Below are 55784 nucleotides of genomic sequence, written 5' to 3'. Positions count from 1 at the left end.
CGGTCCACTCGATTGCCTCGCACTCTGGGCGGATCACGGTTTCTGGGAACCGCACCCATGCCCGTACAGGTCGCGGCTCTGGTGGCTGGTAGATCGGATGGTTCGCGACGTCGAGCTCGTCGTCGGTGAGACTCACGGGTTGTGCCCGAACCAGGAGCTCGTCGATGGCGCGGCCGATGCCCATTTCGGGGTACCGCCGGTTCGATCCCATGACCCCTATTACACCAGACAGTCGAAAGTATGTTCGAATAGACGGTGTGTGGACGATACGGGTAGGGGAGCAGGATTGGTTGGCGCTCGATGACGCGGTCCGGCCGCGTTTTCTCATCCATCACGGGCCGGCGGTGAATGCGGTCACGCACGAGACGTTGATGATGTACCGGGTCGACCATTGGGTGCTCAAGCGCAGCGATCGGTGGCCGCTGGGCTATTACGAGACCCTCGCACAGGCGCAGCTCGCTGCGGAGAGCGCGCTCGGCACCCCGATGTTCCTCGCCCCCGTCACTGACCCGCTAGGGCGGATCGTCACCCCAGAGGAGCAACGGGAACGGTGGACTGCCGGCCTCGATCCACGCACCGGTGCGCCGCGGGCTCGGTGAACTAGATGACGGGCTGAATCAGCTCGGGGCGGTTGCCGCGGACTGGGCCAACCTGGTCAAAACGTAGCGCCTCAGCTTCTGCGACGCCGGCCTTTACCGCTTCGTCGACGAGGGCCTGGTCGCCGGTGACGGTGGGGTCGATCCAGTGCTCCCACATCCGCTGCGGCAGGATCACCGGGTTTCGATCGTGGATATCCGCAAGCGTCTGCACCGCATCGGAGGTGACGATTGTCGCCGTCAGCGTCCACCGAGAGTCATCGTCACGATCCTTGGCCGGGTCCGCCCACCATGAGTAGAGGCCGGCGAACCCCATCACCTGATCGTCGGGATACCGGATGAAGTACGGCGTCTTGTGCCCTTTCGGGCCTTGCCATTCGTAGTACCCGTTGGCGAGGACGATCGCCCGGTGCGACTTCACCGGCCCGCGCCACAACGGTTTCTCGGCCATGTCCTCGGCACGCGCGTTGAAGGTGGACGCTTTCAGCTTCAACGTCTTCGACCAGCTGGGCACAAGCGACCAATACGCGGACTCGAACCGGATCTGAGGCTCCGCCTCACCCTTGCCGGATTCGAACAGAACCGGGATGTTCTCAGTCGGTGCGATGTTCCAGCTGGGTTCCCAGCCCGGCCGCCATTCCTGCGGCTTCCGACCCGTCGAGATGACGAATTCAGTCACCAGCTCGTTGACCGTGTCGTCCATTGCGAAGCGCCCGCACATGCCGCGAGCGTACGCCTCGGCGCCCATGACGCTAGATCAGGTTTCCGTGCGCTACCGGCCCGAGGGATGCTGTCCGGATTGGGGGAGTGGACGTCGGAGGATGAATTTGCTTCCGCTTGACGGGAGGGCCTCGTGTTCGGTGTGAGGGTCGCCAAGGGTGGGTGGGTGGATAGATCATCTGTCAGTGTTGATTCGCTCTTGCGTGAGTTCGAGGAAGGGCGTAGGCGGAACGCGGAGTTGAGTTGGATCGCTCAACTGGCTCGTATGCGTGCGGCCAGTGATTGTCCTGTTGCGCCGTCGCCCTGGCGGGAGTGTGCTCCGGATGGGGGCAATAGTCCAATGCGTGTCGTGGCCGAATCGGGTTGAAGATGAAGTGCAAGGAAAGGATCGATCATGACTCTGAACCTTGCTGCCGGCGGATATGTTGTCTCGTCTACTCCGTGCCCAGTCTGCGGAAACGCCGACGTGTTTCCCGCGATTCGTGACAATCTGAATGGCACTGCCTCGTTCGTGATGGTCTGCGCGTTCTGCGGTTCGTTGCTACCGTTCCCGGTCTAAGGGCGTGGCCGGCTGGCCCATAGCTGTCCGCGGCGTTCGGTCTCGACGGTGTTGGTTTGCCAGTCGATCGGTTCAGGGTGCAACACGATCGTGAACTCAGTTCCGGTGCAGATCCCAAGTCCAGTGTTGTCGAGGTGGCCACGCATCTCGAGCACCTGGGTCAGGCTCTTCACCATCAGGTTGCAGCTGCGGCAACGAAGCCACACTGCAGGGACCGGTCTTGCACGCGCCATCATTCGACCGTACAGCCAGTGCAGCGGACACGACTCAATCCGGCGTGCAGGGACCTTTCTATTGGTCGTCGGCGGCGAGGCCGGAAATGATGTGGTCGACCGCACGGTTGATCCGGAAGCTGATGCGTCGGTTGAGTAGTAGTGCGGTGGCTGCTGCGAGTACCAGGGTTGCGCCGGCGATGGTGTGTGCCGTGTCATCGGCGGCGATCGTGATGATGACGCCGATGCTGGCGGTAAACCCGCCGATGCTCCAGCCGACGGGCGGTAGCGGTACCTGGATTGGGGGAGCGGTGTGCTCGTTGCCCGGCGCCGCAGCGAGGGGCAACACGGACCGGTCTACTATGCTGCGTCTCACTGGTGAGGGGGCGTTAGATGCGGGAGATGCTGGCGGTATAGGTGTCGGGTGTTGTCTCTTGCCAGGGGAGTGCGATGAGGAGTTGTTGGCTGCCGTAGAGGATGGTCGCGATTGCAATGACCTCGTGGGCGGGGGTGCCCGTGTCGACGAGGACCGGGTCGGTGCGGAGTGGGTGCGTTTGGCCTGGTTGCCATAGTCGTGCTTCCCACACGTCGATGCCGGTGTTCTTTCTCGTTCGGGTGATCGTGACTTGCGTCGCTGCGGACAAGGCCGTGCGGCCTGGCTCTTCGACGCGCGAGCGAACTGTCTCGGTGAGGGTCACGTGATGGGTTGCCCTTCGTCTCGGAGGCCTGATGCGATGGCATGGAGCATGGGGTCGGTGTGTCGGGAGATGCGTTCAGCGGTCCTTCTGCTGAGGAGGGGAGCGGTAAGTGCTACTGCCGTGAGGGCGGTGCCGACGAATGCGTAGAGGGGTGAGGGGGAGCCGATTGCTGCGATGGTGCCGGCGGTGCCGATGAAACCGAGGATGCTCCGTGTTGGAGTGGGGAGGGGCACCTGATTTGGGGGAGATGTCGGGCTCGGGTTGAGCGTAGTGTGGGCGCGTTGGTGCAGACCCTTCATGGGGCCCGACGCCTCAAGGCCTGCACCAGCGCCCACCCTTTTTGGGTGGCCTGCAGGACCCGAACCGTGCAGGGCGGTTTGGATGGTCCAGCTGCCCGGCTGGGCCATCCGGGAGGCATCCACAGAACGGATGCCGAGGCCTTCAGGTCGCTGACCCACCTCTTCGAGCAGGCACGGCAGGGCCGTGTCCGCGAGGGTGGTTCTGGCCCCGTAACCGGGGCCGGTCAGTGTCATTTCGCTCCAACCAGTGAAGAAACCTCTTGGTGGAACAATCGTTCTATCCGGTGAGTGAGCGGTAGTCCCCTTTCAGGGGACACCCAGGTTTCATGTTGTCGGGTGAAGGCAGGCGTCGCCGTAGGGCCGGTGTTGCGCGAAACGTGGGAGGCGACCTTAGCGGGTAGGGCTTGGCGTTGGTGCCCTTCTGCTCGTTGGATGGCTCGGTAGGCCGTTGAGCGGGCGACGCCGCTCAGTGCAGCGGTCTCTGCGATTGAGTCTGTGGGGTGGTGCGATCAGGAGGCGTTCAGTCTTCACGGGCAGGGTGACGGACCATGTGGAATCGTCGGCGTTGGGTTGGTGTGGTTGGGCTGGGATTGTCCATGGGTCTTGCCTCGGTTGGGGGTGCGGCGGTCGCGGGTGACTTCGGTCCGGTGAGTCGTCTGGGCGAGTCTGTGCAGGTGCGGGTCAGCTCTGGAGTGTTCCGGATCGACGTTGACACTCTTGCTGTGAGCTTTAGAGCGCGTAGCGGGGCAACGATGACAGTGTCCGAACCAACGCCAACAACACTTGGGATCCCGAGCTCGGTGGTGATCGGTGGGGGTCAGGCGACGTGGGAGTACCCTGCCGCTGGCCTGAAGTTCACGGTCGACGCCTCTGTCCAGCGCGGGGGTGTGCGTTTCGCTGTGTCCGAATCTGCCGGGTCCACCAGGCATCCTGGATTGGCATGGCCGATGACCGGAACTGATAGTTCGGTTGCGTCGATCGAGTATGCGAACGGCAGCGGCCAGACCGTTCCAATTCACGACCCGTTTTGGCTCTCCACAGACTCCGGTTTGGTCGGAAGCGAGAGGGACTTCGCCGGTGGCCTCACTCTTCCGGTCTGGGGAGTGACCGGGTCGGTTCCAGGCACAGGGATTGGCATGTACACAACAACGGACATCGGGTCGTCTCTTGCCTTTCACAAGTCGGGGGGTGCAATCCAAGCGGCCGTGTCACATGACTTCACCGCTGAAACACCCACGTTCGATGTCGTTGTCACGCCGAACTCCGGTTCGCCGGTTGCGTCGGCGTTGGCGTACCGTGAGCACCTACTTGCCGATGGCGGGCTGGTGAGCCTCGACCAGAAGATCACGAACAATCCGCGCGTGCGCGACCTTGTCGGGGCACCGCACGCTTACGTGTGGGGGTCCGGGCGCACTCCGGAAGCGTTGGACGCACTCGCGTCCGCTGGCGTTGACCGGTTCTGGGTAGGGTACGACGGCGATCCGGTGACAGATTCTTTCGTGACCGCGCAGAAGAAGTATCTGATTGGTCCGTACGATTCGTGGGCCAACGCCCAAGATCCGGCGACCAGCGACAGTCCCAGCGCGTCGTGGCCCGACAACCTCTACCCGCAAGGATGTGTACGTGGACTGGACGGCGGAATCGTCACAGGATTTGGTGGCCGCGGTTGCTATCTCAGTAGTACTGCCCTCGCACAAGCTCAACGCGCCGATGGTGTGATCGCGGACCGGGTGAAGGCATTCACTCCCAACGGTGCGGACAGCTACTTCCTCGACGTCGACGCAGTCGGTCAACTCTTCGACGACTCCACACCCTCTCATCCGCAGACCAAAGCCGAAGATCGTGCACTTCGATTGGAGCGAATGGAAGCACTCGCTCGAGGTGACTACAGCAACGGCAAGCCGCTCGTCCTCGGTTCTGAGGCTGCGGAGGGGTGGGCGAACCCGGCCATTGCATTCAGTCACGGGTCTTCCACGCCCGTGTTTGATGACCTGTGGAAGCTGGAACGAGATAAAGCCACGTGGGGCGGCTACTGGCCGACCGATCATCCCGGGTTCTTCTTCAAGCCTGTCGACCTGCCACAGCAACTGGCAACCGCGATGTTCGCACCCCAGTACAGGGTCCCGTTGTACGAAACCGTCCTCCATGATTCGGTTGTCAGCACTGACCGTTGGGAACTCGGCCTCGACAAGCTGCCATCGCTAAAGACACACCGCATCCTGATGGCCATGCTTTACAACGAACCGGTCATGTATTCGCTCGACATGGACACCATTGCGGCAGACAAAGCTGAGATCGCGACCCAGCAGCGCTTCTTCGCTTTCATTCAAGCTTCGGCGGGCACCAAACCACTCACCTCTTTTCGTGCGCTGTCGTCCGACAGGCTGGTGCAACAGACCGTGTACGGCAACGGCGCACTGACCGTCACGGTCAACTTTGGTCAAACCGCGTTCCAGAACGTCCCACCGGGTTGCGCCACAGCCGCGGACGCGCATGGCAAAAGCAACACTCTGTGTCCGTGACAGCGCAGCGCCGCCTGAAGGATGGCAACAATATGAACTGTTCGAGGGTGGACAGCGACTTCAGCGAGTAGGGGGATCTCGCCTCTCCAGACACGTTCGTTCCGGTTGCCCGCGCCGGTAGCGGAATCCTCTGAATAGCGGGTGGCAGCGGTCTAGCTGGATAGGCGGTTGTCGGATCTGTGCTTTGAGCGCCTATTTCTGCATTGGTGGTGCTGTTTTGGTGCAGGTGACGCGTGTGCCCGGTTCGCCCTTCTGGGAGATGATCTGTTTGCCGCCCAGAATGATGCGGCATGTGGCAGTGTGCCCGGGTTGGGGGGTCGCTGAAACGTAGGCGGTGCGTTCGGCGGTGACGGGGACTTTTGTTTGCCAGGTTTTGGCTCCATCGCTTGATTGCTTCAACGGTTGGGTTCCCTTGTGAACGCGGGTGAGGGTGTCGCCTTGGCCGGTGTTGTATTCGACGTTGTTGAGGAGGTCGCCTCCGTTGGATGTGACGATATATGTGGGCATCCACACCGTGGAGTGCTGGAACCCGCTCGTGCATGCGGTGGCTCCGACGGTAACGATGGACGCGACTGCGAGGAGTGCCGCTGCTTGTCGTAGACGTAGTTTCATGAGAACTCCAGACTGTTGATCTTCAGCCGCTGGATAGCGGCTGAACGGGTAAGGCCGCGGTTGGCAAACCGTGCGCTGTCCCTACCTTGGAAACGTACGCACGTGCGTGAGGCGGCGCGTCCGCCAACAGATCGACCGGACTGGGCCTCCAGTACCAGACGTTGAGACGTCGGGCGCCAGATGGGGTGAATGCTCGCGAACTAGTCGGTCGATCTCAGGCGAGGGGGCGACCGCTGGGAACCTTCTCGCAACCACACAGCAACGACCTTGCCGGCAACACTTCGAGAACTTGACCCGTTCACGGCGGCAGCATTTCTCTTCGAGCACTCTTTGGAGCACCTCATGACATTGAGAAAATTGATCATCCCCATTGTCGCGTCTGCGTTTGCGCTCGGACTTGGTGGTTGCGCAATCCATCTCTCTGATGAGCCGACCACAACGTCAGCCGCCGACGACACTGCCACTGGTAGCACCCTCGCGAGTGTCGGTGTCTCAGTCGGCGGTCCTGTGACTATTACGGACAAGACCGTCACGTTGGCACCGGGAAAAGGGACTGGGAGGCACTGTCACTACGGCTACGTTGTCGGTGTGGTCGTGCAGGGCGAACTCACCCACCATGCACCGATCTATCCGACGGGTGTCCACACGTACCACAAAGGGGACGCGATCATTGAGGGACCCGGCTACCTTCACGATGGGAAGAACGATGGCCGGGGCAACACCGTATTGAAAGTGACGTACTTCACACCCCAAGGCAAGCCCTTGGCAGAGACCGACCCGGCCAAATGTGCTGCAATCGAGAAGCAGCAGTCAGGCGGCAATCACGGCGGTCTCTGAAGGAGCCACGGGGATTGTTCCTCGTCGTCGCCGCCGGACACAAAATACGTCGGCGTTCTGACTTCGGTAGTGCAGAGCCCTTACCGTCGGCATCCTGCCCTCGCCGACCCGGGTGAGCGCCCACCCGAAGTCTCCGCATATCAACGGATGTGCGTCCGTGCTGGGAGACTGAGCCATGGTTGAGATCCGCGTCGTGGTGACGAGCGGCGGTCCGGTTGAGATCGCGTGGGTAGCTGGTGAAGGGCCACCAGTGTTGTTCTTTCCTGGCGGCCACTGCTCAGCTCGGTGCAATTGTGGCTGGGGTCTGTACGCCGAGCTGGGTCATGCGGTCGTCGCATTCTCGCGTCCTGGATACGGCGGCACCCGTGTCGGCAAGCGCGGCCCGGCGGAATTCGTGCCGTTGGTTGGTGAGGTGTGCGAGCAACTGGGCATCTCCACGATCGCGGCAGTAGTCGGAGTCTCGTTCGGTGGGTTGCAGGCGGTGCACGTGGCCGGCGACCGGAGGCTGGGCGTACCCCGGCTGGTGCTGCATAGTGCTGCGCCGTCGGGTTTGCCGTATCCCGACAGTCGAGCGGAACGGATTTTCGGTCCTATCGTGTTCTCCCCAGCCTTGCAGGGCCTCGTCTGGCGACTGGTGCGTGGCGTGATCCGCTCGGACGCGGGGCTGGGACTCATGTTGGGGCGGCTCTCGAACGTGCCTCGTGGGGAGTGGTGGGGGGAGTTGAGTGCCGGTGACAAGCGTGAGGTGCGCATGCTGTTCAACTCCATGCGTTCGGATTCTGGATTCGTGAATGATCTGCGCCAGGGGCGGCCCTATGCGGCGGCGGCGCGACGAGACGCCATGTCGGCGGTGCGGTGCCCAACCCTGGTCACAGGATCTCGGCATGATCGTGGAGTCTCATTTGAGCATGCGGAAGATTTCGCCGCCAACATCGCCGATGCCGTCCTCGTTGAGCTCGACTCGCAGAGTCACATCTTCTGGATCGGTCCAGGAAGAGAACGCCTCGTGTCACTCGCTCATTCGTTTGTGGACCAGTGAGTAAGGAGGATTGCGCTTCGCAGTAGAGTGTCGCCGGTTCGGAGTGAGCGCAGCGCCGTCATGGGCATCAGGGCGACGGACCGACGATGAACACGGCTGCGACGACGTGCGGGATGCCGAAGAGGTTTCCACGATGGGTATTCCTTACTTGCCTGGATGGTTGGTGTGGTTAGGCGGTGGCGAGTGTGTCAACGAGCCGGCCATCGATGAGGTGGACGATTCCGTGCATGCGTGGGAGGTGGACGAGGTCGTGGGTTACTAGCAGGGTCGAGGTGTTCAGTTCATCGGTCAGGCGCAGGATGAGGTCGATGATGCTTGCGCCTCGTTCCTGGTCGAGTGCGCTGGTGGGCTCATCGATCAGGAGAACGCTGGGGTCGTTCATCAAGGCGCGGGCGATGTTAATTCGCTGGCGTTGCCCTCCGGAGAGTTGGTGCGGCCGCTTGCCTCGCTGGTCCCCAAGGCCGACCGCGTCCAGGAGTGCGTCGGCGCGGGTCGCGGTTGTGGCTCGGTTGCGCCGGCTGTGTGGTGCGCCGAGTTCGTTCATCACGGTGAGCTGCTCGCGGGCGGTCAGCGAGGGGATCAGGTTGGACTGCTGAAAGACGATTCCGATGCTGTCCCGGCGCAGCTCGGTAGCTTCACCAGGGTTCAGCCTGGTGGCGTCGGTGTCGTCGATGAGAACCTGGCCGGAGTCGGGGTGGATGAGGGTGGCGGCGACGGCGAGAAGGCTGGATTTGCCTGAACCGCTAGGCCCGGTAATACCGGTGACGGTTCCGGGGTGGGCGGTGAGCGAAATGTTGTCGACGGCGGTGACGCTGGTGTCGCCATCGGGGAAGGTGAGGGTGATGTTGTTGAGGCGGATCATCGGTTGCTCCCTAGTGCGGTGAGGGGGTCGGCTGAGGTGACGGATCGAAGCGCGAACGCGGCCCCGGCAAGGCCGAGGACGATCATGATCACGCCCGGCAGAACGGTGGTGATTGGGCTGAGGAGGAACGGGAGTGCAGTGCCCGCGAGAGCGCCGAACACGGCGACTAGTCCCAAGCCGACCCCGATACCCACGAGCAGCACGATCAGTGCTTGTCCGAGTGCGTCGCGGACGAGCGATCGGGTGCTGGCGCCGAGGGCTTTTAGAACGGCGATGTCGCCTTTTCGTTGCATGGTCCAGACGGTGAAGAACGCACCGATAACGAGCCCGGAGATGCCGAACAGCATGACAACCATCAGCAGCAACGAGCCAATCTCGGAGCGGAAGGCGCTCAGCGCGAAGAGTGTTCCGATAGTGGTCTCGGACACGGTGGTGTTCGCGTTGTCGGCGGCGTCCCAGTTCGGGTTTCCGGTCACGGCGAGAACGGTGGCGTAAGCGCCGGGACTGCCGGTGGCGGCGGAGTAGGCCTGCCAGTCGTGGAGCGTCATCTGCACGACGGGGGTGTGGCTGTACCAGCCGTCTCCACCGATGGTCTCAACGGTGTAGGTGGTGCCGGCGATTGTGACGTCATCATCGGTTTTCACGCTGAGGGCTTTTGCTGCGGGAATCGACAGGCCGAGGCGGCCGTCGGCGGTGGGCGCGGTGGCATCGAAGCCTGGTTCCACACCGAAGACTGCGATGGCCGCACGGGTATCGCCGGCCTCGCCGCGGGTTTGACTGATTCCCACAGGCTTAGCGGCTGTGACGCCGTTCGTTGCGGTCCAGGCCGCTGCCTGCTTCTTGGTGATGCTGGAGTCGGAGAAGCTCGCCCCGCTGTTTCCTGCGGCGGGAGCAGAGAACACAACCCGGTCGCCGGGTAGTGCGAGAACGGCGGAGATGTTCTGGGTGGCGAGGCCTCCGGTCAGGCCGCTCAGAAAACCGACGAGAACGGTGATGAGGGCTACGACCGAGCCGATGAGGATGAACCGGCCCCGGGCAAAGCGGAGATCACGTATCGCGACGAACATGGTGTGTGCCTTTCCTGTCACCGACTGCGGCGACTACTCCACTCTCGCTTTCCGCCGCGGCCCGGTCATCGGCCACTCGAACACCCTCTCCCGCCCGGAGTGTGGACCCTCCAGTCGTCCTTTTGAAGGATGACGCTCTCCGGGTCGGCGCGTAGAGTTCAGCCCATGCCGCATACCGCATTGACCCCCGTTTTCGTGGGTCTGCGCACCGGCCTGCATGCCCTCTTCCTCGCCCTCACCGCTCTTGTCATCGCCCGTACGCTCCTCGCTCCGACGGATGCGAGCACCGCCGTGATCGTCGTAGCGGTGATCCTCGGACTGAGCTACGCACTTGGCGCTGTACTGACCCGTTCCGCTCGAGCACGTCGACCAGTACGGCTGGGCTGGTTGGCGGTCCTAACCGTTGAATGGGTGGTTCTGCTTTGGCTGATCCCGGATGCCGCCTACCTGGTGTTCCCGCTGTTCTTCCTTTTCCTCCACCTCCTCGGCCGAACGTGGGGCTCAGTCGCGATCCTGGTTTCCACGACCATCGCGATCTGTGCCCTCGGAATCCATAGCGGTTGGACTGTCGGCGGTGTCGTCGGTCCACTCGTGGGCGCCGGCGTCGCGCTGCTGATCGGGCTCGGCTATCAAGCCCTCGCCCGGGAGGCGGAACAACGTGAAGCGCTTGTCAAAGAGTTGATCATCACGCAGGGCCAACTCGCCGCGACCGAACACGAATCGGGCGTTCTCGCCGAACGTGCCCGGCTCGCCCGAGAGATTCATGACACCCTCGCTCAGGGGCTCTCCAGCATCCAAATGTTGCTGCACGCCGCCGAACGCGCCGACCCTGGTCGCCCCGGCATTGAACACATCCGGCTTGCCCGGGAAACCGCTGCAGCGAACGTCGCCGAAGCACGCCGCTTTATCCGCGAACTCACTCCACCCCAGCTGGACGACCAGACCCTCGGCGGGGCGCTCCGCCGGCTCGCTCGCACTCAGTGGGCAACCGAAGGCCTTGATGTTCAGGTGCGGGTGTCCGACACGATTTCCCTGCCGATGCACCTGCAAACAGCACTGCTGCGCATCGCGCAAGGCGCGATCGCGAACGTCATCCAGCACGCCCACGCCACCACGGCAACCATCACCATGGGCATCGAACACGACCAGCTCCGCTTCGCCGTCGCCGACGACGGAACCGGATTTGACCCAGAGCGGCCCCGGCAAGAGACGGCGGAGAAGTCGGACTCGTTCGGACTTCGCGCCACCTCCGAACGTGTGCAGCAACTCGGCGGAACCCTCAGCATCGATACCGCGCCTGGCCATGGCACGACCCTGTCGGTCGACCTCCGTCTGACGGAGGATGCATGATCCGCCTTTTGATCGCCGACGACCATCCCATCGTCCGTGCGGGCCTCGTCGCCCTGTTCAAGCTCGAAGAGGACTTCAAGGTCGTCGCCGAAGCGGGCACACCCCACGAAGCCGTCGACCTGGCAAAAAGCGAGAACCCCGACGTCGTCCTGATGGACCTCCAATTCGGATCCCAGCAAGCAGCCACCGGAGCAGACGCAACCCGCCGCATCCGCGACCTCGATGCACCCCCCTACGTGCTTGTGCTGACGAACTACGACTCGGACGCTGACATCCTCAACGCGGTCGAAGCCGGCGCCAGCGGCTACCTCCTCAAAGACGCCCCACCCCACGAGCTCACCGCCGCCGTCCGCGCCGCTGCCGCAGGCGAAAGCGCCCTCGCCCCGGTCATCGCATCCCGGCTCCTCAAGCGAATGCGCGCGCCCCAGATCAGCCTCAGCAGTCGCGAGATCCAAGTCCTCGAACTCGTCGCCGCGGGCCAATCCAACACCGACGTCGCCAATTCACTCTTTGTCAGCGAAACGACCGTGAAGTCTCATCTCGCGCACATCTTCTCCAAACTCAACGTCAACTCCCGCACCGCCGCAGTCTCCGCAGCCCGCCGACAAGGAATCCTGCGGTAGCCAACTCGTCGACGGCACGTTCTGTGAATCTTTGAGCGTCACCTAGTGCTAACAGAACGCCGCCATCTAACGATGAAGGTCACAGGCGGGACGTGGTCAGAAGCTGCGGGATGCACGGTGAGGGACCGGCTTACGGGCGTCGGGTAGACGGTTCCCCTATCGGACAGCACGGATCGGACGTGAGCGAGTCACTGGCGGGCTTTCCGAAAGGCAGTCAGAGCCACATCAAAACGACGGTTCGATTCGTCCGTAATTTCTAGCGCTAGCTCCATCGTGATCGTGAAGGGTGTGTCTGATGCGATGGCGGCTGACAGTTGATCCGTTTCCGCGCGCAGCCGCATGGGAAAGTCGTGGAGTAGTTGGACAGGTTGATCCGAGAAGCTCGCTAGCGCACGAGTCAGGTTGTCGCCTTCATCGGACTCCGTGGCAGTGCCTCGCAGTCCGATACCCCATCCGAGGAAGCCCGAAAAGACCGAGCCCACTCTCTTGGCCAGGTGGAAGATGGTGTCGACGTCGCCCGGCTCTCCTGGAGCGCCGAAAGCCCGGAGTTGGGTAGCGGGCGATAACACGGTCATGAAGTTGCGTATGTTGCCCTTCATCACAGCATTCTGTTCGCTCACGAAATTAATCAGCTCGGAATCAACGACGAAATGAGAGTTCGAGGCGTAGCCGATTTGGTAATCCAGGAACCGCGGCTCAAGCGCCTTGAACTCCTCCACCAGTGCAAAGCTAAAAAGGAGGTGTTCCCATCCTGGAGGCCGTTCTCCAACGAGTGTGGCGGCTTCTTGTTCCGTGCGTGGAACGAGACCGTTGAACCTGCCAGTACCTTCGGTCTTCTGGCTGCCAAGCTTGCGCGCTATTGCCTCGGCGATCCCCGATGCGCCCACGACGTTAGCGTCAAGGTAGCTGATCGAAGCTCGGACGCCCGGAAGCTCAGTTTGGTCGATCCGAACTGGCAGAAGATACGGCGTCGGCTGTTCCATCGCTCGGATCAAAACGCTCCTACGTTCGAGCCGCGTCCAGGGCTTGGCAGCGTAGTCAGCCGAGATGAACATCACCGCGAACCGTGAGCGACGTTCATAAATGTCGGGGAAGTATTCCGTCAGATCCTCCCCCCAGAGATCAGCTTGGGAATCCTCATCGTAGAAAACTGAGTAGCCAGCAGACTTCACGATCTCGACCGTCGCGGCAACAATCTCGCGATCCTCGCCAGCGAACGTAACCGCGACGTCGAAGTCATAGTCCCCAGGTGCACGATTCACCAAGCCAGTATGGCTGCCATGCGGCGCATATGCGACGCGACCTGGCCAGCCGCCCGTTGGATCCGCTAACGCACCTGGCTCGCAAGCGGATCGTGGCGCGCACGGCGGACTGCTACTGGTCGAAGAAGTAGACGACCTCCACATGGCTGAACTGGTCGAGTTGCAACAGAGCGTCCGGAGAGAAGATAGTGCTGTCGAGTTCGATTGAGGCTAGCTCCGTGTCCCAGTCGTCGTCGCGAACCTCCGTCCGGCTGCTCCGTACATAACCGATAGCGTCCATCGTGATCTGCATCCTGCCATTCTCGGGCATCTCTGGAGGCTCACCCGGCTCGATGACTGGTTGACGACATACGCGAACGAAACGTCTCGTGTCAACCGAAAGGGCTAACATTTGGGCGAGTCGGTTCTGTGACGGGGAGTGGCCAAGGGAGCTGACTGGACGTTGAACCTGACATAAGAAACACTTTCGGTTCTGTGTCAAGTTGCGGGGTGTGGGGGAGTGCTGGCGCGTATCTGGCCGCCAAGTCTCTTGCTCGCAACCTCGGGGCCGCGCCGTCCGGTCACGCCTTCGGCGTGTCTGTGATGAGTCGACTAGTCGATCTTGCGCAACCTGACGGTGAGGCGAGTCGGCCGAGCGCTGGTTGTGGGACGATTCCATGGTGTCGGTTGAGGTCGTGCGCTATTCCATGGATTGGCCCCCCCAGTTCGCGGCCGTTGCGGGCGAGCTGCGCCGAGCCCTTGAAGCGGTTCCCGTTGTGTCGGTCGAGCATGTCGGCTCCACTGCTGTCCCCGGGCTCGCGGCAAAGCCCGTGCTCGACATCGACATCGTCGTGGAACGTCAACACGTTGGTCTAGCGATCGCAGCGCTTACTCAAGCCGGCTATGTCCACCGTGGCGACCTCGGCATCACAGACCGAGAGGTATTGGATGCGCCCGACAGCCAACCGCGTCGAAACGTGTACATCTGCGTGCAGGGAACCCTGCATCTTCGGAACCACTTGGCCGTCCGGGAAGTGCTCCGCCGGCGATCCGATCTGCGCGACAGATACGGCGCGGTGAAAGCGGCGCTTTCCCGTGTTCCCGATATGGACATCCCGACCTATATCGCCGGCAAATCGGGGGTGCTGCAAGACGTGCTCGCACTGTCTGATCTGTCCGAGGACGAAAGGGCGCTGATCTTTCAGTTGAACACTCGACGCTGAGTGATCGTGCTCCGGCGCCCAAGACATCGGAGTGCAGAAAGTGCAATCGCAGCCACTTCAAACTGTCATAATAGATGTTATCGGCTAATAGTTCGGCTAGATTTAAGCCCGAAAATCTGGCATGATCGTATCATGCAGACGATGTCGTTAAGTGAAGCGAAAGACAAGCTGTCAACGTTGGTTGAGGGTGTCGAGTCGACGCATGATGCGGTAGTAATCACGCGGCACGGCAAGCCCGCCGCGGTGCTTATCTCGCCGGAGGATCTCGATTCACTACAGGAGACGCTGGCTTGGCTATCGGATCCGGCCCATGCTGCGGAAATGGCTGAGGCGGAAGAGGATGCTGCGAGCGGGAGGATGCTGTCGTTGGATGAGGTGCGTGCGCAGCTGGCTCAGCGGTGACAGCCGAGATCTACCGCGTTGAACTGTCACGGCCTGCGGCTCGCGCGCTTGGACGACTATCGCCGAAACTTGTTGATGCTGTCCTTCGATTTTTGGATGGGCCGCTAGCGGAGAATCCGATGCGGGTTACCAAGCCCCTGGGCGCGGAGCTCGAAGGCATGCGGTCAGGGTATGTCGGAATTTCTTACCGGGTGTTGGTCAGGATCGATGAGGATGCTCGGCTTGTGCAGGTTATGCGCATCGCGCATCGCGCTGACGCGTATCGGCACGATTGACTGGGGAACACACGATTGCTTATGGGACGCGACTCCTCTGACGAGCTCAAGGAAACTCTGGCGCCTGAGTGCCCGGCGTGTTCGGCTCCGATGGGATTGGTGCTTGGCGCGTGGGTATGCAAGCGCTGTGGGGTGCGTTTCCTGCCGGACGCGGCGGGCCGCGTCCGTGTGCCAGGCAAGGGCGTGGCGAGCGAACCGCCTGTTCCCGCTGATCCGGCCCCGCACCGCTTCTTATCGACTCGCCGGCACACGATCGGACCTGATAGCTGTTTCATCTGTGGTCGGCCCATCCCGGAAGGCAGTCCGCAACGAACCCGTGAACACGTCTTCCCGAAATGGCTTCTGCGTCAGCTCGGCTTAGCCGAATCGACACTGACCTCTATCAATCGTCAAACGATCGGGTACTACCAACTCACCGTGCCGTGCTGCCGGACGTGCAACGGCGTGGACTTTTCCGCGATCGAGAAGCGGGTCCAGGTCGCCTTCTCTGCCGGGTTGGATGCGGTACGTCGCCTCGATCGCCGGGATTTGTTCTTGTGGTTGGGAAAGATCTACTACGGGGTGGTCTACGCCGAAAGCCTTCGACGAGCCGATGTGAGGGATCCCGCCTCGCCTCCCCTCGTGCCTGAGGAGCACCTCGAATCAATCCGGTTCCACCACTTCCTCCTGCAGGCGGCTTCGGGAGCGGTGCAGTAGGCCCCGGAGATGCCTGGTCCGGCGTCATTCCTGTTTTATGAGTGTCAGGCAGACCCGGAGAATCCGGGCATGAACTTCGACTACTACGACAACTTGTTCTCTCCCATCGTTGCGATGCGTGCAGGAGAGATTGGGGTGATCGTTGTCTTGCAGGATTGGGGATTCGTAGAGCAGGTTCAGGAGAAGCATTTGCTGGAAGCGAGAACGATCGCGCTTCATCCCACGCAATTCCGCGAGCTGTTTGCAATGGTTAGCTACCTCGCTGAAACCAACTGGGTTAGTGGCCGACAACACGTCATCCTGCGGCCACCAGATGGCGGGGAGCCCGTTGTCGTGATCACTCCCGAGATCGTGGCTGCCTCCTCGGGAAGTGTCGTCCTCGAGTCATACGCCGCCTATGTCGCCTCGGCGCTCAGCGCACCGATCGAGGAGATCTACGACGGCACGCGTGCGGCGTGCTTCATCATCGGAGACGACGGGACGGCGATGCACGCCGCATGGCCAGGAACGATCTTTACCGGCCTCACTGGGCTTCCAATATGGCCAGCGGCGGAAGCTCGCTGAGCTCAGGACGGGACAGGGGCCTTCCGGCGGTTCCGTTGTGGCGGATCGAATACCGTCCATCGTCAGGTCGGCCGCGCCGAGTGTGTGCTACCTGCTGTCACCTTTAGCTATGAGGCCTTTTGTAAGGAGGTATGAGCAGCTGAATGTGGCTAGGGCGCTCCCGAGTCCAGCGGTGGCGGTGACCCAGAGCGGTGCTTCTGCCCCGGTGGTGAAGTATATGACCACGATGGCAACGGTGGCGGCAAGCAGGCTGCTCGTTCCTACTGGCCCATTGCCGTATTTTGGCTTATTCACGGTGCTCCTAATTTAACGCGCAGACGATGGATGTGGCCACATATGTTCCGACCATGGCGGTAGCTAGGCTTCCGGCGGCTACGACATCTACCCCGGGAATCCACGCTGTTATCAAGGCAGCTACGCCGCCGCCGGCGACGACTAGTGCGGCCACTGTTCCTTGGTGGAGGCAGTCGTTCGCTTTGTACACTGCTGCGGTTTTGTGTCAAGAAGGGGGAAATCAGACCCTATTTGGACACTGTCTGGGAATCGATCTGACGTCGGGTTGGGGTATACCCCAAATAGACGCACGTCCGAGTTCAGTGTTCTGGGTTGGTGATGGTTGATGCGTAGCGTGCGGCGATGGCTTCGGCGTTGGTTGTGAGTTGCTGGATGGTGTGGCGGTGAGCGTCTTCAAGTTCCTTGATGCGGTGGCGGAGGAGGGCGATGGTATCGGGGTTGTCGAGGTTGGGCCCGGTGTAGCCGAGGGCGAGGGTGGTCCAGGGGAAGTCGGCGCCGGCGCCGACTTTGCGGGACACGATGGTGCCGTCGTCCGCGAGTGTTGGGATCTCGATTACGCGGGAGTGGATGGCTTGGTCGAGGAGGAGTTCGCGGGAGTAGAGGACGACGAGGCTGGCGATGGTGTTGCCGGTGATGAGGGTCATGCGCGGGCCGATGAGAAGTTTCACGTTCGAGCCTCCGATACTCGATCTATCACGAATGCAACGTGCGGCTACCCTGCACTCCAGCGGGCAGTTGGCCACATCGTATTGGGACGCGGGTGACGCATCCTCCGAACCCGGGCGGCTCGACGAGTCGTCAAGAAAGAACCGTCGGGCTCCATCGCGTCGACTACGCACCCAACCTCTTCCATCCAGCCAGTGGCTGGGGCCTCATCCATGGAAAAGCCATCGCTTTCACCCTGCGGACTGTGATCGGGTAGCGGACCTCACCGACGGGTCGTGTAGCTGCTCGAGGCGACGGGTTAGCCAGATGGTGATGCCAGTCCCGCCAATCACCTGACAGAAAGGAGCAGGAATGCTCACAGGAGTCCGTGTTGACCTGGACGGGACGATCGTCGCGGTGAAGATCGATGACACAACCGCGGCACAGCGCATAGCGGTGATGCGCCAACCGAGATCCTCACCGCCGGGTCCAACGACACCCGCGAAACGTTCGCCCACCTCTACGTCGTACTCAACCAACTCCGCGCCGCCGCCGCATACAACTACCACCTCGCCTTCATCGACGAAGAAGCCGCCGGCGATGGCCGGCTGCCGTTTCATCCGGCACCCGCCGGGTTCGGCGGCAACGAACTCGCAATCCCCCGCTAGGCGGGTCCGTCTCGACCGGCTCACCGACGCCGGGCTGGGTTTGTACACGCACGGAATCCGCACCGCCCGGGCCGAGCAGGAACACCTGCTCGAGCAGATCGATCAAGCCGGCTACGACCTCGAGCGAATGCAGGTCGCCATGACCGGGACAAACGCCGCCACCGTCGACGTCGCCATCCGCGGCATCGACATCCACAGCGCACGCGCGAACCACGCCCCGGACAGTGTTGAGCTCACCGCATGGGACGTGCCCGTACGGATCCCCGGCGCCAGCATCTACCTTTCCGTAGCCGAGTAGGGACGACGAGCACCTGCTGGGCTGGCACGGATCGCGCGAGCCCAGCAGGTGGAATCTCCCGCCTACGGCACCGACTTTGCTGCACCTGCGTTTTCGTTAGGTTGGGCGGCCTTGAGTCGGTGGTGCCAGACGCCGAAGAGGGAGGCGATCACGGCTTCGACGAGGAACACCCACCACGGTTGACCCGTTGCTATGGCGACGAGTGGCCCCCCAACAACGGCGACCACGATGAAGGCGGCGAGAACGGTATTGAACACCCGCTTCTGACGGCGAGCCTGGACGGCGAGGTCTCGGTCGGTCATCGGCATTGCGGGCCGGTGTAGGTGAAGGGGTTCCAACCGACGAGTGGGGGCACGCCCCAGAAGGAGAGTCCGACGCACTGTTTGTGGTTCTGTGCGTACTGGGCTGTCGCGCCGATCGATGCCGCGGCGAGTGCACATGCTGCCACGGCGACGGCCCCGCCGATAGCGCATGCGGCGGCGGCTCCTCCGAGGGCGGTGAAGCCGGAGGTTGCGATGTCCCGTGTCTCGGACTTGTTGAAATAGAGGGAGCACCAACCGACCCCGCATCCGTAGGACGGGTCTGCGACAACTGGGAATCGTGCACCGGCCGTGTCGATGTGCTGGGTCAGTGTTGTCCCGTTGATCGTGTAGATGGTGGGCAGAGGTCGGCCATCGGCGTCGATCGCCCATGCGGGAAGGATGATGTTGACGAGTTTCCCCGCGGAATCATGGACGAGGATCGAGCCGTCATGTTCAGCGCTCAACGTCAGATCGTCGCCCGCGGCGCCGATCGCGAATCGGTAGCTCGAGGGAGCGCTGGAATTAGCGAGAACCGCATAGGAAGCGTTCGTGCCGAACTTGGTGATCCCGGTGACGTAGCCGTAGCTTCCGTTAGGTGCGACGGCGGCGCTTGTTGAGGCCTGGGCGGGCAGCGCGGATGTGCCGACGTCGATCGGGTCTACTGCTAGTGGGCGGATTGACGACGGACCGTGACCCGCAGGTGGAGCGTCCGCAGCGGTACCGAGCAGCGCCCGCTGCTGGACTATCTGCACCGGGTCAAAGGACGCCGGCGCGGCGGCCGCGGGTGTGGCGGCGGCCACTGCGGTTATCGCGGCGAGAACGATCGAGAGAGACGTACGAGATCCGATCAAGATACAACCTCCACTACAGAGTGCTGAGCCTCACTGCCTAACAGGGCCAGGCTCGTCCGGGGCAGCTGCTCTCGCGTGAACAGGCCAGACGAAAGGCGCTCCTTCACCCGAACACGTGACCAGAGCGACGACCAGGCGACCGTGCTGTGTGGGAACGCCGTCACGGTCGACGTCGCCATCCGTGCCATCGACATCCACACCGCACGTGCGAACCATGCCCCCGACAGTGTTGAGCTCACTGCATGGGACATGCCCGTGCGGATCCCCGGCACCACCACAGCACTCATCGCTGGCTGAATCAGGCGCGTCAGCTCGTTGGATTGGTGAGGCTGCGGCGGGTCTGGATCGTGACCCAGTCCAAGATCAGAAGAAGGACCCCCGCGCACACATAGGTGGCGAGGTTCTCTGCCTGAAACTCGACGCCCAGGACCAGCCCGATCGCCGGGGTGGTTTCGGCCAGGGCGCGGGGAATGCCGGTCAGTTGGAACAGCTCGACCGCGCAACTGGCCAGCACCGCTGCGGCTGCGACGATCAACGGGTGTGACCGTGGCGCGATGATCGCGACCACGCAGTAGATGAGGGCGGTGTAGGCGGCGTCGGAGATGATGTGGCTGAGGTCACCGAAACTGCGGTAGTGCGCAGCTAACCCCAGCCCGACTACTACGGGAACCGCAACGGCGAAGATGATGCGCCGTGTCCTTGCTGCGCTGACAGTGATGAGACAGCCCTTTCCTTAGCGCTTGAACTAGAGGTGTTTATGCTGTTTCGAGCATCGACTCTCGCTTGAGCATGCTGCTGACGCTGGGTCGCGCAGCGTGTCGGAGACAAGTGGCGGCTTCGGCGTTAGGGGTTGATTCCTCTGTCTATGAGCTGCGTTGCGATTACGAAGGCCAGGATGGCCGGGACACATCCGATCGCTGGTATCCACCACGTACTAAGTCGACGGCGCTGACGGAAGATGACTCCCAGAACGCTCGCGATGAAGGAGGCCACCGCGGTAGCGGGGATGAGGTAGAGCGCGACCTCCAGCATCGGATAGTTGCATCTGGCCGCACCGCAAGAGTCGATGCCAAACAGCAGGAACAATCCTGCTACGGAGAGTCCCACTGAGAGCATGGACTGGAGGATGAGGAAACCGATGGCGCTGCCGAGGTCGGTGGGCCCGGCCCCTGCTTTTCGTGGAGTTCGAGGGCCGCCGCCAGGCAGCTCTTCGGGTAGCTCGTAGACCATGTTCTGCGCCCCCTTGCCGATGCGAAATCGGGCGACCTGAGTTCATCCGTTGCTGGGTTCGATCATCGCTTCTTGAAGTTGTTGTTTGTTAGCCATCCGCGCATGAATCCCCATGCATGCAGCATGTCGGGCGAAAGCATGTAGCTGGTGTGGATGTCCACTGCTTGGTTGGTCAAATTTGTCTGGCAGAAGAGGTCCCGTTGAGACAATACGACTGGATGATCGTCTTTTGGATCTGCCCGGAGGTTGCGTCGACGCACTTGTTGCCCGGGTCGTCCGACTGGGCGCAGGCGCTTGCAACGGATCGCGCTCAGCCGATGAACTTCGTTTTGATGCTCTCGACCCGAGGGGTTGCGGGGTCAGTGACGGTGCATACAAACGCCGCTGGCTGGTTGGGGTGCGCTTGAGGGTGCCATCCGATGACGACGCTTACGTTGGCTCCGTCCGCGACGACACTGTCTTTATCAGCCGGGAGCGCGACAATTGGTTCGGTTTCAGTTGCTCGACCAGCAGCGAGGCACACGTCCCACGATTCCCGAGCGTCGAAACCGTTGACGATGGTCGCCGTGGGGGCAGGTGCGCTGGCCGGCCGGCCGGTTGGACTCGTTGTCACATCAGCTGGGGTGGTATGTCCGCCGTTCCGAGGTGTCGCAGCACTGCATCCCGCAATTCCGATCACCAGGCTCATTGCCAAAAGCAGCCCTGTCGTGCGCTTGAGCATCTTGTTACCTCTCCTGAATGGTTACCGTGCAATCGCTACGTTTGCTACCTGGCGACGCGATCAAACGCTCTCCAGCGAGCGATGAGTCTCCGCAGTCGCACCTGGAGCGCTTAGGCCGCGGGCGAGGGACAGCGGGGAATCCCTCGGAGGGTTGGAGGATTCGAGGCTCCAGTCAGCGCGTTGGGATGTTGTCTTGGTTCACAATCGCTACCGAGTTGGTGCTGCGGCCAGCGATGTATGCGGTTGAGCCGGTCGGTGAGAACGCCACGCCGACCGGATCTGTGCCCGTGTAGCCAGCAATGGTGGAGGTCTGAGTGTCTGTGGCCGAATCGATCACCGACACTGACTCGGAGCCGTTATTAGTTACGTAGGCTTTCGAGCCGTCTGGGGAGAAGGCGACGCCAGCGGGATACAAGCCGGCGTATCCTGCGACGGTGCCTGTCTGGGCGTTCCTGGCGGGATCAATCACGGAGACCGCGTTGGAGGAGTAGTCGGTGACGTACGCCTTGGATCCGTTCGGCGAGAAGGCGACGTCGAAGGGGGTGTTGCCGGTGAATCCGGCGACCATGCCGGTTTGAGTGTTCGAGCTGACGTCGATCACCGATACGTTGTTGGACCATTCGTTAGCGATGTATGCGGTGGTTCCGGTGGGTGAGAATGCCACTCCTTCGGGGTCCGCGCCGGTGTATCCGTTGATGGTGCCTGTCTGGCTGTCTGATGCGACGTCGATGACGGATACGGTGCCGCCGTCGCCGTTGGTGACGTACGCCTTCGTTCCGTTTGGGGAGAATGCGACGTTTTCTGGTCCCCTGCCGTTGTAGTTCGCGACCGTCCCGGTTTGGGTGAGGGTCGCCGCGTTGATCACCGAGATGGTGCTGCCGTTGTAGCTGGTGACGTACGCCTTGGATCCGTCCGGTGAGAACGCCACTCCTTCGGGATTCCCGCCTTTGTATCCGGCGACGGTACCTATCTGGGTGTGTGTTGCCACGTCGACGATCGAGACGGTGTCGGAATACTGTGCGGTTACGAGCGCGATGGTGCCGTCCGGTGAGAACGCCACACCGTAGGGACCGGTGCCTGTAAGCCCGGTGACTGTGCCGGTCTGGGTGTCTCCGGTCGCGGCATGCGCAGCGTCGGCGTGCGCGACCGGCGCCAGCGCCATTGCCGTGACGGTCAAGGTGACGAGCGCGCCTGTCCAGAACCGCGTTCGGTTGACCGAACTTAGCGTGGGTCGCTCTTTCCAGCTTGCCTTGATCGTCTTCATGCGCGAGCTCCTAATGGATGTTGTGGTCCGTGTCATCGACGCGATCGTCCGGCTCAGTGTGGTGGGGTCGGGCGGGTCGGACCTTACAGGCCCGGCTCGGTGGGGCGAGTTCACCCCTCTTTGCCCGAACTATCCAGAGCTGGTTGATGGGATCGAATCCGGCACTGGACTACGAGGCGCCGGCGCGGTTCATCCGTGAGAACACGGCCGCGGACGCGGGACGCGAGATCATGGCGGCCGTGAGTTCCTTCACCTTCGTCGGATGAGCCCGGCCACTCTCCAGGTTTCCGGAGATCCAGGCGAAGTATGGCGGGTGGGTTTCGCACCCGATCCGTGGCAGTGGACACCCTGGGAGTACGCGAAAGACGAGGGCCGCTCGTATCAGCCATACGGTCACCACGCCCCGGGTAGCCCAAGACGAGGGACGCCCCGCTGTTTCTCATGAGTTGGAGTCTGCGGCTCAGCGGGTGAGCCGGTGCAGGGTGATCCTGGAGTGCATCTTGGTGTGCGGGCGATGCCGGCTCTCTCGTGGTGTCTAGCGTGGGTTCATGGTTGGATTCATTGTCGTTGAACGTCACGCGCACATCCACGCAACGCCTGAACGGGTGATCTCGTTCATTGCCGATTTTGGGAAGTGGGCCGAGTGGTCGCCCTGGGAAGACCTGGACCCTGAAATGAATCGCCAGTACGACGGCAAGCCAGGAACCATCGGCTCCACCTACGCGTGGGGCGGCAACAAAAAAGCAGGGGCCGGCCGGATGACGATCAAGGCCGTCACCTCACGCAGCGTCAGCATCGACCTGGATTTCACCAGACCCTTCAAATCCTCGAACCGAATCGAGTTCCTCCTCGAACCCACCGCCGACGCCACGCGACTCACCTGGCGGATGGAGGCACCGAAGACGTTCCTGTCTAGCCTGTTCAACCTCGACAGACGGGTGGGCCCGGACTTCGAGAAGGGATTGACCAGGCTGGCACATGTAACAGCAGCATCGGGGGCTCGGTCATGACAGTGACCGGCATTGGCGGGTTCTTCTTCCGCAGCCGCAATTCTGAGGCGTGCGCTGCATGGTACCGAGACCACCTCGGCATCGAAGCGGGTGGCGACCGGGTCTGGGCTCAAGACGCAGGGATGACTGTGTTCGCACCGTTCCCATCAGACACCGACTACTTCCCTGCCGACCAACCCTTCATGCTCAATTTGCGAATCGAGGACCTTGACGCACTCCTCGCACGGCTGGAAAACGCAGACATCCAGGTCGAGCGACGACCAGAATGGGAAAACAGCGCCTATGGTCGCTTCGCTCGCATTTATGACCCTGAAGGACTCCCCATCGAACTTTGGGAGGCCCCCGCCTAACAACCGCGATCTGCCACGCAACTCCCCAGGCGCTGGACGCGCTCATCAAGCGCAGCGGGAAGAACCAGTCCGCGATCGTCCGCGAGGCGATCCACGAGTACCTCGTCGAGCGGAAACTGGTCAGCTGATCGCCGTCTTCTCGGCGATCGTGTGGACTGATCCCCACACCCCTCGGGCCGACGCCGAGCGTCAGGTCCGGCGCGGCAGACTACTTGGCCGACGTGGTCGGCGTTTGAGTCGAGGGTCCTTTGGTGGTGCGGGTGTCCGCGCGGAGCCACTCGCGGAGTACAACGCTCCGGGAGGCGTTGGTGCCCTTGGGCGTCGCCTTCTGGGCGGTAGTTCGGATGAATCCGACTCCGCCTGGCGAAACTTCCACGTGGCTGCTCATGGTCACATTGTAAGCCCAGGAGGTGACATTTAGGCAGGAGCGGCGATTGCGAAAGCCGTAGCCAACTGCGAAGCGACCAGCTCGGCGAGTAGTTTGTCGTCATCGAGGAGGCTCTTCTTCCGAGGAGCGTCTACGGTAACCATCCCAAAGACGGTGCCGTTGCCCCAGATGGGAACTCGGATGAAGGTGCGGTAGCGGTCGCGCTGGCCTTCATATCCGGTGGGCGCATCCTTCTGAATGTCGGGATAGAGTTCGGCACCGATCTGTGGATCTGCCGTCAGGTACTCGAGGATCTCCTGGCCTGCCGGAGTATCCAAGAGGAAGGTGCGGGGCTCGTCACGTCGCCCGAATCGGCCGATCGGCTGCAGCTGGTCCGGGTCTGGGGCTATGGCGAACACCACGGCTCGCACGTCAGCGCTCTTGGGGGTCATCAAGACAAGTGCGGCGCAGCACTGGTCAGCGATCGCACGGAGTGTCGCCTTGCGGCCGCCTGTGTCGCTCGGGTCGATCATTGCGAGTTCCGTCATGAGGTCAAGCGCCGGACCCAGTCTGTTGTGCAGCTCCTTTACGGTGTCATACCGCGCCTTCTCAAGCGAGAGGCCCCACCGGTAGTCACGGATTCCCTTGATGAGCAGAAGCAGTGCGAGGACACACGCGGCGATCACGGCGGATATACGGAGCGCAGTTGCTGCTTCAGGGATCGCAGCGGCAAGGAGGCCGAGAACGGACACCGCGGCCGCACCGAGGACGGGAAGCAACGTCCAGACGAGGAACCGTCCGGTATCCGCTGCGAGATTAGTGCGTCCTGTCACGTTTACGACCATAGCGGTGCCGTTGTTACGTCAGGTCGACGCGACGCGGCGGCGGAGGCGGCGAATGTTGTCCCGTCGACGAGTACCTGGTGCGTGCGTACACCTGCGCGGCCGGTGACGGTGACGTCAAATTGTCGACCGGCAAGGATGCCGTGTCCATCGCCGAGCCCGTTCACGCGGGCGCGACCGGCGCGGAGGGTGGCCCGGGAGCTTGGCCAGTCCCGGTCGACGAGGAGCACCGTGTCGTGTTGGCGCATCTTCCCGGTCAACCGGGCGAGATCCTGGCCTGGGCCTCCCTGGCTGTCCACATCCGCTTCACGCTGCGGAACGGGCAGGAGTACGAGGACTGGGTATGGAAGGGCGCCGTCACCGCCCGCGACCGCCGCGTGATCCCGCCACGGCGGTGAGCGTGCAGGCTGGTCGTTACGGCCGGCGGTCTCGAGGGCATCCGGCCACCCGGTGCCGCATAGCGCGATCGTGTGACCTTCAGCTGGCTGGGCGGAGAGAGTGAATGGGAGCGGGCACGCCCGCACTGAGCCGGATCCACAGGTTGCGCGGTGGAGGGAAACGGCCCCGCCTTCGGCGGACTGTCCTTGTCCTGATAGGAGCCGTTGCGCGGCACTGTGTTCTGTTGCCCCGCTTGCGCGGGGTGCCTTTTTCGCTGGAGCAGCGTTTCACACCTCACCGGCCTGTCAAGTGCGCTTCGCGTCCCTTCGGGATGCCGCAAGCGGCCCACCTGACAGGCCGGTGAGGCGCGAATCGACCCGGTGGGCCGAAAAAGGCAGTGGGGGCGACGAGTGACCTAGATGGGTTGCTGCCAGTCCCGCCACGCACGACACAGAAATGGAGAGCACATGCTTTCAGGAGTCCGTATCGACCTGGACGGGACGATCGTCGCAGTCAAAATCGATGACACCACATCCGCCCAACGGGTGGCCGGGATGAAGGAACACATCGGGTGCGCCCTGTTCGACGTGATCCGGCTGCCGGAGAACATCGACGTGTGGGTAGACGACGAAGGGTTGTACCGGTCCGAGCACAACCCGGAACTGACCGGGATGGTGCGGCTGCACCAGCCGGATTGGGATGCCGTGTTCGGACGCGGCCTGGTCCTCGGCGTGAACCCGTCAACGGGTGACACGGTGTCGCTGAGCCTGGACCAGATGGCGTCGGTCGTCGCCTGGTGGCGCACCGTCACGACCGGCGGCAATAACCCTGCCGCACTCCGCCGCCGCTTGACCCTCGTCTAACCACCCACCACACAACAAAGGTCCGGAACCGAAGCAGTGATGATGCCTCGGTTCCGGACCGGTTACCAACCAATCTACAAGAAGGAACATCATGACGAAAACCACCACCACCCAGGACGCCACCGCGACGGAGACGAGCACGGCAACGGCCGCTGCTGTCGCCGCGCAGGAGGGGTCGCTGATGCACGTGGACCCCAACCAGATAATCCTGGAAACGAACGTGCGTACCGCGCCTGTGATCACCGACGAGTGGGTGGCCGAACTTGCCGCGAACGGCGTGCAGACGCCGGTATCCGGCTGGCTGGATGATTCCGGTCAGGTCGTTGTCCGGTTCGGGCAGCGCCGCACCCTTGGTGCGCGCGCAGCGGGGCTTGCGACGATTCCCGTGTATGTCACCAGTCAGTCGGAAGCGACGACCGAGCGCATCTTTACCCAGATCAACGAGAACGAGCTGCGCGCCGGCAACACCGACGCCGACCTGGCGGCGGCGTATCAGCAGCTCGCTTTCGAGGGGCTGAACCTGACGACGATCGCCAAGCGCCTCCACAAGAAGCGCGACGAGGTCACGACCGGTCTGGCCGTGGCGCAGAACCAGCAGGCGACCGCCGCCGTGATCGACTACCAGTTGACCCTCGACCAGGCCGCAACTCTCATCGAGTTCGAGGGTAACGACGAAGCGCGCGACCGGCTGATCCAGGTTGCCACGTCCAGCCCCGGACAGTTCGCCCACGAGACGCAGCGTCAGCGCGACCGTATCGCCCGGGCGGCGCGGAAAGCGGAAGCGATTGCCGACCTCACCGGGCGCGGCTTCACCCACATCACCAGCAGCGTCTACGACGACGACAAGAAGCAGACCCTTCCCCTGGCCGAACTGACCCGGGACGGCCGCCCAGCGACCGAAGGCGACCTGATCGGGCTCGCCGGTTGCTGCTTCCGGCTCGACTGGAACGACCAGCCGGTCATCTACCTGAGCGGATGGAAGGACGCCGGATTCACGAAGGCCCGCCAGACGGTCACCGCACCGATGACTGACGAGCAGAAAGCTGAACGCCGCGAACTCGTCGCCAATAACAAGGCGTGGGCGTCGGCTGAGATCGTCCGGCGTGAGTGGCTGGCCACGGTCGTGCGGAAGGCGAAACTGCCTACCGATGCCGGCCGGTTCATCGCCGCCGGACTGACCACCTTCGCAGGTGACGTGCACCGGGCCATGCAGGACCAGAGCCCCCTCGCACACACCCTCCTCGGCATCGAACAGAAGAAGACCGGCTACTACCCCACCGACAACATCGGCGCATGGGTGACCGCGCACCCGACTAAAGCGCAGCATGCAACCGTCGCGGTCGTGCTCGGCGGTATCGAGTCCGGCACCAGCCGGAATACCTGGCGCAGCCCGGACAAGAACGACGCCGCGTACTTCCGGCAGCTCGCCGCCTGGGGCTACACCCTGTCCGAGGTCGAGCAGATCGTGACCGACGCTCACCCTCAGGGTTAACTGCGAGTCGAACGGTGCCGCACTCTAGCGGTGAGGGGTGCGGCACCGTTACAGTCCCCGTGTGGGTGTGGCCACCTCGTACCCCCAAGAACGTGATGGCCACTCCCACTTTCCCGTCAGGGGTTTCCCGCTACGATCGATGATCGCGGGGACCGGCTCCGGGTCCCATCGAGAACCGGTCCCCCGCACCAACCTCCCACCCAACATGTCGTGCCTGTTGGCAGCGTCGCGGTAAACCGTCGCTTCCGCGCCGGTTCGCGAAGGGACGAGTCCCCTCGCCACCCCTCCCCCAACCTGCCCACCACAATCGCACAAGGTGGTTGCCCACGGGTGGGTGTTCGGGTTGGTCGCCGGTGGACCACAATGGGCACGACAGAGCAACATCCTCTGGGCTCTCTCGCACCCAGTGTGGACGACAGGCTCCTCACCGCGTGCCGCGGTGGGCCAGCCTCCGGCCGGCGCGGTCGACGGAGCGCCCGCGATGGTGGCACGCTTCGCGCGCCCAGCCCTGCCAGGCCTTTTTCGCTGGAACAGCGTTTCACCCCTGACAGGCCTGTCAAGTGCGCTCCGCGTCCCTCCGGGATGCCGCACACGGCCCACCTGACAGCCCGGTCAGGCGCGAATCGACCTGAGGGCCGAAAAAGGCGGTGGGAGCAACGAGTACACATGCTCAATCCAGTCCCGCCCGTTACGTCCCGAAAGGATCACCATGCTCACCATCACTCACACTCACGAAACCGGAACCCTGATCGAGGGCACCGAGAAGGGCGACGGCACCGCCGACGCTCTGAAAGCGAACCGGTGGCGGTACAGCAGGCACATCGGCTGGTACCTCGCCGGGACCCGTGATCACAACGCCCGCCAGCACACCATCCGCACCACCGTCGCCGCCCTGGAAGCGGCCGGGTTCGACGTCGAAACCGTCATCGACGACACCCCACGCGCGACCGCCGCTGTCGAGGCGGACAAGCTCGCCCGCCAGGCGGACCGTGTCGACGCGCTCACCGCCAAGGCCGACCGGAAGGACGCCGCCGACACGGCCGCGTGGGAACAGGTTCAGGCTGCACACCGGTCGCTGCCCGAGGGCGGCGAGCCGATCCACATCGGGCACCACTCCGAACGCCGCCACCGGGGCGCGATCGCGAAAGCCGACCGGGCAATGCGAGCCAGCATCAACGCCACCCAAGCCGCTGCGCATGCCCACGACCGTGCGAACACCGCCGCCAAGACGACGGAGCTGCGCTATTCACCGCGCCACGTAGCAACCCGCATCGAGCGAATCCAAACCGATATCCGCGGCACAGAGCGCCGCATCAACGGGTCATCCCACAACTTCGGCGGCGGCTACATCGAGACCACCGCCCCCGCTACGGGCGACTACCTGAACCGGCTGCAGGTGCAGCTGACCAGCCAGCAGGATCAGCTCATCTACTGGCAGAGCATCCGCGCCCAGCAGATCGAAGCAGGCGAGACGTCCGACTACAGCCGCGACACCATCCACCCCGGAGACCTCGTGCAGATCGGTCGCGGAGCGGCGACCAGCTGGGACCGGGTCGTGCGCGCCAACCCGAAAACGGTGACCGTGCAGCCGACATCCGTGCCCTGGCCGATGAAGTACACCTACGGACAGATCACCGGCCACAAACCCGCCCCCGCGACCATCGCAGCCGGATAACCCACCCGCCCCGGGCTACAGATCAATCGGTTTGTAGCCCGGGCTCCGGACGGGTGCGGAGGCCGGCTACCGGCCGGCCGCGAGGGTGTGCCCTCGCGCTCCCCCACCACTGGCAGCTGCTTGACGGTGCAGCATATGTCGGAGCTCGCCCCGCCACCAACGCGGCGCCGGCGGCGCCCGCCCTCCGCGTAAACTTCTTCGACGCGGTCGCTGGCGCTCCCTCATTTCGCCGAAGAACTTTCCGGTCCGGTCGGGTTGCACCGCTCATGGTGTCTCCTCCGAGCTCTGACAGATGGTCCCCGTATCAAGCAACTGCCCAGAACTAAGCACGGCAGAACCGATACCAGAACTGAAGGAGGACCCCGTGTCCGGCAACACCACCGCCCCGCCCGCCAGCATCGAGAACGTCGGCGGCTACGAGATCCCCGTCGACCCGATGGACGATCTGCAGTGTGACAGCTGTCAGTAGCCCCGAATCGTCTACCCAAATCCACGCCGATGATGAGGAGTGAACGGTGACCAGGTACACGCCGACCGAAATCCTCACCGCCGGGGCCAACGACACCCGGGAAACGTTCGCCCACCTCTACGTCGTACTCGACCAGCTCCGCGCCGCTGCCGCATACAACTACCACCTCGCCTTCGTCGACGAGGAAGCCGCCGCAGGCGACGGCCGGTTGCCGTTTCATCCGGCACCCGCCGGGTTCGGCGGCAACGAGCTCGCAGTCCCCGCCCGTCCCATACGGCTTGACCGGCTCACCGACGCAGGCCTTGCCCTCTACGCCCACGGAATCCAGGCCGCCCTCGCCGAACAAGAGCAACTACTCAAGCAGATCGACCAAGCCCGCTACGACCTCGAACGCATGCACATCGCGATGACCGGCACAAACTCCACCACGGTCGACGTCGCCATCCGCGCCATCGACATCAATGCGGCCCGCGCAAACAGCACCCGCGACACCGTTGAGCTCGCAGCGTGGGATGTGCCCGTACGGATCCCCGGCGGTGACACCGTACTCAACCCACCGGAAGTTCCTCTGGCTCCGGGGTGAACGCGCGCCGTGCTGCGCTTGTTTCCTTCGATCAGGCGTGACAAGAACGCACGATGGACGTCACGGAACGGACACACATGGGTACTCGTCGGGGCCGAGTCAAGATCGCCGCTGCAGCATCACCTGATTCTCGACGACGAACCATTCAGTGACGACAGCCGCAACCAACTTGATCCGATCGGAAGCAATCAGTGACAGCCGTCATCTCCCACCCCATGTACACCCAGCTTTCGCTCCTGATCACCAATCCGGGTCCCTTTCAAGAGGTGTCCGTCAACTCTTGGGCAGTCGCAGTATTTGTGGTTGGGGTGGCGAGTCTGTTGGGGTTGGTGGTGATAGGGGCTGTGCCATCGAGTGGGAACGTCGCGCGGTGGAGGGCGGTCATCGGGGGCGCTCTAGTCTCGGCTACTGTCGTCGGTTTCGTTTGGTCTGCATCGCAGGTCTTCGGCACCGATTCCTGGGAGTCGTACAAGCAATCAGTCCAGGTGTGGTTGAAAGACGACTACGGGATCCGCATCTCGGCGGACGGCGCAGACACGCTGCTCGACGACCCTGGAGGGGACCTCACCGTGCGTTTACGCTCCGGTGAATCAGTCGACATCCACATTGTCGAGGCCGCTAATAACCAGCTCGCCGTTGTCGACAATCACGGCAATGTTCTCCCTCCGCCCGCCAAGGCGCATCAATGACGCTGAGGCAATAGAGACCACAATCCCCGCCAGCACGCCTCTTAGCGCGGGATGCAACGACGATGTTCGCGATGAAGGCAAGCGTTGCTGCGGGGAAGATGGCGCATCCGAGTGCTGACGTGATCACGATTGTCCAGTAGCTGGGCAGGCTGATGAGGAGGTGTTGGGTTGCGGAGGGTGCATCGGATGTGAAGTTGGCCCAGCCGACAAGCCAGAACATGATGCCGGCGAGGCAGCCGGCGAGGGCAGCGATCCATCGCCCGTCACCGACCTCCCCAGAAGCGGCCATTCGACTACTTTTCGTGTGCCATTGTCGTCTGGAGGGTTGGGCTGAGCTCGTCTGGTTTCGGTGCGGCGAGCACGCCGAGCTCGTAGGGGCTAGCGCCGCCGCACGACTTGAGCGTCGCACTAGTCCCCGCTGCAACTACTACCTTTTGCAAGAGCTTGTGCATGTCTTCCTCCCGGCGGCTGGTCGTCGTCGACCTGACGTACCTGAATCTAAGAACCCATCGGAGCCAACGTGGATTGACTCGGTTGAACACGGCGAACTTCACCCGTGCTTCGCTTCGGCCGTAAAGGCGCGAGGCTTGTCCGGCTACGTCTCGCGGATGACTCGGGTCATCTTTCGGCCTGATGTACGGCACCGCTGGACCTGCTGTGCTGAGTTGATGTCTGTCGATTCCGCAGTGCCTCCGTCCGCGGTCCCCCGAACACCTGTGAGAAACCGGCTGTGCGCTAGCGCAGCGCTTAGCATCCTGATGTTGATGGTGGTGACGGGAGTCACGGGGTGTTCTTGGCAGCCGGTTCCGCCGACGCAATTGGTAGCGAAAGCGGAGAAGGCGGCGGCAGCAGCAGGGCGGGTAAGGGGTGTCGGTTCCGCGAAGTCCATTGTTCGGTCGCGGGACGCTAAGGACCATCCTGATGATTGGGTGGTGACCATTGACGTTTCAGCGTCTACGAGTGACGGATTGCGCAGGGTGGTGGAGCCTGTGGTCGCCATCGTCGGGAACGCCCACATCGATGGGGCGTACGCAGTCCAGGTGCTTCTTCGCATCCCGGGTGGCCATAAGACTGCTCCTGTCGTGATCAGTGTGCAGGACTTCGACGCCGCATTGTCAACGCCGGAGGCAACTCCACCCGACATCCGAAACCCCGGAGGCGCAGCCGAGACGATCGCCACTGATGTGGAGGCTGCCGATGCATTGCGCCGACTCGGCAGCGCCGACTCGGTCTACATATCCAGAACGGCTTTGCGCTCGGAATCGAACATTGCTCTCACTATGCAGGCGGCGCACGGCCGCGCACCCCTGGTCGAGGCCAGCAACGCGGTGCGCCGGATACCCGGATTCGGGCACGGGGTTCTTGCAACGGTTGGTATCGCGTGGTCCGCGGCGGGTTCTGAACAGCGATCCCGATCAGCCGAAATCTCGACATCCGGCCCGTCCGAACGTTTAGTCACTGAGCTCGACAACCTCGCTGACCGTCACGACGTAGCCAACGTCTACGAAGCTGAGGGCATCGACGAGGACTGCCCGACACTGAACGTGACGAGCGCGCACCCGGAAAGAGACGCCGCAGTACTGGCAACCATCGACGACCCTGCCGCGAACCTTTCCCTCCGCCCGCGCACACGGTTCAGCGTCACCAACTCCGACTACACGATCACCGCCGACGGCTACGTCGGTCTCCCACTTGGCAGCGGTAAACCGCCACTGACATGGCGGCAGCTCACTGCGACGACCACGCCCGCACCCACGCACCCGCCACAGAGCCTTGACCCGGCCCAGACCACCAGGAAAGTTGCCGCATACGAGGCCAATATCACGGCGCTCCTCAATGCCACGGCCGGTGCCGGCGGAACGACCACAGCACCCAACGTGGGAGCCACCTCGTGTGACACTGGGCCCGGCCAAGCCGTACGTGGTCACCTCAGCCTGCCAAGCGGCAACGACGACCCCGGTTCAGGTACCTACGCCGCTGTGATCGACGCCTGGAAGAAGCTGGGCTACAAACACGTCGACCATGTCATGGCCGACGACTATTGGGCACCAACACCCGGAGCTGCCGGCGTCCGAACGCTATCCATTCGCGGGACTTCCTCCAACACCGTCGAAATCACAGCCACGTCTCCCTGTATTTGGTGAGGCGTACGCCGCCGCTAGCTGTAGTTCCCCGCGATCAGGGACAACCTGGATGGCGCTCGTCGTTCGTGATGATCTGCGCATTCTGCGGTGCACTTTTACCGTTCCCGGCCTAAGGCCGGGCTGGGAAGGCGCAAGAAGCCTCGACGGGGTCGGGGTAGCAGACCCTCCTCGTGGAGAGGCCGAATATCCTGGCCTATTACGTCCGCGGTGATTTCCTGCTCCCAACCGTCGGTGAAGTGGGCGAAGATGCGAGATCCGGGGATGTTCGTGACCCAAACCTGAGCGGTGGTCACACCCGGCTCCTGCCGGTTGCGGGCGAAGTACTCGGCTTGCCCCGGGTCCAGGCTCCAGGACAGACCGTAACGGTTCTCGGGCATCGCGCCCCGATATGCGCGGAAGGTCCGCGCTGGCCGTGCGCGCACTATCCAGTCTTCGGTGTACTCGGCTTGCTGGAACATCTGACGCCACACGCTGGCCGGGACCGTGCTGTCGTCTGGTTTGGCTCTCCACATGAACGGGAGGAAGAACGTCAATGCACGAGCGGACAACGCGCCGGACTGGAATTGCGCAATCACCTCGTCGCGGGGGGGCGAGACTGCCCGTCCGGCTCACGATGTCGATGATCTGCGCGAGCTCCGGTTGGGTGAGCATCAGCCCCATGTGTTCGGCAGCTGACTTCACGCTCTCGGCGGTGCTCATCATCTCACCGTAGAGGTCGCCGGAGACAGGTGCATGCTCGAAGCCGCAGCGTGCGCTGCATATCATCCAGGTCAGCGGTGATGTGGGTCATGCTCGTCGTCCTTTCCGTTGCGTGCGCCGAGGTGTGGCGCCGAAGTCGGGGATGATCTTTCTCTGCCCGCCTTCGTTGCCGAAACGCACCGTCGTGCTGAAGGGTTTGCCTTTCTGGCTGACGAAATCGGTGGCGGAGACGGTGCCACCCGTGAGCAGGGTTTCCTTTTCCGTTTCGGTGAAGGTGTGTTGGCACCAGGCGTCCGGTGGGAGGTCGCTGCTGAACTCTGGTTTGAAGCCCACCCAGGGCTTGCCTTTGTAGTTCAGTTCGGCGAGGGAGCCTCGAGCAGTGAAGGTCGGGTCGGCGGCACCGGCCGTCTTCTTCTTGTCCGAGATCGCGGTGAATGTGATCTCGTGCCCGTCCAGGAGTGTTTGGCATTCCTGGTCGGTGAAGCGGTGACCACTCCATTCCCGGTTGAACGACACAAGGCGGCCGCCCTGAGCCGCCCACGTCCCCTCGTGTTTCTCCTTCTGTTGGATCTCGGTCAGACCGAGTTCGGCGCGCATGGTGGCGGCGTTGGCCTGCATGGTCTGAATGTCTTCGGTCACCCAGTCCGCGACGACGGCGATCACCTGCTCGACAGAACGGTTGCCGGCGGCGACGGCGCGCATCTCGGAGTAGATGCGCTCGGTCAGGGACAGATCCCCGATCCGGGTGCCGGGCAGGAGCCGGTACCCCATGTCGCCGTAGTTGGTCAGGGTCACTTTCCCGCGGGTCTCGGTCATGAGTGGCCACTTGTTCTTGTCGGATGGTTCGCGGGTGACTTCGGCGTAGGTGGAGGTGCGGGTGGCGCCGGTGCCGACGTCGCGTTTCTCCAGCTGTTTCATCAGCCACTTCATGGTCGGGTGTTCGGGCCGTTTGTTCTTTCCCTCGAACACGAACGGCTCGGCGTGGGTGCCCAGACCGTCCTTGTTCGGCGTTTCCGTGTCGTCCGGTTCGTCGGTGGTGTCGTCGGCGAACACCTGCTTCCAGCCCAACGCTTTCGGGACAGTCGCGGATCCGATGAATGTCGGCCAGTCTTCGAGGTGTCCTTGCTGCGATTCGTACACGTAGTCGCCGGCGAACATTGCGAGGAAGGAACGTGCAAGCTCCTCGTAGATGAGGGTGCCCGTGTCGCCATATTTCTGCCCGATCGCGTCGAGGGACCCTGGCACGTTGGGACCGGGCCGGTTCGCACCGTGCGCACCTTCGTCCTTCACATGGGTGCGCCGGGGCAGCCGCTGGGTCAGCAACGCGGGGTCGACGTCGACGAGAGCTGCGATCTGGTCGACCAGCGGCAGCAGATCCTGGAACTGCTCGGTGGTGATCGTCTTGTCCTCGGTGCGCGGGTAGGAGACCACCTGGTCCTCATACATGCGCTGGTAGATCGCGAGCACCTGATCAGCCTTGACGCCTTTCGCGGACAGCCGCGAGCTCAGTGCGGCCAGGTCCAGCAGCCGAGGCGGCGCGACCCGCTTGTCGCCACGAACGTCCACGACGACCGCGGACGGTGCGTACGTCTGAGCGACGCTCTCCTGGTTGGGGAAGTTCGGCTCGTCCGGGTTGGTGTACATGACACCGTGTTCATCGCGGAACCGGTTTTCGAAGAACGGCTTCTTCACGTACTCGTTGTGCGCTTTCAGCTGCACTCCGACGAGCAGCAGCATCGCCGACTTCAACCGGCCCTGCCGGAGCACCGCCCGCTGCGCTGCCGTGACAGTTGCCACACGGGTGAACTGCTGGGTCAGCCAGTCGAACTTCGACCGGGCGAGTGCCTTCTTGTACTCGTCGAAGTTCTCCAGACCGCCGACGATTTCTCGACGGTTGAGGAATGCGTTCTGAATCGAGGCTTCGGCCTCGTCGGTGAAGTACATGCGGGTGAGTTTCGTCGGTGTGATGCCGAGCTCGAGCATGGGCTCGGCAAACAACAGCCCGCCCTCCCCGGATGGGTCAACGTCTGTTGCGACGACGACCTCGGAGGCGGTGCGTGCTTTGCCGGCGAGGGTTTGCAGGATCTCTGCCACGCCCGACTGTGCTGACGGTTTCCGTTTCCAGTTCAGGTCGGCGGGGTTCCATGGCAGGTTCGCGAGGTCCCAGGATTTGTATTTGTCCGACAGGTGTGGGGCGACCTGCTCGTGCGGTTCGACGTATTCGTAGAGGTGGCCGCGCAGTGCGACGATCTCGTAGTGCGTGCCCTGGAAGGTGCCGGCCATCGTGCCGCCGAGGGCCTTGGCCATGTTCCGGGCGGCGGAGGGTTTCTCTGCCACAAGTAGGACCGTCATCGTCGTGTCTCCTTCTGCTGGTGCCAGTCGTGGTCTGCGACCGTGCGAGTCCGCAAACCGGAACGAGCACGGTGCGCTCACCGTTCTTGCCGCGCGGAAGTCGAAATTGGCACACACGCGTCGAGAAGAGGCGAGGAAGAAGCGGAAGGCAGCGAAGCAAGAACTCTGTCCCGGAGCAAGAGCACACCGGGACAGAGGAGTCAGAGATCAACAGGAGACGAAGAACCGAACTGAAGGACGAGGCTGAAGGACAAGAACTGATGAAATGCACGCAGGCACCAATGGTGTGCGCTACGCTTTTCGAATGCGTGGAGGGATGGCGAGATGGAAGCGCGGGGTCGCTTCCCAGGGGGTCAAGCAGGCCCTCGACTACGCTCTCGCGGGTACCTGCGATGCCTCCCAGTCCGGAGCGATCGCCGCCTCCGGCTACGCCGACGACGCCGTGCTGAGGCACATCGTCGAGGACGGAATGATCCGCCGCGACGTGCTCGACCGCGACAAACTCGAAGCATGGATCTCCGGCCGCGACCCGGAAACCGGTGTCCTGCGCGGCCGGGAGGTAGGCGGTCCCAGCGCAGACCTGCTGTTGGACGCGACGATCAACGCCTCAAAGTCGTTCTCGATCGCCGCAATGATCGACGCGGACATCCACATGGCCTACGAAGACCTCATGGACCGGCTTCGCGACCGCACGATCCTCGCCTGGCAACGTGAACTGAACGCGCGCCGCGGCCACGCCGGCGCCATCCGAGAAGACCTCTCCCGGATCGAGGTCGTCGAGCTCAACCACGAACGCTCCCGAGCTTTGGACCCGCACAAGCACCGCCACCTGTGGCTGAACATCAAGGTGCAGGGGCAAGATGGCCGGTGGACGAACATCGATTCACGTGTGGCCATGAAGTTCCAGACCGTCATCAACGCTGAGGGCGACCTGGCCGCGCGCACCGACCCGCAGTGGTTGGCCGCTCTCGCGGCCAAGGGATACACCCTGAACGCGGACGGCGAGATCGAACAGCTCGCCCACCTGGTGCGTCCACTGTCCCGCCGGTCAAACCAGATCGAAGCCAACCGGACGGTCAAGCTGACCGAATGGCGGACCGGCCACCCGGGCCAGGAGCCGACGGCCAAAGACCTACAAGCCATCGACCAATGGGCGTACGCGCATGGCCGGCCGAACAAGCCCGGCCAGATCGACGAGGCGGACTGGGCGGCCACCGTCCACGCCGAACTGACCGCCATCGACCCCACCGTCGGCCATGTCCGCGCCGCGGTTACCGTCCGCAGTACGCCGGTCGCTGGCCTTGACCGTGCCGTGCTGGCCGCAACAGGCGTGGCCGACGCAGACGCCCGCGCGACCGGGACCGGCGGCCGCTACAGCATGTTCGACGTGCAGGCCGGGGTGCGGCGCGCGGTGGCCGCGTCCGGTGTGGTCGCTGACCGCGCCGTCCTGGAAGAGCTCATCGACGATGTGACCGGCCGGGCCGTGGCCGGGCGCAGCGTGAACCTACTTACCGCTGACGGTGCTATCCCCGCCCACGTGAAGGCGTTCATGTCGCAAGCGACCGTGGCGTTGAAAGCGGACGTCGCCCGCCAATACGCGGCCCTTGCCACGCCCGGACAAGCAGTGGACGCCGAACTCGTCGACGTCGCCCAAACGGATGTGCTCGAGGACGGTCTCCGACTCGACACTGCCCAGACGCAAGCCGCGGCCGCAGTCGCCGGGACCGATTCTGTCGTCACGATCACCGGGCCTGCCGGCACCGGTAAGACGACCATGCTGAAGGTCGCCAAGAAGCTCCTCGACGACCAGGGCCGCGGCTGCATCATCGTCGCCCCGACGAAGAAGGCTGCGAACGTCGCGGGACGCGAAACATCGACCACCAGCTCAAGCGTGCACGCGCTCCTGCGCGACCACGGCTGGTACTGGGGCGAAGACGTCGCCGGCCGCACGGTCTGGCAGCAGGTCACACCAGGCGAGCAATCCCCATTGTCCAACCAGCCATACAACGGCGTCAGCCGATACCCGCTGCACCCAGGCGACCGGATCGTCGTCGACGAGGCAGGAATGCTGGGCCTGCACGAAGCGCGAGCTCTGGCACTCCTCGCCCAACAGACCGGGGCACAGATCGCCCTCATCGGAGACCACCTGCAGGTCTCCCCCGTCGGCCACTCCGGTGCCATGCTGATCGCCCGCACATCCGCCACCGCGCGCATCGAGCTGGAGACAGTGCAGCGCTTCCGGAAACTCGACGCCGCAGGCAACCCGCTGCTCGACGGGCAGGGCAACCCGGTCCGCGACGACGAGTATGCCGAGTTGACCAAGAAGCTGCGCGAGCCGGCCAGCGAGGAGGAAGCACGCCAAGTTGCGGCCGCCCTCATCTCCGGCGGTCACGTGGTGACCGTTACGGACCAGGCCGCCGTGCTCCACTACATGGTCGACCGCCACCGGGAGCTCACTCAGAGCGGGAAAACTCTCTCATTGGTTGTGTCGACCAACGAGGAAGCACAGACCATCAACGAAGCTATTCAGGCGGGACGTCTGACGCGGGGCGAACTCGACACTAGCCGGATCGCTTTCGCGCAGAACGGGCAACCGGTCTACGCCGGCGAAACGGTCCAGACCCGCCGCAACGACACGGACACCGGCGTGAACAACCGCGACCTGTGGACGGTTGAGGCGATTCAGAGTGACGGGACGGTGCGCCTCGCATCGATGGCTACTAGTGGTCTCACCCGCACTGTTTCGTCAGAGTATTTTGCAGATCACGCCCACCTCGCCTACGCCTCAACCGTCCACGGCGAGCAGGGCGAAACGAACTGGGCATCCATCACCGGCCCCGGCGTCGACGCCGCCGGCCTCTACGTTGGCGCCACCCGCGGCAAGTTCGAAAACACCTACGTGTCCACTGCCGGCACCCCGGCCAAACTCGTCGATGAACTCGTCGAGACCATGCACCGTGGACGGGCGGAGCTCACCGTCGACGACTCTCGGGCCGCGGCCCGCGCAGAACTCGAAAGGGCAGCACGTCCGTCGCCGAGCATCGAGCGGACCACGCCGGCGTGGGACAGCTCCGAGCGCCCCTTCGGCCACGTGCTCGATATCACTACCGAGACGATCACCATTGATCAGTCCCTAGCCAGCAACCGTGAACGCACCAGCTGGCTGCAAGACACGATCACCATCAACGAGAAACGCCTCCAGACTCTCCGCACAAGCGACGCCAACGAACACCACAAAGAGCGCATCAACCCCGTGACAACATCGGCGATCGCCAGCCTCGACCAACGGGTCACCGCAACCCGTGCCGAGCTTGCAACCCTTGCCGCAGAACGCAGAACTCACGAGCGCACCATCGAACTGCTACAGCAGGAGGAACGTTTCCGCGGCCGCCTGACAGCAGCCCAGTTAGCAGCAGAAGAACAGGCCCGCACGGAACGCATCAACCAGGTGCGCGCCGGGAAGGCTGCAACGGCCGCCGCCACGGGACCCGTCAGCAGGCCTTCTCCACGCCGCGGTGGACCTGCTCGTCGGTAATCCCCAAAGAGCCAGGGCAGCGGTTTCGTCTCGTGGGATCTATTTCGTCGTGTTTGGGTGGTGGGTGTGTACCTGCTCGAGGTAGACGACCTGTTCGTGGACGTAGAACCAGATGCGGGCGTCGCCCTTCAGCGTCGGTTTGTGCTGCCAGCGTTGGTGTGTCTTTCCGTCCCGGGTGATCTTCCCCAACTCTCCTTTAAGCGGATAGTTCGTCGGTGTCACTGCCAACGGACTTCTGGTCAGGAAGTCCCATGCGTCTGTTAGCGGGCCGCGGATGGTCGCACAGAGATCGGTCCATCCGCGCTGAGCGGGAACGCTGGCGAATTCAATGCTGTACTCGCTGCGCTTGGTCGGCCTCGCGACCTTTCGCTCCCGCGCCACTTACGGCCGCTCGACGGGGAGGTCGGTGTCGAGCCATTCCACTGGTGCATTGCCGAGTCCGGCGGCCACCGCGGTCGCGGTTTCGCGCCATGAGGTCATCTCGGCGACGGCGAGGTGCGCCTGTCCAGTGGAGAACGAAGCGCGGGCGGCTTCGAGGAGATCGTTGGCGCATGCGACGCGGTCCTCAGGACTAAGGGCAAGCATCCACGGCAGTGCACTGGACATTCGGTCTGTCAGGGTGCCGCGGGTGTCGGTCGCCACGCCGATCAGAGTGGCGGCAAGTTGCAGCAGCTTTTCCCGCGAGTCCGCCTCACTCTTCGACATGAGCACGAGGTCTTCCCCGTCGCGACGAGTCACCTCGACGGGCCGGTCCTCGGCGGCGGCGAAGACGCGCGGTGCGTTCCGGCTGAGGTCGGAGGATTGAAAAATTTGTTGCGGCTGGTCCATGGCGAGCATTCACACAGTGTAGTTCAGAACTACTTCTGAATAAAAGTCCTTGGCGGGAACCCGCCCCACATTCAGCGGTACCCGTCGCCAACACGAGGCCACCGCACCGATGATCGGGTGATGGCCTCGTATTGGCGGCCGAAGCATTCCCGGCGGTCACTTCGGCACGGCCGCGGCCGCGCAGGCGGGTGATGAGAAGGGCGTCAGCGATGGATGGTCCGTCGTCCTGTCGCGGCCGGTTGCACGACAGGACCGGTTGTGGATGGGTCGGTGCGGGAGTTGTGCTGGGGAGCGGGGCGCGGATCCGATGCCGGTGGGCGCGCGGGCTGCGAGCACGGCATCGCGGGTGGCGGCGATCCTTTGGTCGATGGCTGCCATCTCGGTTCTGGTTTCGGGGAGGCGGCGGAAAGCGTCGATGGCTTCCTCGTCGGAGGAGTTCCTGGCCTCGTAGGGGTCGTTGATCTGCACGCGGCGCCGAACCTCGCCGTTCAGCATGTCTTCCTTCTCGACCAGCGCCTGATATCCGGGTATGTCGCTGAGAGGCTGGTGTTTGGCCAACTCGTATTCCTCAGGCGGGAGCTCTGCTTGAGTGACGATCAGGTCGGCACTGTCCGATTGGGCGGCACTGAGACTGGTCAATAGTTGCGAGTTGCTGAGGCCATCCATTTCTGCATACGACAATGGCCGGTGCGCCGGATCCAAGCGAGGGTCGGTAAGGACGGTGTCGTAGTCGTACGGCAGATACATGGCCGGCTGATGGAGCAGGTGCGCCTGGATGACGGGGTCCTCTTCGCGGAAGCTGCCCTCGAGTAAGTCCGTGGCGTAGAGGCGGTACTCGGCCCCCCTCTGGCCGCGGGATCTGCGAGCTCGTCTGATCCGCCTTCACGTAGCTCCTCGAAGAGAATGTCTGCTTGGACGGCGGAGCGGCGCAGGCGTGCGACGGCGCTGTGATCGTCGACGGCGGGATAGAGGTTCGCGGCCCATTCCCGCTGCTCGGCGAATTCCGTCCGCGCAGCCGTGATTTCGGTTGCCCAGTCAGTAGCCGGGGAAGTGGCAGCCTCGAGGAGCTGACCTGTTTGATAGGTGATGTCGCGGGCGAGGTTCTCCCGACGGGACGTGGGCCCGGTGTCTGAGTGGTCGTCCCATCCTTGGATGGGGTCAGTGTTTCCGGCCGCGATCGCGGCACGTAACTGGGTGATGTTGTGGAGCACGTACGAGTGGTTGGTTGCGAACCAATCGAGTTGATCAGTTGCGAGGTTCTGCGCGGCGGTGAGAGGCCCGGCGGGTTCGTTTTCCTCTTTCGAGGTTGGGGCGAACGAGTCGTCAGACATGGTTGGTTTCTCCTTCTTCGTGTTCAGCGTTGGTGCTGAAGTCTGCGTGTGTGTCGCGGGTCCAGTCGTCCCAGTCGGGTGGTTTGTCGAGGACGCGGGGTGTGGGGGCGTTGACGTGTCCTTCACCACATTGCGCCTGCAGCGGTTTCAGGCGGCCGCGGGCGAGGTCGAGGCGTTCGTGGAATCCGATGGGGCCGTAGCCGCTGTCGGATTCGTCGAACGATGCTTGCCAGCAGGCGTGCAGTGCGGAGAGTTCTTCGACGGCGCCGCCGTGCTGGTACCAGCATTCGCGGACGACGTCTTTGGGCAACGGGTATCGGTAGACGATCCAGCGAACCCATCCGGCGAGGTCCTCCCACGCTTGGCGGGATTCGGCCGGTCGGAGTTCACGCCAGTTCACGATTGCCACGGTGACGGGCAGATCGACGGTGGCAGGGGCGGCCGGCGAGTTTGTGGGCGCCGGTCGTAGCGGGAGTGGGAGGTCGTCGCCCAGGGACCCGTATTCGTCGGTGCTCATGCGGCCAGGAGTGCGCGGACGATCTTCTGCCGCAGCTTGCTGATCGCTTGGAGGGTCGCATCCCGTCGGCCGCGCATGCGCGATAGCACCGGGTCTTTGTCGAGCAGCTGGTGGATGAGCCGGTGGTGTTCTGGGTGCACGGCCATCAGGTCCTTATGCGCTTCGCGGGCGATCCACCCGGAGGCAGTCTCGGTGACTCCGGAGTAGTCGAGGTGATGGAGCTCTAGCGTCTGTGCCATACCGGCGCCGAGACAGACGGCGCAGCGGATGGCACCATGCCGGGCGGTTTCTTCCCGGAACCACGCAAGGCGGCGGGTGAACCAGGCGGTGGAGGAGAGATAACCGGTGCGATACCGGTTCCCCCGGGTCGGCCGACGCCGGTTAGACACGAGACGTTCCCTTCTCGTATTGGGCGCGGAACTCGGCGAGTTGCGCCTGCTCGGTGGCCCGTTTGCCGCTTCGGATCTGCTTAGCGTCTGAACGTTTGGTCCAGCCGGCAGCATCCAGCAGCGCGGGCCGCATGTTCTTGTAGGCGAGGACAGCCATTCCTGTGGGGAGCCGGCGTAGCTCGTCGATCGACAGCACGGGGACGGTTGATCGTTGTTCGGACTGGGTGGTGGATTCCTCCGACCAGGAGCGGGTATGGTCGATGATTTTGCGGTGGCCGAGCAGGTTGGAGATGTCCTGCATGTGCCGCACATCGGTGGATCCGCCGAGGAGAACTTTGACGATCGCGGCGTTCCAGATGGTTTGCGCTTCTGCCTCTGACCACACGGTGATGGCTTGGGACATGGATTGGAAGATCACTTGGGAGAAGATGCCGATACCGCCTCCGTCGCTGAGTACGGTGGGCAGGCCTGGCCAGGAGAACATGTTCGCGATTTCATCGAGCACCAACCCGAGCGGCGGGTCCAGGCGGCCGCCGGTGGAGGCGAGCGCTTTGCGCCTTGCGCTTTCGACGACGTCATCAAGGACGGCTGAGAGGAACCCTCCGGAGGCTCCGGCGCCGGAGCCGGTTCCGATCAGGTAAAGGGTGTTCTCGCCGGCCAGGAACTCGTCTGCGTCGAACGCGTCGCTGGTGGGGTTGAGCGCGTCGAAGACTTGCGGGATGAGGAGCGGTTTGCACGCTTCTCGGACGCCCATCCACGAGTTGGCGAGGAGTTCCGGGTCTCCCTTCACGATTCCTTCGAGCATCTGCCCCCACCCGGGCGCTCCCTTATCGTTGAGGATCTCGATCGCGGATTCGGTCAGTGCTGGGTTCGCCCCCCAGGTGCGGAGCGCGGCGGTCCCGCCACCGCCGAGAGCGGCGGCGTGCAGGAGGCTGGCGAGCAGGCCAGAGGACACGCCAGCCCATTCCTGGTTCGAGGCGCTTCGGCCGAGGGCGCTACTGGACATGATTGCTCGAGCGCGCATGTCCGCTGTCAGCGGGTCGGCGCAGCCAACGACGGGTGAGACGCGTCGTTTCGCCGCGATCCCGGACAGGCCTTGCGGGTCTAGGACGGTCACCTCCCCGCGGCGTTGACGTTCAGCGTAGGTGGCGGCGAGGTTGTCGTTGCGGGTGGAGGTGGTGACTAGGGGCCCGAACCAGTCAAGGATCGTTGAGATGACGAACCGGAACCCTTTTCCGCTGCGGGGCGCGGCAGAGACAACCATTGAGTCCTCAACGCTGACAAAGACGTCGACGTCGCGTGAGCGCCCCATCTGCACTCCGACATCGGCTGCGGTCGGTTGGCTCATCGCGGGACGCAACTGGGGTGCCCGTTTGGTCAAAGCCTTCCGGGAGAGGTGCTTTCGGACCTCAGGCTTCTTCGCGAACCCGTCCCGGTAGAGCAGCTGATGGCGGAAGTACATGTCGGACTGCCGGAACCGGTTGAATATCGCCCAGCCTGCAGCGCACCCGATGATGAGGACGACGACGACGCTCGCGCACACGATCCGGATCAATAGCACCGGTGGTGTGCATCCTGCCGGGAGGGTGCCGAGTGTTGCCGGGTTGCCGGTGATGAGGAGCCCTATCCCGCCGAGGAGACCGGTCGCGGCGGGTTGGGCGGTGCAGGTGTAACCGACGATGGTGTTCGCAATTGCGGTGCACAGCAGCGAGAGCGCTGCGATGAGGCCGGCCGCGCAGACGAGGACGGTGGTGATCGGCTTGTTCATGCGCGGGACCCTCCATGGGTGTCGGTGGCGAAGTAGTGCATTTCGGTGGTGGTGCACACGTTGCGGACGTGGCGGAGGGTGTCTTCGCCGATCTGCCAGAACCCCTCCCCCTTCTGCAGTTTTCGGACAAGTTCGCGTTGTGTGTCGTTCCAGCCGAGGACGGCAGCTGACCGGCCTAGCTCGCCGGGGTGTTGCGCGTAGGTGATGCGGGTATCGCAATCGGCGAGGAGGCCGAGCGCTTGTGAGTGCATGGCGGAGCCGGTGTCGCCGAGCGCGTCGAGGTCGGCGATGCGGTGCAGCACATACAGGTTCGCTTTGCCATGGTGGCGGGCCACCTTTTCGTCCGCGGCGCGTTGGGTGAGCCCGGATCCGGAGGCGACTTCGGTGAGGAGGGCGACGGCTGCTTCCTCGTGGATGACCAGGCGGGCTTGATCGGCGGTTCCGGTGGACGATCTGTCGATCCAGTCGTTGGTGGTGAGCCGCATCAACGCTTTCGCTTCGTCGCTGGCTTTGCTGACCAGGGAGGTGTCGACGGTGACCATGGGGGTGTCGCTGTCGAAGGTGACGGTGGTGGGCTTGTCGAACATTCCGGCGACGTCGCCGACGATGACGCGGCGGATCGAGTGCTGCAGTTGCAGCCCACCGTCCCGGATCTCGGCCGCATTGGGTCCGGTCGGGTCGCGGAGCTCGTCCCACACCGCCGGCAGCAGCACGTGGTTGTTGCGGGCGCGGACGTTCTGCAGCACCAGGTCGATAATGGTGTGCTCGACCTCGGGAAGCGTTGTGGTCTGCCGCAAGATCTTCACGATCGCCTGCAACTTGTGGGATTGGTATTGCTGCTGCTCGTACGCCCAGTTCTCGTCGGTGAAGTGAGCGGGCCGTGTTCCAGCGTCGAGCGGGTTGATCCGGTCAGCGGCGCCAGGGCCGATCTGTACTGTCACTCCGCCGACGTATTCGGCGACGCGTGCCCACTCCCCGTTCGGGTCGTGGGGGACGGCCACCCGGCGGCGTAGCCGGCACAGGCGGGCGGCCAACGACTTAGCGAGCATGGATTTGCCAGATCCTTTGACGCCGAGGATCACCATGGAGTGGGAGCGGATGATGCCCATCCCGTATGCCACCCAGGGGTCCCAACTGAACATGCCTTTGGAAAGCAGGTCGGGGCCGATGAACGCACCGGGCATCGCATCGCTGGTTTCGGCCAAGAACGGGTAACCGACGCCGAGCGTCGTGGAGGACCCCCGGTGCAGGGGCGGCCGGACCGCGCGGGCAGTGCGCAAATTGTTGGGGTGACGCTCCCCTTTCTCGGGTAGCCATACCCAGGGCAGATCAGGGCTGTCTTTTCGGGTGTCGCTGGCTGCCTTGGCGAGTTGTTTGCGTTTGGCGGCCAGTTCACGCCGTGAAACACGGTCGGCGTCGTCGCGGACGAATCCCGCGCTCTGGGTGGAGTTCATGCTTTGCCTTTCGCGTTCAAGGGGAGCGCGACAGTGGTGAACGCGGCAGCCTGCTGGAAATGCATCAACGCCAGGGTGATACCGAGCCCACGCGCGGCTTGGGCCACCGCGGATCGGGCCCGGTCGAGACCTTCCGTGTCGGCAGCGGACAGGGCGATGAACCCGCGGAATTCGATGTCGGCGTACCCTTCGCTGATGCGCTCTTCGCGCTCCTCGATCTCCTCGAGCTCTTTGCGTTGCTCCACCGTTTCGGTCACTTGGTTCTTCTCCCGAATCGACCGGGCAGTTTCCAGGGCGGTACGCCTCGACACGACCCGGGAGGCCGCTTTGTGATCGGGGACCGGCTTCATTTGGAGCAACAGGACACGGGTACTGTCACCGGCGTAGAGCAACCGCGACAGGAACCCGATCGTTTTGGTGGTGCGTGGCCATTCGGACAGCCAGAACACTTGATGCACGCTGCCGTCGACGACGACGCGGTCGGGGTGCTCGGTGATTCCCATCACGGGGGGATGCCGGAGCGAGGCGCGGGTGGCGGGGTCGGATTGCTGCATCCGGGCGGTGAACCCGATCGGGTCCATGGCGCGAGCGAATACCGCTTCCAGTCCGCGTGCTTTCACCCATGCCGTCAACGTCAGGTCTGCTTGCTCGATGGTGTCTTTCAGAGTGCTGACCAGTTCGACCATGTACCCGTCGATTCCGGAGAGCCCTCCCCCGTTGTCCTTGATCTGCTGCAGCAACCCACGCAGCGCGAAGGTGAAGGTGACGGTGTTGCTGAACTGCATCGATTTCGGTGCCTGCTGCTCAACTAGGGCGTCGTATTCTGCGATAACCCGAGGATGAACCTGGTTCGGTCCGGCGGTGTGGTCTTGTTTGCGGGCGTACTCGCCGAGCTGGGTGGCTGGCGCCGAGTCAACGCGCACGCGCGCGTCCAGCTGCACCAGCCCGGGGAGAGTGTTGAGGCTGTTCAACCATTCGACGAACCCGTCGAATGCTCGGGTCTGCACCGACCGGTCGCGTAGTTTCCACGCACGACTGTTGACACCGACGGTGATGGCAACGGTCTGACCTTTCATGTCGATCAGGAACGCGCCGCCGGCGGTGTGCCCGGATTGGTACATGCGGGTGTTGCCTGCTGCGCCCGGCAGGGCGAACGTCCCGACCGGTTCGGGTTTGGTCGCACCGCCGGTGGGAATTCCGGTTTTCATCTCGATCTCCTTCGGCGTCCGCCATGGGTCACGCAGGTACAGGGTTTGCCCGAACCAGTTGCGGGCGAAGTAGGCGATCGGTCTGGTGCCGACGGTGACAATCGGTTCTCCCCGGTACCGGCTGACAACGACCCCCATCAGGGCGATGATCAACCAGATCGGGCCGCCGAAGAACGCGGCAGCGTCGCTGATCACCCACACCACACCAACGCCGAGGATGACCGTCGCGATGAGTATCTGCCGGATATCGAACCCGGACCCGAGGACACCGCCGCGCTCCCTCCGACCGAACCGATCGGAAGGAAGGGCGAGATCCTCGACGATGACCGTCTCTCTCATCGGCCCATCCTGAAGATGTTCATTACAGTCCGTGTCCGGTTAGCGTTGTCACGGATCTTCGGGCGTGCAGCCAACGCGCCAGCTGTCTCATGGCCGGCGAACGACACCAGTTTCACCGCCCATACGGGCGCGAACGCGGCTGCGAACACCGCACCGGCTGCGACCAGCAGAAGACCGGTGTTCACACCATGCCCGAGCAGCAGCACCGCAATCAACAGCACGCTGGCGGCGAGAGGTTCGGCGAGGATCAACCCGATGGTGAGGTTCGCCCAGCGGTGTGCCCAGGCGGCCACTTTTGGCTGGCCGATCATCATCAGGCCGATCGGTGCGGTCCCGGCGAGGACGATCAGACTGAACCCACGAATCGACATCGATACGTACAGGACCAGCGATGCCAATGCCATCACTGCCAAGATCAGAATCGTCACCAGGAACGTGCCGACTGCAGCTGCCGACTTGGCGGACTCGGTACTGCTGTTCATCAGAGCGGAGTCCGTGTTCATCGTCACTGTGCCGTTGACATCTGTGAACCCGAACACGTGCAGGATCGCTTGCCCCATTCCGCCGCCTTGCACGGATCCCATCAACGAATCGGTCACCGCGTCGCCGTAGGCGCACAGTTGCTTCATCCCCCACACGGAGAGCACAGAGGTGGGGATCGCGCCGGCCAGACCGAGGGCAATCTGCGCAACTCGTTTGCCGTTGTTCAGCAGCATGGCGGGGATCATCTGCATGATTGCCACGACCACGAGCACGATGCCCATCGCTCCGACCCAGAACCAGAACTCGGCACTACTGATCTGCCACTCCGCCGCACCCGGACGGCTGGATTTGAACGCGCTGGTGAGCATGTCAGCCATGAAGTCCGAGATGGAACTGATCGATGAGACCAGGAACCGGGCCACGGCTTCCTGAGCGTCGCAGCTGATGTCACCGAACCCGCACCCATAGTTCGGTTGCGGGATGCCTTCCAAATGTGTGATCACGGCCGGTTACCCGAACAGTGGGATCGCCTGACCCCAGTTGATAATCTGCGCGGCTGAGGCAGCGATGATCACGCACATGATGACGACCGCCATCGCGGTCAAAGACCCTTTAAGCCCTCCCCCGTGGTGGGTCTTCCAGGAGAACACCCCGACGACCATGGCGATCAGGATGGCGATCGCCGCGATGATCAAGAACACCCCGAGGATCTGCCCGGCGATCTTCTGCGCCGCCGAATAGCCGGGACCGCCAGCCACCGGGGTGATTGGCGGAATGTTGTACAGCGGTTTGCTGAGGGCGATGAGGAGACTGTTCATGAGGGTCCGTTCTGGTTGGGTGTGGGTGGGCTATTCGCTGCCGACCGGCAGGCGAAGGATCATTGGTGCGGCTTGTGACGGCACGGTGATGGTCAGCATCAGCGCGCGGGCGCCGGCAGGGACGTAGTAGGCGACAGCGAAGCTGTAGGGGACACCGTTCTTCAACCGCCACGGCTTCTTCATGCTGAGCGTGTGCGGGTCACCGAACGGCAGTTTGGTGTGACGGGCGAGTCCCGGACCGGAGTGTGTGTCAAGGACCGCCTGCGAGGTGGAGTCGTCGAAATGGGTTCCGGTCAGGTTCATGCCCGTTATGTCCGCCGCGGCGAAGGGAACGCCGCCGGTGATGGTGATCCGGAATGCGGCGACATAACTGCCGGCGGGGAACGCGTCCGACGACATCTGCGGATACCGGAACCCGGAATCGGTGGTGGTGTTGTACCCGCCGAGGTCGTAACCGGCCACACCAACGTCACTGGTGGCGGCGGTGTCCAACATGCGCCCGGCCGGTGCCGGTGTTGACGGCAAGGCCGGAATCGTCGACGTCGGCGTCCCTGTGGGCGCGGCTGCGGTGCTGCACCCAGTCAGCGCAGCCGCAATGGTGAGTGCGGCTGCAGCGATCAGCGAGTTTCGACGCATATGCGTACCTCCAAACGTTTCCGGAACACTCGATGTGTCCTCTACTGCTCCTTGTCGCGCCCGCCTCGCACTTGGCACACACCGTCACCGGCTGTCAGCTGGCGGACTGCCCTGCCAGCCCACCTGCAGCGCCCCCGACGTCGATGTGCTGGTGGTTGCAGGTGTCTTCGAATTGGTGGAGATGTTGTGTGGCGAGTGGGTTGCCGGACCGGCATTCGATTTGCCCGGCACCGGAACCGGTCGGCATCACCGGGTCGAGAATTTGCAGCAGCCGACGGCTGCTGCTGTCGTCTCCGGTCAGCGCGTGCCCGTTCAGGACAGAGAAGTCGACGGCATGACCGCCGCCATCCTTGTAATGCCAGGAGGTGGTGCCGGCACCTTCGACCAGGCCCGCACACAACCGGTTGATGTCACTGATCCCGACCGACGTGAAACTATTGACCGCGATAGTGATCACCTGCAGCACGCGCACGTCAATGTTGCAGTTGGAGGTTGCGGTGCCGTTGGCGATGTCCACGATCTCGGTCACACCGGTGCCGCCTGCGTTGTAGAGGGTGTGGCCATTGATCGCTGGCATCAACGCCTGCGCAAGAGCTCGCGTGTTCCCAGAGATCGGAAGCGCCCCACAGGGATCAGTCGTTGCCACAGGTGAGGGCGTGGGTGTGGCGGACGGTGTGGCTGTCGGCGATGGGGTTGGAGTCGGCCCGGTGGTTGGTGTTTGACAATTGGTGGCGGTCTTGCTGGCGATCGCTGCCGCCAAGTCTTGGAGAACGAAGATCGGTAGAGCGATCACCGTGATCATTCCGGTGACACACCCGATCGCTACCCAGAGGAGAACTGTTCGGCCGGTGCGTGATGCCGCAAGTTTCGCGGCGGCCGCTGCAGGAACTGGCATGTCATCGTCCTTCCAGGATCGTGATCACTGCCGCCCGTAACCGTTCAGCACGCGGCAGGGCTCGCCGTACCGTGGTCTCAGGCAGGCCGGTGCAGGCTGCGATCTGTGTGGCGGGCTGTGATCGAGGAAGGTGCGCGGCCACTGCAGCCAACGCTGTCCCGGCCGGGAAACACCACACGGCGCGAGCCTCGCAATCCTGCATTTGGTTCGAGGTGGCCACCTCGAACGCGGCCGCGATGGTGTGTGCTGCCTCGTGCACCCATTGGCAGGCGTCGCGGACGGTGCGGTCGGCCGCTCCCGCCCGGTCGGCGATCTCTGTTGCCGTGCGTCCATGAAGTCCGTGGTCGAGCGCCCACGCCCACGCCCGCTCGCCGACGACATCAGCGACCTGCTTCAGTAGCCGTGTCGTCTCGAAGTCGCGCACCATCTCCTCAAGCACGGGGGTCTGCTTGTCAGCTAGCTCCAGTGGTATTGGGAGGGTGCGCGGCCGCCGACGCAAGGCCGCGGCTGCAACACGCACCGAGATCCCGTGCGCAAACCCGCCCAGGGACCCTCGCGTGGGATCGAACAGTCCCGCCTCGAGCTTCCGCCACAGGATCTCCCGCAGCTGCTGCAGCACATCGTCGACATCCTGGTTCCCGGCCCGACCGCACAAGATCCGCTCAACCGTGCCACGACACGACGCCACCGCCGACTCGAACACGTCCAACCCGATCTCATCGAGCGCTCCGCTCTCCGACACTGGCGACAGCGTCGCCACGGCACCACGAGGCCGCCGGCCGGTGCCGGGGCGTTGTGTGCACTGAACTGTTGATGTCATGTGACGGTCTCCCAAAGGTGATGAAGCGGCGAACCAGGCGGCAACGCTTATGCCGGAACCTGACTTCGCGCACGTGTGGGCGCGGGGGCGCTGGGTGCGTCGTTGAACAGTTCGGGATGGAGAGCGCGCAGCTCGTCCAGGCGCCGGCGGCCTGTGCGGGCGGATACACCGAGCCAGCGGGCAACGTCCGCGCCCGTGACTTTCGCTCCCCCGGCAACCACCTCGACGACTCGCGCCAGCAGCTCCGTGTCCCCCACCGGTGATGTTGCTGGGAGGGCTTGAGACGCTGTCGACACCGCAGTCATCGGTTCGAGCAGCGCCTCATCCATGCCGACGGTTGGTATCGCGGGGGCTCTGCCCCTGGTATGCGATTCTTCAGTGGCGCGTTGAACGGTGGTGACGGTGCGTGTCCGACTGTCCGCCATGACGACGAGCAGATGTGAGGCGACCAGCAGCGCAACTGCCGGCACGGCGGAAACCACGGACGCCAGCAGCAACGGCACACGCAATTGGTTGATGGTGTCGGCGGCGTGGAGGGCGTTACCTGTCACGCTGATTGCGGAGAACGCGACCAACGCCGTCCACGGGTACCAGGCCAGACCGCGCCGGGATTTCAACGCGAACGCGGCCGCGGTAGCGACAACGATGAAACCATCGACGATCAACGGCCAAATGAACGCCAACCCGGTGGGGACATCACTTGCGATGGCGAGATCCCGCAACGAAGCGAACGACAGTGTGAAACCGCCGCCTGCTAACGCGATGACTCCGCAGCTGGTTGCTGCCCAAAGCAGCCGCGATCGCGACGAATCCTTATCCACACTCATCGGTTGTGTCCCCTTCCGCTCTCGAGATCTCGCCATCACAGCGCTCACATCAGCGGCTGCACACGCGCGGCACGATGCTTCGGCTTGCGTCGACGCCACACCGCGAGAGCCCCGCCGCCACCGACGAGGACAGCACCTGCCGCCCCGATCGGACCAAGGTTGGCCAGGCCGGTATCGGCCAGACCCGGCTTTGTGCTGTGCCGGAAGTGCGTCACCGGGGCGGTCCTACCGTCTGTTCCGTTACTGGTTCCGCCGCCGGTGTCGCCAGTGTGCGGCGGTTGGGTGGGGGTACCCGGGTCGGCTGGCGGGTCGTTCTGGTTCGATGGGCCGGGCCCTGTCTCAGTCGGGTCAGTGGCACAGTCCTGACACACCGGCCCTGGCCCTCCCCCGCCGGTGAGCCCTCCATCGCCATCATCGGGGCGAGCTGGCCCATTGCCGACCAACGGTGCCCCGCCGCTACTGGGCGCGGGTGCCGCCGTCGACGGGGGTGCCGAGACCGTCGGTGGGGTATCGGCGAACGCAGCTTCTGCCCCACCTGTTGCCAGGCCTGCCGCGATCACCGTGATCAGCAGCGGACGTATTCCTCGAATCATCTGAACTCCTTCTGTACGAACTGGTTTGGTCGTGTTGCCAGGCGTGCCATTCAGGCGGGTCACGGCCCGAAGCCTCGATATCTGTCGCGCCGACAGGCGAGGGCCGCTCGGGTGAGGTCATCGGTGACGACCACCTGCCGGGGCCGGGTTGTATGCCTGAAGATGCGAGGCGGTGAGCGTGATGAGCAGCCCTTTGCTCGTGATACCGATAGGTGTGACCGTCGGTGGCTGCACGGTTGTCACCGCGTTCGTTGCCGGGTCGAGCAGTGCTGTCTGTGTGCCGCGGCTGCCGTAGAACGTCGCTCCGAGGCTGGCCGCCGGAACAAAAGCCGGGTCCGGCACAGTCACGGCACCGGTTGCGGTGCGGATGAGGGTGTTACCCGCCATCAGGAAATCGCCGCCGCTGGTGGTTTTCAACACGGCCGGAGTGCTGGCGACGGGTTGTTGGCCGGTGACTTGCCCGGAGCTCAGGCTGTGAGTGACCAATGTCAATCCGCCCGGAGTGGACCACACGGTGACCACGGAGGATCCTTCGACACCAACCCACCCGGACAGGGAGGCGTCGGCGGCCGGCGCCGCCAAGGTGATCTGTGCCGTCACGGTCCCTGCCGGCGTCCCTGTCAGCACACGGTGGTCCCAGGTTGCCCACAACACTTCACCGGTGGTCGTTGCCATCAACGCCGACGGGGCACCGACATTGTTGCCTGATGGTGGGGTGAACGGCACAAGCCCGCCGCCGGTAAGAACCGACACCTGACGGCCATCGCCTGGCCCGACCATCGGCGCCCCGTGGCCACGAACATGAACGACCATCCCGGCCGGCAATCCAACACGAACTGGTGCCGCCACCCCGATCCACGCATACACACTCGTGGCCGTTACGGCGAGGAAAGCCGCCTTACCGTCCACCACCGTGTCCTGAATGCCCGACTGCACCCCATCCAACGTGGTCTGCGACAGCTGCTTTCCAGTGGCCGCGGCGGCGATAACAAACCGGTTATGGATGGTCGTGAACGCGACGAGTGACCCGTCGCGAGAAACCACCGCGTCCAGCACGCTCGCTACCGCCCACCTCGGCGTCGTACTGAACCCAGGCAACGTTCGCGTCACCGTCTCGAGCGGTTTGGACATCGCGACAGAAGTGGACGACTGAGGTGGGCGAGGCCACAACGCAACGCCTGCAAAGCAGCCGCCGACCACAACACACGCGGCCACACCCACCCCCACCCACCTGAAGGCCCGACCGCGGCGACGCCCCGACTGGCCGCTGCCGCTGTGGGCTTCTGCCGGGCTGGGGGCACTGACGTCGGCCCCCGGCACAGGTCGGGCTTCAGAAGGAGACGTCGAAACGCGGGGAGCAGCTAGATCGCTCAAGCTGAGCGGCGCTCCCAGGGCAGAAATGGCAGACACTGTCGTCCGTTCGACCGGCGCACTCATTTGCAGCTCGGCCGGATGCGCCTCGCCGCAATCCGTGCAGAACCCATCGGAGTTCACGTCGCCGCCGCACAACGCACACGCCCTCATCGGGTCGCTTCCGCCATCGGAACAGACCGGTATCGGCTGTTGCGCGCCACCACGCGCTGCAGATGGCCATGTTGCGCGGCGATCGACGTGACGGCGCCCGCAAGCCAACAGCGCGCCACCACGCCGGCAATCAACAGTGACGACATCCCCGCACTCATCCGGCATCCTTCAGGTCGCCAGTTGCCGGAGTCGCCGGCGAACGCCGTTTCAGCTGATCTTCGATCGTGAACGTCCCCGGCCTCGCTCCAGGGATGCGTGTGGTCGCGTACGACGCGTAGCCAAGGACCCGTGCAGCGGTCAACTCGGTGGCCCGTTCTCGCAGCTTGTGGATGCGCTGCGTCGAGTCAGTAATCGATACGCCTGTCGTCGTCACCGTCAGCCGTGTCGGCAGCTTGGTCGTGATCATGGATGTGGTTCTCCTCGGTCAGTGAGGCGGGATTCGGAACGTTCAGTGGGTGTGCACGCGCCTACTGGCCGTTCGCGGCGGTCGCGGCTTGATAGAGGCTGAGGGAGCGGAGGCTGACGCGGGCGGGGATTCCAGGGCGGACGGTGATCGCTTCGAGTTGGTGGCCGGTGAGGAGCCCACACACCTGCGCAACATCGAGCTGCAACTGCTCGGCCGCGTCGATCAGGCTGACTGTCTCGATCCGGGCGTCCAGCACCGGCACTCCGGCATAGGTGGACGGAAAGGTGAGGAGCTCACCTTCGTTTGCGGGAAGGGTGTCGGTCATAGGTTCTCCTGACCGGTGCGTGATCGTCGGCGAGCAGGCGCACCGAAAACCCACTCACCTATATACGCAACGAAACGACCCAAACGGGGTCGCGAGTTTTTGTGAGCCCGATTCAGACGTGAAACGGGACGTGGTTCCGGGCGAATTGGGGGTCTGACCGGACCAGACAGGGGCCACGCTGTGGAGGGGCGGCCGCCTTGGGTGGGCGGCGAAAACGGGCGCGGGTGTCTTTGGCCGGCATGGGGTGCCCACCGGCACCCCATAAGAAGGGCTTCGCCCCTCATCCCTCCCCCTGCTGCCTGCGGCAGCTAGCCGAGCACACTACGCGTGCGCAGTTGTTTGCGGCGATCCTCGCCGCTCCGGCCCACAGACCCTATTTCGCGTCCGCCGGCTCCGTGCCGGGCTTTCGCGGCATATCCTCCCTCGCTGCGCTCGGTCCGGTATTCCACGACCCGGCACTACACCGGCTCCCGCTCAAACGGGATCAGAGCGCCGGAACGGCAAG

58 protein-coding genes are annotated in these 55784 nt (G+C 63.6%); 23 read left to right on the top strand and 35 right to left on the bottom strand.

Going from position 1 to position 55784, the window contains the following annotated elements; translation table 11 throughout:
* Nucleotides 1–290: 290 nt before the first annotated feature.
* Entirely contained in the window at nucleotides 291–599 is a 309-nt protein-coding gene (locus ACIRCZ_RS19710) for a hypothetical protein (protein WP_402856455.1), read from the top strand.
* A 1-nt stretch (nucleotide 600) separates the two neighbouring features.
* On the opposite strand, the gene ACIRCZ_RS19705 is transcribed toward ACIRCZ_RS19710, so the two are convergent.
* From ACIRCZ_RS19705 to ACIRCZ_RS19695, 3 genes are all read right to left on the bottom strand, one after another.
* Nucleotides 601–1344, bottom strand: coding sequence for an SOS response-associated peptidase (locus ACIRCZ_RS19705; RefSeq protein ID WP_402856453.1), 744 nt, complete (start codon nucleotides 1342–1344; stop codon nucleotides 601–603).
* Between the two features lie 822 nt (nucleotides 1345–2166).
* Nucleotides 2167–2436 (bottom strand): hypothetical protein, encoded by a 270-nt coding sequence (locus tag ACIRCZ_RS19700; RefSeq protein WP_402856450.1) that lies wholly within the window; start codon nucleotides 2434–2436, stop codon nucleotides 2167–2169.
* Between the two features lie 40 nt (nucleotides 2437–2476).
* The gene (locus tag ACIRCZ_RS19695; protein ID WP_402856447.1) at nucleotides 2477–2785 is read right to left on the bottom strand and encodes a hypothetical protein; all 309 of its coding nucleotides are present in this window, start codon (nucleotides 2783–2785) and stop codon (nucleotides 2477–2479) included.
* A gap of 1435 nt (nucleotides 2786–4220) precedes the next feature.
* Here ACIRCZ_RS19695 and ACIRCZ_RS19690 point away from each other — a divergent pair.
* The gene (locus ACIRCZ_RS19690) at nucleotides 4221–5606 is read left to right on the top strand and encodes a glycoside hydrolase (protein WP_402856444.1); all 1386 of its coding nucleotides are present in this window, start codon (nucleotides 4221–4223) and stop codon (nucleotides 5604–5606) included.
* A 192-nt stretch (nucleotides 5607–5798) separates the two neighbouring features.
* On the opposite strand, the gene ACIRCZ_RS19685 is transcribed toward ACIRCZ_RS19690, so the two are convergent.
* Nucleotides 5799–6113 (bottom strand): hypothetical protein, encoded by a 315-nt coding sequence (locus ACIRCZ_RS19685; RefSeq protein WP_402856441.1) that lies wholly within the window; start codon nucleotides 6111–6113, stop codon nucleotides 5799–5801.
* A gap of 447 nt (nucleotides 6114–6560) precedes the next feature.
* Here ACIRCZ_RS19685 and ACIRCZ_RS19680 point away from each other — a divergent pair, with 447 nt between their 5' ends.
* Together ACIRCZ_RS19680 and ACIRCZ_RS19675 are read left to right on the top strand one after the other, a co-directional pair.
* Complete coding sequence (locus ACIRCZ_RS19680) at nucleotides 6561–7055, top strand: hypothetical protein (protein WP_402856438.1); 495 nt, start codon at nucleotides 6561–6563, stop codon at nucleotides 7053–7055.
* Between the two features lie 175 nt (nucleotides 7056–7230).
* A complete protein-coding gene (locus ACIRCZ_RS19675) occupies nucleotides 7231–8094 on the top strand; it encodes an alpha/beta fold hydrolase (RefSeq protein ID WP_402856435.1) in 864 nt (287 codons plus the stop codon).
* A 169-nt stretch (nucleotides 8095–8263) separates the two neighbouring features.
* On the opposite strand, the gene ACIRCZ_RS19670 is transcribed toward ACIRCZ_RS19675, so the two are convergent.
* Together ACIRCZ_RS19670 and ACIRCZ_RS19665 are read right to left on the bottom strand one after the other, a co-directional pair.
* A complete protein-coding gene (locus ACIRCZ_RS19670; RefSeq protein WP_402856432.1) occupies nucleotides 8264–8956 on the bottom strand; it encodes an ABC transporter ATP-binding protein in 693 nt (230 codons plus the stop codon).
* Entirely contained in the window at nucleotides 8953–10023 is a 1071-nt protein-coding gene (locus ACIRCZ_RS19665) for an ABC transporter permease (RefSeq protein ID WP_402856429.1), read from the bottom strand. Before ACIRCZ_RS19665 ends, ACIRCZ_RS19670 begins: the two co-directional genes overlap by 4 nt.
* Before the next feature lie 165 nt (nucleotides 10024–10188).
* On the opposite strand from ACIRCZ_RS19665, the gene ACIRCZ_RS19660 reads away from it, so the two are divergent.
* Both ACIRCZ_RS19660 and ACIRCZ_RS19655 read left to right on the top strand, forming a co-directional pair.
* A complete protein-coding gene (locus ACIRCZ_RS19660) occupies nucleotides 10189–11373 on the top strand; it encodes a sensor histidine kinase (RefSeq protein ID WP_402856426.1) in 1185 nt (394 codons plus the stop codon).
* Entirely contained in the window at nucleotides 11370–11996 is a 627-nt protein-coding gene (locus ACIRCZ_RS19655; protein WP_402856424.1) for a response regulator, read from the top strand. Before ACIRCZ_RS19660 ends, ACIRCZ_RS19655 begins: the two co-directional genes overlap by 4 nt.
* A gap of 188 nt (nucleotides 11997–12184) precedes the next feature.
* Here the strand turns inward: ACIRCZ_RS19655 and ACIRCZ_RS19650 are convergent, their stop codons facing one another.
* Nucleotides 12185–13258, bottom strand: coding sequence for a TIR domain-containing protein (locus tag ACIRCZ_RS19650; protein ID WP_402856422.1), 1074 nt, complete (start codon nucleotides 13256–13258; stop codon nucleotides 12185–12187).
* A 112-nt stretch (nucleotides 13259–13370) separates the two neighbouring features.
* Entirely contained in the window at nucleotides 13371–13568 is a 198-nt protein-coding gene (locus ACIRCZ_RS19645) for a hypothetical protein (protein ID WP_402856419.1), read from the bottom strand.
* 346 nt (nucleotides 13569–13914) lie between these two features.
* Here ACIRCZ_RS19645 and ACIRCZ_RS19640 point away from each other — a divergent pair, with 346 nt between their 5' ends.
* The 5 genes from ACIRCZ_RS19640 to ACIRCZ_RS19620 all read left to right on the top strand — a co-directional run bounded on the left by ACIRCZ_RS19640 (nucleotide 13915) and on the right by ACIRCZ_RS19620 (nucleotide 16397).
* Nucleotides 13915–14460 (top strand): GrpB family protein, encoded by a 546-nt coding sequence (locus tag ACIRCZ_RS19640; RefSeq protein ID WP_402856416.1) that lies wholly within the window; start codon nucleotides 13915–13917, stop codon nucleotides 14458–14460.
* Nucleotides 14461–14592: 132 nt separating this feature from the next.
* On the top strand, nucleotides 14593–14862 hold the full coding sequence (locus ACIRCZ_RS19635; RefSeq protein WP_402856413.1) for a type II toxin-antitoxin system Phd/YefM family antitoxin: 270 nt from the start codon (nucleotides 14593–14595) through the stop codon (nucleotides 14860–14862).
* Nucleotides 14859–15137: a type II toxin-antitoxin system RelE/ParE family toxin gene (locus ACIRCZ_RS19630; protein WP_402856410.1), complete on the top strand. Its 279-nt coding sequence runs from the start codon at nucleotides 14859–14861 to the stop codon at nucleotides 15135–15137. Before ACIRCZ_RS19635 ends, ACIRCZ_RS19630 begins: the two co-directional genes overlap by 4 nt.
* Before the next feature lie 132 nt (nucleotides 15138–15269).
* The gene (locus ACIRCZ_RS19625; RefSeq protein WP_402856407.1) at nucleotides 15270–15833 is read left to right on the top strand and encodes a hypothetical protein; all 564 of its coding nucleotides are present in this window, start codon (nucleotides 15270–15272) and stop codon (nucleotides 15831–15833) included.
* Nucleotides 15834–15902: 69 nt separating this feature from the next.
* Nucleotides 15903–16397, top strand: a complete 495-nt coding sequence (locus ACIRCZ_RS19620; RefSeq protein ID WP_402856404.1) for a hypothetical protein — start codon at nucleotides 15903–15905, stop codon at nucleotides 16395–16397.
* A gap of 593 nt (nucleotides 16398–16990) precedes the next feature.
* Here the strand turns inward: ACIRCZ_RS19620 and ACIRCZ_RS19615 are convergent.
* Nucleotides 16991–17359, bottom strand: coding sequence for a hypothetical protein (locus tag ACIRCZ_RS19615; RefSeq protein ID WP_402856402.1), 369 nt, complete (start codon nucleotides 17357–17359; stop codon nucleotides 16991–16993).
* 349 nt (nucleotides 17360–17708) lie between these two features.
* On the opposite strand from ACIRCZ_RS19615, the gene ACIRCZ_RS19610 reads away from it, so the two are divergent.
* Entirely contained in the window at nucleotides 17709–18302 is a 594-nt protein-coding gene (locus ACIRCZ_RS19610) for a hypothetical protein (protein WP_402856400.1), read from the top strand.
* A 62-nt stretch (nucleotides 18303–18364) separates the two neighbouring features.
* Here the strand turns inward: ACIRCZ_RS19610 and ACIRCZ_RS19605 are convergent, their stop codons facing one another.
* The 5 genes from ACIRCZ_RS19605 to ACIRCZ_RS19585 all read right to left on the bottom strand — a co-directional run bounded on the left by ACIRCZ_RS19605 (nucleotide 18365) and on the right by ACIRCZ_RS19585 (nucleotide 22670).
* A complete protein-coding gene (locus tag ACIRCZ_RS19605) occupies nucleotides 18365–18610 on the bottom strand; it encodes a hypothetical protein (protein WP_402856397.1) in 246 nt (81 codons plus the stop codon).
* Entirely contained in the window at nucleotides 18601–19455 is an 855-nt protein-coding gene (locus ACIRCZ_RS19600; RefSeq protein WP_402856394.1) for a hypothetical protein, read from the bottom strand. The genes ACIRCZ_RS19605 and ACIRCZ_RS19600 overlap by 10 nt, the downstream gene beginning before the upstream one ends.
* A 307-nt stretch (nucleotides 19456–19762) precedes the next feature.
* Nucleotides 19763–20059 carry a DUF2809 domain-containing protein gene (locus tag ACIRCZ_RS19595; protein ID WP_402856508.1) on the bottom strand — a complete coding sequence of 99 codons (297 nt, stop codon included), beginning with the start codon at nucleotides 20057–20059 and terminating at the stop codon, nucleotides 19763–19765.
* A gap of 239 nt (nucleotides 20060–20298) precedes the next feature.
* Entirely contained in the window at nucleotides 20299–20685 is a 387-nt protein-coding gene (locus ACIRCZ_RS19590; protein WP_402856392.1) for a hypothetical protein, read from the bottom strand.
* Nucleotides 20686–21578: 893 nt separating this feature from the next.
* A complete protein-coding gene (locus ACIRCZ_RS19585; protein ID WP_402856390.1) occupies nucleotides 21579–22670 on the bottom strand; it encodes a beta-propeller fold lactonase family protein in 1092 nt (363 codons plus the stop codon).
* Between the two features lie 548 nt (nucleotides 22671–23218).
* Here ACIRCZ_RS19585 and ACIRCZ_RS19580 point away from each other — a divergent pair.
* From ACIRCZ_RS19580 to ACIRCZ_RS19570, 3 genes are read left to right on the top strand one after another with little or no spacing between them, the layout of a single operon-like run.
* Nucleotides 23219–23680, top strand: coding sequence for an SRPBCC family protein (locus tag ACIRCZ_RS19580; RefSeq protein WP_402856387.1), 462 nt, complete (start codon nucleotides 23219–23221; stop codon nucleotides 23678–23680).
* On the top strand, nucleotides 23677–24030 hold the full coding sequence (locus ACIRCZ_RS19575) for a VOC family protein (protein WP_402856384.1): 354 nt from the start codon (nucleotides 23677–23679) through the stop codon (nucleotides 24028–24030). The genes ACIRCZ_RS19580 and ACIRCZ_RS19575 overlap by 4 nt, the downstream gene beginning before the upstream one ends.
* The gene (locus ACIRCZ_RS19570; RefSeq protein ID WP_402856381.1) at nucleotides 24012–24158 is read left to right on the top strand and encodes a ribbon-helix-helix protein, CopG family; all 147 of its coding nucleotides are present in this window, start codon (nucleotides 24012–24014) and stop codon (nucleotides 24156–24158) included. The genes ACIRCZ_RS19575 and ACIRCZ_RS19570 overlap by 19 nt, the downstream gene beginning before the upstream one ends.
* Before the next feature lie 80 nt (nucleotides 24159–24238).
* Here the strand turns inward: ACIRCZ_RS19570 and ACIRCZ_RS19565 are convergent, their stop codons facing one another.
* Nucleotides 24239–24418 carry a hypothetical protein gene (locus ACIRCZ_RS19565; RefSeq protein ID WP_402856378.1) on the bottom strand — a complete coding sequence of 60 codons (180 nt, stop codon included), beginning with the start codon at nucleotides 24416–24418 and terminating at the stop codon, nucleotides 24239–24241.
* A gap of 29 nt (nucleotides 24419–24447) precedes the next feature.
* On the bottom strand, nucleotides 24448–25230 hold the full coding sequence (locus tag ACIRCZ_RS19560; RefSeq protein ID WP_402856375.1) for a GAF domain-containing protein: 783 nt from the start codon (nucleotides 25228–25230) through the stop codon (nucleotides 24448–24450).
* Nucleotides 25231–25319: 89 nt separating this feature from the next.
* On the opposite strand from ACIRCZ_RS19560, the gene ACIRCZ_RS19555 reads away from it, so the two are divergent.
* From ACIRCZ_RS19555 to ACIRCZ_RS19525, 7 genes are all read left to right on the top strand, one after another.
* Complete coding sequence (locus ACIRCZ_RS19555; RefSeq protein WP_402856372.1) at nucleotides 25320–25637, top strand: hypothetical protein; 318 nt, start codon at nucleotides 25320–25322, stop codon at nucleotides 25635–25637.
* A gap of 399 nt (nucleotides 25638–26036) precedes the next feature.
* Nucleotides 26037–26480: a DUF3846 domain-containing protein gene (locus ACIRCZ_RS19550; RefSeq protein ID WP_402856370.1), complete on the top strand. Its 444-nt coding sequence runs from the start codon at nucleotides 26037–26039 to the stop codon at nucleotides 26478–26480.
* A gap of 91 nt (nucleotides 26481–26571) precedes the next feature.
* Nucleotides 26572–27972 (top strand): ParB/RepB/Spo0J family partition protein, encoded by a 1401-nt coding sequence (locus ACIRCZ_RS19545; RefSeq protein WP_402856367.1) that lies wholly within the window; start codon nucleotides 26572–26574, stop codon nucleotides 27970–27972.
* A gap of 709 nt (nucleotides 27973–28681) precedes the next feature.
* Nucleotides 28682–29647, top strand: coding sequence for a DUF3560 domain-containing protein (locus ACIRCZ_RS19540; RefSeq protein WP_402856364.1), 966 nt, complete (start codon nucleotides 28682–28684; stop codon nucleotides 29645–29647).
* A gap of 515 nt (nucleotides 29648–30162) precedes the next feature.
* Complete coding sequence (locus ACIRCZ_RS19535) at nucleotides 30163–30699, top strand: hypothetical protein (RefSeq protein ID WP_402856361.1); 537 nt, start codon at nucleotides 30163–30165, stop codon at nucleotides 30697–30699.
* 191 nt (nucleotides 30700–30890) lie between these two features.
* Complete coding sequence (locus ACIRCZ_RS19530; RefSeq protein WP_402856358.1) at nucleotides 30891–31388, top strand: hypothetical protein; 498 nt, start codon at nucleotides 30891–30893, stop codon at nucleotides 31386–31388.
* Between the two features lie 932 nt (nucleotides 31389–32320).
* Nucleotides 32321–33532: a hypothetical protein gene (locus ACIRCZ_RS19525; RefSeq protein ID WP_402856355.1), complete on the top strand. Its 1212-nt coding sequence runs from the start codon at nucleotides 32321–32323 to the stop codon at nucleotides 33530–33532.
* A gap of 786 nt (nucleotides 33533–34318) precedes the next feature.
* Here ACIRCZ_RS19525 and ACIRCZ_RS19520 read toward each other — a convergent pair.
* Nucleotides 34319–36583 carry a DNA topoisomerase gene (locus ACIRCZ_RS19520; protein WP_402856352.1) on the bottom strand — a complete coding sequence of 755 codons (2265 nt, stop codon included), beginning with the start codon at nucleotides 36581–36583 and terminating at the stop codon, nucleotides 34319–34321.
* Between the two features lie 265 nt (nucleotides 36584–36848).
* On the opposite strand from ACIRCZ_RS19520, the gene ACIRCZ_RS19515 reads away from it, so the two are divergent.
* Nucleotides 36849–40118, top strand: a complete 3270-nt coding sequence (locus tag ACIRCZ_RS19515; protein WP_402856350.1) for an AAA family ATPase — start codon at nucleotides 36849–36851, stop codon at nucleotides 40116–40118.
* A 39-nt stretch (nucleotides 40119–40157) separates the two neighbouring features.
* Here ACIRCZ_RS19515 and ACIRCZ_RS19510 read toward each other — a convergent pair whose 3' ends face one another.
* From ACIRCZ_RS19510 to ACIRCZ_RS19425, 18 genes are all read right to left on the bottom strand, one after another.
* On the bottom strand, nucleotides 40158–40499 hold the full coding sequence (locus ACIRCZ_RS19510) for a hypothetical protein (protein WP_402856347.1): 342 nt from the start codon (nucleotides 40497–40499) through the stop codon (nucleotides 40158–40160).
* Complete coding sequence (locus tag ACIRCZ_RS19505) at nucleotides 40500–40955, bottom strand: prevent-host-death protein (protein ID WP_402856344.1); 456 nt, start codon at nucleotides 40953–40955, stop codon at nucleotides 40500–40502.
* Nucleotides 40956–41102: 147 nt separating this feature from the next.
* A complete protein-coding gene (locus ACIRCZ_RS19500) occupies nucleotides 41103–41693 on the bottom strand; it encodes a hypothetical protein (RefSeq protein ID WP_402856341.1) in 591 nt (196 codons plus the stop codon).
* A gap of 576 nt (nucleotides 41694–42269) precedes the next feature.
* Entirely contained in the window at nucleotides 42270–42794 is a 525-nt protein-coding gene (locus ACIRCZ_RS19495; protein ID WP_402856338.1) for a hypothetical protein, read from the bottom strand.
* On the bottom strand, nucleotides 42791–43033 hold the full coding sequence (locus tag ACIRCZ_RS19490; protein WP_402856335.1) for a hypothetical protein: 243 nt from the start codon (nucleotides 43031–43033) through the stop codon (nucleotides 42791–42793). The genes ACIRCZ_RS19495 and ACIRCZ_RS19490 overlap by 4 nt, the downstream gene beginning before the upstream one ends.
* Before the next feature lie 142 nt (nucleotides 43034–43175).
* Nucleotides 43176–44951: a type IV secretory system conjugative DNA transfer family protein gene (locus ACIRCZ_RS19485; protein WP_402856332.1), complete on the bottom strand. Its 1776-nt coding sequence runs from the start codon at nucleotides 44949–44951 to the stop codon at nucleotides 43176–43178.
* Nucleotides 44948–46405: a hypothetical protein gene (locus ACIRCZ_RS19480; protein WP_402856330.1), complete on the bottom strand. Its 1458-nt coding sequence runs from the start codon at nucleotides 46403–46405 to the stop codon at nucleotides 44948–44950. The genes ACIRCZ_RS19485 and ACIRCZ_RS19480 overlap by 4 nt, the downstream gene beginning before the upstream one ends.
* Entirely contained in the window at nucleotides 46402–47952 is a 1551-nt protein-coding gene (locus ACIRCZ_RS19475) for an SCO6880 family protein (protein WP_402856327.1), read from the bottom strand. Before ACIRCZ_RS19475 ends, ACIRCZ_RS19480 begins: the two co-directional genes overlap by 4 nt.
* Nucleotides 47949–48938, bottom strand: a complete 990-nt coding sequence (locus ACIRCZ_RS19470) for a hypothetical protein (protein ID WP_402856325.1) — start codon at nucleotides 48936–48938, stop codon at nucleotides 47949–47951. Before ACIRCZ_RS19470 ends, ACIRCZ_RS19475 begins: the two co-directional genes overlap by 4 nt.
* Before the next feature lie 6 nt (nucleotides 48939–48944).
* The gene (locus tag ACIRCZ_RS19465) at nucleotides 48945–49253 is read right to left on the bottom strand and encodes a hypothetical protein (protein ID WP_402856322.1); all 309 of its coding nucleotides are present in this window, start codon (nucleotides 49251–49253) and stop codon (nucleotides 48945–48947) included.
* A gap of 30 nt (nucleotides 49254–49283) precedes the next feature.
* The gene (locus ACIRCZ_RS19460; protein ID WP_402856319.1) at nucleotides 49284–49889 is read right to left on the bottom strand and encodes a hypothetical protein; all 606 of its coding nucleotides are present in this window, start codon (nucleotides 49887–49889) and stop codon (nucleotides 49284–49286) included.
* Between the two features lie 94 nt (nucleotides 49890–49983).
* Nucleotides 49984–50466, bottom strand: a complete 483-nt coding sequence (locus ACIRCZ_RS19455) for a hypothetical protein (protein ID WP_402856316.1) — start codon at nucleotides 50464–50466, stop codon at nucleotides 49984–49986.
* 319 nt (nucleotides 50467–50785) lie between these two features.
* A complete protein-coding gene (locus ACIRCZ_RS19450) occupies nucleotides 50786–51544 on the bottom strand; it encodes a hypothetical protein (protein WP_402856312.1) in 759 nt (252 codons plus the stop codon).
* Between the two features lie 107 nt (nucleotides 51545–51651).
* Entirely contained in the window at nucleotides 51652–52431 is a 780-nt protein-coding gene (locus tag ACIRCZ_RS19445) for a DUF2637 domain-containing protein (RefSeq protein WP_402856309.1), read from the bottom strand.
* Between the two features lie 710 nt (nucleotides 52432–53141).
* Nucleotides 53142–54155, bottom strand: a complete 1014-nt coding sequence (locus tag ACIRCZ_RS19440; RefSeq protein ID WP_402856306.1) for a hypothetical protein — start codon at nucleotides 54153–54155, stop codon at nucleotides 53142–53144.
* A gap of 389 nt (nucleotides 54156–54544) precedes the next feature.
* Nucleotides 54545–54706, bottom strand: a complete 162-nt coding sequence (locus ACIRCZ_RS19435) for a hypothetical protein (RefSeq protein ID WP_402856303.1) — start codon at nucleotides 54704–54706, stop codon at nucleotides 54545–54547.
* A complete protein-coding gene (locus ACIRCZ_RS19430; RefSeq protein WP_402856300.1) occupies nucleotides 54703–54954 on the bottom strand; it encodes a hypothetical protein in 252 nt (83 codons plus the stop codon). Before ACIRCZ_RS19430 ends, ACIRCZ_RS19435 begins: the two co-directional genes overlap by 4 nt.
* A 61-nt stretch (nucleotides 54955–55015) precedes the next feature.
* A complete protein-coding gene (locus ACIRCZ_RS19425; RefSeq protein WP_402856297.1) occupies nucleotides 55016–55279 on the bottom strand; it encodes a hypothetical protein in 264 nt (87 codons plus the stop codon).
* Nucleotides 55280–55784: the final 505 nt, after the last annotated feature.

It is taken from the genome of Leifsonia sp. NPDC102414, assembly GCF_044765685.1.
Lineage (GTDB): Bacteria > Actinomycetota > Actinomycetes > Actinomycetales > Microbacteriaceae > Leifsonia.
This window is presented reverse-complemented; position numbering and strand designations above follow the sequence as displayed.

What these genes read in the sequence shown, in the direction of transcription:
- ACIRCZ_RS19635 (WP_402856413.1), top strand. Translation starts at nt 14,593, where the DNA reads ATGCAGACGATGTCGTTAAGTGAAGCGAAAGACAAGCTGTCAACGTTG.
- ACIRCZ_RS19640 (WP_402856416.1), top strand. Translation starts at nt 13,915, where the DNA reads ATGGTGTCGGTTGAGGTCGTGCGCTATTCCATGGATTGGCCCCCCCAG.
- ACIRCZ_RS19675 (WP_402856435.1), top strand. Translation starts at nt 7,231, where the DNA reads ATGGTTGAGATCCGCGTCGTGGTGACGAGCGGCGGTCCGGTTGAGATC.
- ACIRCZ_RS19515 (WP_402856350.1), top strand. Translation starts at nt 36,849, where the DNA reads ATGCACGCAGGCACCAATGGTGTGCGCTACGCTTTTCGAATGCGTGGA.
- ACIRCZ_RS19480 (WP_402856330.1), bottom strand. Translation starts at nt 46,405, where the DNA reads ATGAACTCCACCCAGAGCGCGGGATTCGTCCGCGACGACGCCGACCGT.
- ACIRCZ_RS19455 (WP_402856316.1), bottom strand. Translation starts at nt 50,466, where the DNA reads ATGCCAGCGATCAATGGCCACACCCTCTACAACGCAGGCGGCACCGGT.
- ACIRCZ_RS19440 (WP_402856306.1), bottom strand. Translation starts at nt 54,155, where the DNA reads ATGTCCAAACCGCTCGAGACGGTGACGCGAACGTTGCCTGGGTTCAGT.
- ACIRCZ_RS19505 (WP_402856344.1), bottom strand. Translation starts at nt 40,955, where the DNA reads ATGCTCGCCATGGACCAGCCGCAACAAATTTTTCAATCCTCCGACCTC.
- ACIRCZ_RS19605 (WP_402856397.1), bottom strand. Translation starts at nt 18,610, where the DNA reads ATGCCGATGACCGACCGAGACCTCGCCGTCCAGGCTCGCCGTCAGAAG.
- ACIRCZ_RS19435 (WP_402856303.1), bottom strand. Translation starts at nt 54,706, where the DNA reads ATGAGTGCGGGGATGTCGTCACTGTTGATTGCCGGCGTGGTGGCGCGC.
- ACIRCZ_RS19670 (WP_402856432.1), bottom strand. Translation starts at nt 8,956, where the DNA reads ATGATCCGCCTCAACAACATCACCCTCACCTTCCCCGATGGCGACACC.
- ACIRCZ_RS19655 (WP_402856424.1), top strand. Translation starts at nt 11,370, where the DNA reads ATGATCCGCCTTTTGATCGCCGACGACCATCCCATCGTCCGTGCGGGC.
- ACIRCZ_RS19585 (WP_402856390.1), bottom strand. Translation starts at nt 22,670, where the DNA reads ATGAAGACGATCAAGGCAAGCTGGAAAGAGCGACCCACGCTAAGTTCG.
- ACIRCZ_RS19545 (WP_402856367.1), top strand. Translation starts at nt 26,572, where the DNA reads ATGACGAAAACCACCACCACCCAGGACGCCACCGCGACGGAGACGAGC.
- ACIRCZ_RS19425 (WP_402856297.1), bottom strand. Translation starts at nt 55,279, where the DNA reads ATGACCGACACCCTTCCCGCAAACGAAGGTGAGCTCCTCACCTTTCCG.
- ACIRCZ_RS19590 (WP_402856392.1), bottom strand. Translation starts at nt 20,685, where the DNA reads ATGGTCTACGAGCTACCCGAAGAGCTGCCTGGCGGCGGCCCTCGAACT.
- ACIRCZ_RS19550 (WP_402856370.1), top strand. Translation starts at nt 26,037, where the DNA reads ATGGGTTGCTGCCAGTCCCGCCACGCACGACACAGAAATGGAGAGCAC.
- ACIRCZ_RS19485 (WP_402856332.1), bottom strand. Translation starts at nt 44,951, where the DNA reads ATGAACAAGCCGATCACCACCGTCCTCGTCTGCGCGGCCGGCCTCATC.
- ACIRCZ_RS19465 (WP_402856322.1), bottom strand. Translation starts at nt 49,253, where the DNA reads ATGAACAGTCTCCTCATCGCCCTCAGCAAACCGCTGTACAACATTCCG.
- ACIRCZ_RS19645 (WP_402856419.1), bottom strand. Translation starts at nt 13,568, where the DNA reads ATGCCCGAGAATGGCAGGATGCAGATCACGATGGACGCTATCGGTTAT.
- ACIRCZ_RS19690 (WP_402856444.1), top strand. Translation starts at nt 4,221, where the DNA reads ATGTACACAACAACGGACATCGGGTCGTCTCTTGCCTTTCACAAGTCG.
- ACIRCZ_RS19520 (WP_402856352.1), bottom strand. Translation starts at nt 36,583, where the DNA reads ATGACGGTCCTACTTGTGGCAGAGAAACCCTCCGCCGCCCGGAACATG.
- ACIRCZ_RS19580 (WP_402856387.1), top strand. Translation starts at nt 23,219, where the DNA reads ATGGTTGGATTCATTGTCGTTGAACGTCACGCGCACATCCACGCAACG.
- ACIRCZ_RS19495 (WP_402856338.1), bottom strand. Translation starts at nt 42,794, where the DNA reads ATGAGCACCGACGAATACGGGTCCCTGGGCGACGACCTCCCACTCCCG.
- ACIRCZ_RS19430 (WP_402856300.1), bottom strand. Translation starts at nt 54,954, where the DNA reads ATGATCACGACCAAGCTGCCGACACGGCTGACGGTGACGACGACAGGC.
- ACIRCZ_RS19490 (WP_402856335.1), bottom strand. Translation starts at nt 43,033, where the DNA reads ATGGCACAGACGCTAGAGCTCCATCACCTCGACTACTCCGGAGTCACC.
- ACIRCZ_RS19680 (WP_402856438.1), top strand. Translation starts at nt 6,561, where the DNA reads ATGACATTGAGAAAATTGATCATCCCCATTGTCGCGTCTGCGTTTGCG.
- ACIRCZ_RS19660 (WP_402856426.1), top strand. Translation starts at nt 10,189, where the DNA reads ATGCCGCATACCGCATTGACCCCCGTTTTCGTGGGTCTGCGCACCGGC.
- ACIRCZ_RS19475 (WP_402856327.1), bottom strand. Translation starts at nt 47,952, where the DNA reads ATGAGAGAGACGGTCATCGTCGAGGATCTCGCCCTTCCTTCCGATCGG.
- ACIRCZ_RS19610 (WP_402856400.1), top strand. Translation starts at nt 17,709, where the DNA reads ATGCTCACAGGAGTCCGTGTTGACCTGGACGGGACGATCGTCGCGGTG.
- ACIRCZ_RS19665 (WP_402856429.1), bottom strand. Translation starts at nt 10,023, where the DNA reads ATGTTCGTCGCGATACGTGATCTCCGCTTTGCCCGGGGCCGGTTCATC.
- ACIRCZ_RS19460 (WP_402856319.1), bottom strand. Translation starts at nt 49,889, where the DNA reads ATGCGTCGAAACTCGCTGATCGCTGCAGCCGCACTCACCATTGCGGCT.
- ACIRCZ_RS19540 (WP_402856364.1), top strand. Translation starts at nt 28,682, where the DNA reads ATGCTCACCATCACTCACACTCACGAAACCGGAACCCTGATCGAGGGC.
- ACIRCZ_RS19705 (WP_402856453.1), bottom strand. Translation starts at nt 1,344, where the DNA reads ATGGGCGCCGAGGCGTACGCTCGCGGCATGTGCGGGCGCTTCGCAATG.
- ACIRCZ_RS19500 (WP_402856341.1), bottom strand. Translation starts at nt 41,693, where the DNA reads ATGTATCTGCCGTACGACTACGACACCGTCCTTACCGACCCTCGCTTG.
- ACIRCZ_RS19565 (WP_402856378.1), bottom strand. Translation starts at nt 24,418, where the DNA reads ATGAGCAGCCACGTGGAAGTTTCGCCAGGCGGAGTCGGATTCATCCGA.
- ACIRCZ_RS19620 (WP_402856404.1), top strand. Translation starts at nt 15,903, where the DNA reads ATGAACTTCGACTACTACGACAACTTGTTCTCTCCCATCGTTGCGATG.
- ACIRCZ_RS19445 (WP_402856309.1), bottom strand. Translation starts at nt 52,431, where the DNA reads ATGAGTGTGGATAAGGATTCGTCGCGATCGCGGCTGCTTTGGGCAGCA.
- ACIRCZ_RS19685 (WP_402856441.1), bottom strand. Translation starts at nt 6,113, where the DNA reads ATGCCCACATATATCGTCACATCCAACGGAGGCGACCTCCTCAACAAC.
- ACIRCZ_RS19575 (WP_402856384.1), top strand. Translation starts at nt 23,677, where the DNA reads ATGACAGTGACCGGCATTGGCGGGTTCTTCTTCCGCAGCCGCAATTCT.